Origin of the sequence: Paenarthrobacter sp. TYUT067 (genome assembly GCF_023656375.1) — a bacterium.
Classification (GTDB): Bacteria; Actinomycetota; Actinomycetes; order Actinomycetales; family Micrococcaceae; genus Arthrobacter.
Genome location: NZ_JAMOIT010000003.1, coordinates 1 through 57,116 on the forward strand (window position 1 = coordinate 1; position 57,116 = coordinate 57,116).

Sequence of the window (57,116 nt, forward strand, 5' to 3'; positions counted from 1 at the left end):
CGCTTATGCCGGGCCCCGAGACTACTATGTGCAGGGCCTTGCCGAAGGGCCCGTCGCCATGCGACGGGCCCCTTTCAGGTTCAGTGATCGGCCGGCGTCAGGACCGGTGACTCTGCATCCAAGGCGTTCGTACTTCCTAGTCCTTGGTGCTGAAGGCGGCGTCGAAGCTGGTTTGGGAGGCGGGGAAGTCGAACTTCTTCAGCGCCGCGAGGGCTTCGGGGGCGCCGTGGAGGCGGTCCATGCCGGCGTCTTCCCATTCCACGCTGATGGGTCCGTTGTAACCGATGGCGGTGAGGGCACGGAAGGACGATTCCCAGGGCACGTCGCCTCGTCCGGCGGAGACGAAGTCCCAGCCACGGCGGGGATCTCCCCAGGGCAGGTGCGAGCCCATGACGGTGTTCCGGCCGGTGGGGCGGAGCTTGGTGTCCTTGCAGTCCACGTGGTAAATCCGGTCCTTGAAGTCCCAGATGAAGGACACGGGGTCGATGCCCTGCCACATGAAGTGCGAGGGGTCCCAGTTCAGGCCGAACGCTTCCCGGTGGCCGATCGCTTCGAGGGTCCGGACGGTGGTCCAGTAGTCGTAGGCGATTTCGGACGGGTGGACTTCGTGGGCGAAGCGGACCCCGTTTTCGTCGAAGACGTCCAGGATGGGGTTCCAACGGTCGGCGAAGTCCTGATAGCCGGCGTCGATGACCTTCTCCGGGACGGGAGGGAACATGGCGACGTACTGCCAGATGGAGGAGCCGGTGAACCCGACGACGGTGTCCACACCCAGGGCGCGGGCGAGGCGGGCGGTGTGTTTCATTTCTTCGGCGGCGCGTTGGCGGACGCCTTCGGGTTCCCCGTCGCCCCAGACGCGGGATCCGACGATCGCTTCGTGGCGGAAGTCGATGGGGTCATCGCACACTGCCTGGCCCTTGAGGTGGTTGGAGATGGCCCAGACCTTCAGGTTGTACTTCTCCAGGATGGCGAGTTTGGATTCGACGTAGCCGGGTTCGTCCCAGCGCCAGGCGTCCAGGTGGTCTCCGGAGACGGCGATTTCCAGGCCGTCGTAGCCCCAGCCCGAGGCAAGGCGCGCGACTTCCTCGAAGGGAAGGTCGGCCCACTGGCCGGTGAACAAGGTGAACGGGCGTGACATGTGAATCTCCTTTGGTGCGAAGTCCTGTCGAGTGAACCGGACTGAACGAAGCCATACGCGGCGGCTCTATTGAATTGGCGGGGATGAAAGTCCCGGTTTTTCCGTTTGTGAAAGGGCGGGTTGGATGCGCCTTTGCGGGAACCGGATGAGTAGAACGGCCGTTGCGACTGCAACGCCCAGCGCGGTCTCCACGAAACGGTCCGCGACCAGAACGTTGACAGGGGTAGGGGCGGCAAGGTGACTCAGGATCAGAGCCGAAGGCGTTATACAGACGACCGCGATCCCGTAATTCCGCGCAACGGTCAGTTCAATGATGATCTGCAGCAACGCCACCATCACGACCAGCATCCAGATCTGCGTCAGTAGAGTGATCATCAGCGCGGCTAGACCAATGCCAAGGAGTGTGCCAACAAGCCTCAGTGTCGCACGGCTGAGCTGGGCGGCAAGGGCAGCTCCGGCAAGGGGCACAGTAGCGGACACGGCAGCCCAGTAAGGGTGGCCGAGGCCAAGCGCCGTCGCCGTACCGCCTGCAATAAGCGGACCCAACGTGTACTGCAGCATCTGGGTACGGGCTCCGGGCGCTCGAAAGATCTTTCGCAATGACGTGGACTGTGGCACGGTGACGTTTTTGGGCCGGGACGAAGTAAACAGCCCGCCGGTTTGACCAATGAGGACTCCGAACAGCGAAGAAACAGCGGCGACGGCGAACGCGATGGCGGCGCCACCCCAATCCCGGGGGATGAAAGATGTGGTTCCTGCGGCAAAAACGAGGAACAACGAGGGCACTGGCAACAGTCCAAAGCGCCGTGTCATCAGATAGCCGGCAACAGCTAGGAAACTCATCAGGAGAACTGACCATGCCGAAGCCGGACCTGTCACCCCTACCAATGCCCCCAGAGAGACCGCGATGGTCAGCGCTGCGGCAGCCAGCAATTGGGCGCGCAAACGGTCGCCCGGTGCATGATTCTTACCATAAACCGAGCTCAGGGCACCGAACACGGCATGACTGGTGAGTTCAGGATGACCCAGGGCCAGAAGTAACCCAAGCGGGGCTGAGACCGCCACGCTAACCCGTACTGCGTGTCCCGGCCCGCTGGTGTCCGGAGCGAAGGTCATGATTTCCTGCCACCATGCACGGAGAAGGGCCTGTGGGCCGCTTGAACGCACCGGGGTGACGGAAGGCTGCTCAGTCATGCTGGGATCCATAACGAAGGACACGCATACTGAGCTCCTGATTTTGTTCCACGTATCTCATAATCTACAAAATCGAAACGTTTATCGCAACACTTTTCCGTTGATCGTTCATTTTCTAAATAGTAGGCTAAGGAAATGAGCACACATGAAAGTCTGGTAAGTCCGTCAAAGAAGACCCCCATCTCCAAGACTTCAGGGGTGCGCCGGGGAAATATCCAAAGGGTCCTTGAAGCTTTACGGAAGGCCGGCCCGTCCTCGCAGGCGGCCTTGGCCAGAAGCGTGGAACTGTCCCCGGCCACCGTGAACAACATCATTAAAGTCCTCAAGGAAGACGGCGTCGTCGAACTGCAGCCGCTGAACGGCCGTGAATCTTTGGTCGCGCTGATTCCCAGTCAAGGATCAGTGGTGTCCATACAGGTCAATGTCACCTCTATTCACGGCGCTCTGTTCGACTTTGGCCGGAGCGCGAGATACGACTTGGAAGTGGCCTTTGAAGAGGACACCGAGGGCGAAGGGGGAAGCCCCGAAATTGCGGTCGGCATGATCCGGAAGCTGGCGGCCAAGGCCGGCAGGGATGTCGCTGATCTAGCCGGGGTTTCGGTCGCGATGCAGGCCCCGATTGCGCAGCCCGCGGGCACCATCGCTTCGTGGGCCAGGTTGCAGCTGCCGGCCTGGCAGGACCTCGCTCTCGAAGAAGTGCTGGAAGCGGAGCTGGGGGTCCCTGTGGTCGTTGAGAACGACGCCAACCTCGCTGCGCTGGCAGAGTGGACGTGGGGTGCCGGACGAGGCGTCAACGATTTCCTCTACGTCGCGTGCGGCTCAAGGATCGGCGGGGGACTCGTCATCAACGGAAGCATCTACCGCGGCGGCGACGGCATGGCCGGGGAAATAGGACACATGATGCTTGAACCCAACGGTCCCGTGTGCTTCTGCGGGAGCCGCGGGTGTCTGACCACGGTCGCCTCCGAACGGTCTATCCTCAATGCCCTTGAAGCATCCGGGGGAACGCAGCGGACCCTGACTGAGGTCATTGAAGCCGCCAAGCAGGGCGACCCCGCCTGCCAACGCGTTCTCTATGAGACCGGGAGGCATCTCGGACGAGCCCTCGCCAGCACCGCGAAGGTCATGGCCCCCAGCATGATCGTCATTGGGGGACTGCTTGGCCAGGGCGGCTCGCTGGTCTTTAAGAGCCTCCTGTCCTCTGCAGAAGTTAACAGTCTCAAGGCAGTCTCACCCTCCATCCGGTTCCGGGCTGCAGAGGTAAACGCTGATACCACCCTGCTTGGAGGGGTAACGGCCGTCCTGGAACGGACCGGCCAGGGGGCCAGTGACCTCGCACTGTGGATGAAATCAGCATGATTATTCAAAAAATTAATGGTTCAAAACTTTTCTCTTGACATAAATCACAAAAATTGTACGCTTGGTGCCCAACTGGAACGGGATCATTCAATTGATGAATGATCTTGTAGCCTCAAGCAAAGGATCTCAATGATGAGAAGTCATCCCACGAGCCGCGACGGCTCGGATATGGCAGCCGCTTCGTCCACTCTCCCTGGCGATGCCTCGGTAAACGGCAACAAATCCGTCTTCCCCCGATTGACGGCCATGATGCTGCTGGAATTCGTTGTGTTCGGCTCGTGGTTTGCCACGCTTGGCCTTGTTCTTGCGACCAACGGTCTGCCGGCAATCATCGCCAACGCTTACCTGCTGGCCGCAGTCGCTGCCATTGTTTCCCCCATGTTCCTCGGTGCACTCGGTGACCGGTTCATGTCATCCCAGAAAGTCCTCGGCGTCTCACATTTCGCCGGTGGCGCCCTAATGCTCTTCCTTCCCGGCGCTGTGGCTTCCGGCAATGGAAACCTGGTTCTGGTCCTGGTCTTTGCCTACATGCTGTTCTTCATGCCAACTCTGGGCCTGAGCAACTCCATCGCCTTCCGGCATCTCGGAAGCCGGCAGGACCTGTTCCCCTACATCCGGGTCTTCGGTACCCTCGGATGGGTCGTGGCTGGCCTCGTCGTTGGTGCACTTGGACTTTCCGCCTCCCCGTCGATCTTCTACGTCACCGCCATCGCCAGCTTCGCCTTCGGCCTGTACTCCTTCACCCTCCCGGCCACCCCGCCTCCGGCCAAGGGTGTGAAGTTCTCCATTGGCGACGTCATTGGAGCCAAGGCCTTCCGACTGTTCCGCCACCGGAACTTCGTAGTCTTCATGGTCTGCGCAACGCTTACGTCAATCGGCCTCGCGATCTACAACGCTTTCTCATCCCCCTACCTGGGTGCACTGGGCATCGAAAACGTCGCAGGCGTCCTGGCAATCGGGCAGGCCTCCGAGGTTCTCTTCATCATGACCATCCCGTGGGTACTGAAGAGGATCGGCATGAAGTGGGCACTGCTGGCAGGCATGTTCATGTGGGGAGTCCGTTTCGCCTTGTTCATCGCAGCAGCTGGCGACCAGCAGTGGCTGGCCATCCTCGCGATTGCCCTGCACGGCATCTGCAGTGACTTCTTCCTTGTCGTCGGCGCCATGTTCATCGACCAGGTCTCGCCCGTAGAACTGACCGCCCAGGCCCAAAGCATGCTGATCCTGGTCATTTCAGGAGTTGGAGCCGTCATCGGAACATTCATCTCCGGCCAGATCTTCGGTGCCACTGTGACAGCGAACCCAACCGCCGGACCTGAAGCCTGGACACCGCTGTGGCTCCTTCCCGTCGGAACCGCGATCCTGACTGCAATCATCTGGATCGTTTTCTTCCGCCAGTCCGGCCACAAGCAGCTCGAACGCATCGAGGCTGCCCCGGCAGTCTAGAAAAGGCTTGACGGAGAAACGGACGCCCGCATGGCCACGACCTGCCTGCGTCTGAGCCGACCAGTCGGCGTCCGTTTCTCCTCTGCCAACCGGCGCCCCAAGCTCCATCCTTGTACGGCCGCTGCCAGCCTTCACACCACCCAATGCAATCAGCAAAGGACCAGCCAACATGCGTGACAAGTACGACGTCGTCGTCGTCGGTAGCGGACCCGCCGGCGCCACCTACGCCCGGATCATCAAGGAACTACGGCCCGGTGCCCGGCTCCTGATGGTTGAAGCCGGTCCCGTGGTCTCCAACCCGCCTGGCCGGCATGTGAGGACCATCAAGGACCCTCGGGAACGCATCGCCGCGCAATTCGCCTCCCAAGGTCCCGAGGCGCACCCGGCAGATTACGAGGAGCGAGTGGCGCGGGCGCTTTCTCCGTCGCGTGGGCGTTCCAGCGAACTCCTCGCACGTCCCGGTACTTGGCTTTTGAACCCTCAGGCCCAGAAAGACGACTCGACGGGCTTTCCCGCCGCGGCTTTGTCCAGCAATGTCGGTGGCATGGGAGCCCACTGGTCAGGAGCTTGTCCCTTCCCTGGAGAGGGCGAAATCAGCGAGGACCTTAACCCACCTGCCTTCGCCGACGCCGTCACCGAAGCCATCTGGATCTTGCAAGTCACGCAACGAGCCTTCGACGGGGCACCGCTGGGGGCCGAAGTTCGCAACCTGCTCGGTGCCCACTACGACCACGGACGCCCAGCCGGGCGGGCCGTTCAAGCCATGCCCCTGGCCATGGACGTCCGATCGAATGGTGAACGGTATTGGACCGGGCCAGGAGTAATGCTGGGAGACCTGCTTACAGCCGGCCACGAACACTTCGAACTGCGCGCAAACACAGTCGCCAAACGGATCCTGACCAGCAAAGGCAAGGCCCACGGAGTGCTCTTGCACGACCGCGGTGAAAACCGTGACTACGAAGTGGGCGCCGACTACGTGGTCGTTGCCGCCGATTCGCTGCGTTCACCCCAGCTGCTGAGCGCCTCCGGCATCCGCCCCGCGGCGCTAGGCCACTATTTGAACGAACACACCATGACCACCAGCACGATCCAACTCCATCCCTCACTGCGCGCCGCCACCGAAGGTGCTGGCAAAACCAGCGAAGGAGCTGTGGATCTGCTGGCCGGCGTCAGCTGGGTTCCCTACTACGACAAGACTTTCCCCTTCCACGGCCAGGTCACCCAGTGGGACGCGTCCCCCATCCCCGTTGATGAGAATTTTGAAGTATGGCCCGGATCAGTTGTCGAATGCTCCGTGTTTATGGGCAAGGCCGACGTCCGCTACGAGGACTACCTCGAATTCGACGACAACGAACTCGACTACTTCGGCATGCCATCGATCAAGATCCACTACGGCTTTACCGAGAACGACCACGCCCACCTCGCCCAGGCCGTAGAAGAAGCAAAACGCATGGGCTCGCTTCTGGGGGAACCCATCAACGGCCTGGAACCGGCCGTCATGCCGCATGGAGCGTCCCTGCACTACCAAGGGACAACCCGGATCGGCACCGACGACACCACCAGCGTGCTGGACCCCTCCATGCGGGTCTGGGGCAGTGACAACGTCTATGTCGGAGGCAACGGCACCATTGCCACACCAGCAGCCTGCAACCCCACCCTAACCAACGTCGCCCTCTCCGTCCTCGGTGCCAGGGACCTGGCCGCCCGGCTCTGACCGGCAACAGCAACCCGGCGCCCTACAAAGAACCCACACGATTGGCAGAAACACATGTTTGAAAACTTCCTGATCCGGCCCGACAGCCTGAAGAACGAGGTGAGCGACGGGCAAGTCACCGGGTTCTCGCTCGCCGTCCGCCACGCGAACTACCGCGGCTGCTACATATCACTGCACAACGGCTACTATCTTGAGGTCGACGGGACCGAATACCCCACAGAGGTCCAACGGTTCGAAATCAACGGCAAGGGCCCCCGCACCTTCGACGAACTGCGCGCCCAGGTCCACGAACATTGGGACTACGACGACGAAGCCATCCTGCACGTCATTGCCCCCGGTGGCTTGACCGCTGGAAACCATACAATACGCTTCCAGCAATCCGTGCTCGCCGCCTACGGATACCTCCCAACTGACGAGGAATGGGTGAAGAATCCACCCAAACCAGGAACCGGAGCGGGGTCAGACAAAGCCCCCCAGATCGTCACTTACAAACTGAGCCTCAACGAGCAGGAGGAAAACTGATGTCCATCAAACGCGGCGTCTCCCTGTACAGCTACCAGCAGTCACAGTTCTTCAAGGAACTCGACCTCGAAGCCCAACTGCGCGAAGTCGGACAGAACCTCGGCGCGGACGGCATCGAAATCATCGATGAGATGTCCCTGCGGTACCCGGAACCGGGCGAAGACTTTATCCGCCAGTGGTTCACGTGGATGGAACAGTTCGGCACGAAACCGGTAGCCATGGACGTCGGCATGGATGTGCTGCAGTTCCGCGATCACGTCATGACCCTTGAGGAATGCGCCGACCGGCTCCGCCACGACCTTCGACTGGCCAAAAAATTGGGGTTCAGCAACGTCCGTGTTCTGTCTGTTGTGCCGGTCTCCGTCCTGACTTCCGCCCTGCCCCTTGCGGAAGAACTGGATATCCGGCTCGGCAAGGAAATCCACCAGCCGATGACTCTTGAAGGCCAACAGGTGGGTGAAATCCTCGACGTCATTGACGAGACAGGGACCAAACACCTGGGCATCGTTCCGGACTTGGGGATCTTCCAATTCCGCCCGTCCGAGGTTCAGCTCGCCTCTTTCCAGCGCAAAGGCGCCCAGGAGACGGCCTGCGAAGCATCCGTCGACCTCGCAGTGCGGCTACAGCGCGGCGAAGCGCCCTTTGAGTACGTGGACCTTGCCAACGACACCGCCGGGAACCTGCGTTCCGAATTTAACCGATTCCTCAAAACCGGCAACTGCAAGGGCGCCTTCAGCACCGCGTTCCAAGGTGTCAAGGACTTCACCGACGCAAACGTGGAGAACGCCCAGGAAATGGATTACGTCGTAGTCGCCGAAGCGCTAACCCTCTCCCACACCAAGGCCGATACCATGCGCGATCTTGCCCCACACATCACCCATGTGCACGCCAAGTTCAACAACATGTCCGAGATCCCCGGCTCGCCTGGCCAGTTCCAGGAAATTGCCATCGACTATGACGCCGCCATCACCGCACTGAAAGACGGCGGCTACGACGGATACGTCAACTCCGAGTACGAAGGCCAGCGCTACTTCCAGGACCTCTCGAAGGACGAACTGATGAGCGAAGTCGAGCAGGTCCGCTGGCACCAGGAGATGCTGCAAAGGCTGCTCGCATCATGAGCTCCAAAACCCCACGGCTGTTCGCTTACGTCGGCACCTACACTGGTTCCGCGGACGGAGGCATCCACATCCTCAAGGTCAGCAAAGACGGCCGTGAATTGAGCAGCACAGGCCATGCAAGCCAACCGAAGGAATCAGGCTACCTCGCTTACGCGGCCTCGACCGGAACACTGTATGCCGTGAACGAACGGAAAACGGATGGACGGGGACCGGTAGAGGCCCCCGCGGCCGTACACTCCTTCACCGTGAACCAGCAGGACGGGAGCCTCACCCCGCTGGGCTCCCGCCCGGCACCTGGACCGTTTCCGACGTTCCTTTCGGTGAGCGACGACCAGCGACGCCTCATCAGCGCCAACCACGGCAGCTTCGAACATGTCGAACACGTGGTCAAGGGCCGGGACGGTGAATGGACCGTGGAGTACCTCTACGACGACTCCTCTGTCCTCGTCTACGATCTGGGCACCGACGGAGCCATTGGCAAGCTCACCGACGTCAAGGTCATCGAAGGGCACGGGAAGGATCCCAACTTTTCCCCGCAGGCCGGCGGACATGCCCAGGCCAGCCCCCATGCCCACTGCGCCGTCATCGACCCCTCCGGCCGATACCTGCTGGTGGCAGACAAGGGCACCGACAGGATCTACGTCTACACGCTGGGGGCCACCCTCGAGTTGGCCTTCACTCACCAATGTGCCCCGGAGACGGGACCGCGGCATATCGCTTTCGATCCGGTCTCCGGCAACGCGTACGTGACGCTGGAGTTCGCTTCAAAGCTTGCCGCCTTCGCTTTCGATCCGCGATCGGGGGAGCTGGCGCTCCTTGATGAGGTGACGAGCACCGAATCCGGGCACACTGGCCTGAACGAACCCGCCGAGGTCCGTGTGCACCCGGATGGGGACATTGTGTACGTCAACAACCGTGGTGAGGACTCTCTGGCATGGTTCAGCGTCAGTGAAGCCGGGAAGCTCACCCGGCAAGGGCACACGGATCTGGCCCCATCCCTGCATCCCGGCGTCGCCGCTAGGAACTTCAGCATTGATCCCACAGGGTCGTTCCTGCTCGTGGCCGACAGGCCCGCGGCGTTGGTTCGCTCCTACGCAATTGACAACGAAACGGGCGCCTTGACTCCGCTGACCGAGATCAGTATCCCGGAACCCGCCTTTGTTCAATTCGTCGAATTGACCGGCTGAACGTCCGCGCACCCGCCCGGCCACAGAACACCAGCAACCGAACACCCTTGTAAGACGGAAAGTAGCCCCATGAACCACCAGCACGGACCCCGAGTGGTGATCCTCGGCACCGGCATGATCGGCGCTGTCCACCGCCGCGCAGCTTTGCTCGCGGGCGGACACATCGTAGGCGTCATGTCTTCGACCCTGGAACGCTCCCTGGAAGCAGCAGCCCAATGGGGAACAGACGCACTCGCTAGCCTGGTGGACCTGGAACAGCTCAAGCCCGACGTTGTCCACGTGTGCAGCCCCAACGGTCTGCACGTCGAGCACGTCGAAGCAGCCATCGCCGCCGGCGCGCACGTGATTTGCGAAAAGCCGCTTTCCGTCGACAGCGGCCAGGCTGAGCGTCTTGTCAAACTCGCCGCCGAAGCCGGCCGCACGGCCACGGTCCCCTTCGTGTACCGTTTCCATCCCCTGATCCGGGAGATCCGGGCCAGGGCTTCTCAGGGTGAGTTCGGCCCGTGGCAACTTCTGCATGGAAGCTACCTTCAGGACTGGCTCCTGTCGCCTGCATCCACGAGCTGGCGGGTGGACTCCAAAGCCGGCGGACCGTCGCGGACGTTTGCCGATATCGGTTCCCATTGGTGCGACCTCATGGAATTCGTCACCGGCGAACGCATTGCGTCGGTCTTGGCGGACATGACCACAACCGTTCCTGAGCGACCTGTCCCGGGTCCGGGGGGCGGCACGGCCATGACCAACGTCGACACCGAAGACGCCGCCGCCGTGATCTTTCGGACAGAGTCCGGCGTCCTCGGCACGTTGACGGTCTCCCAAGTGTCTGCCGGCCGGAAGAACCGGCTGTGGTTCGAATTCGACGGCGCATCCAAGTCCGCAGTCTTCGACCAGGAGAACCCCGAAACCGTATGGCTCGGGGCCCAAGGGACCAACGAAATCGTCCCTCGTGACCCCTCGCGAGGCTCATCGGACCAGCGACGACTCTCCAGCCTCCCGGCCGGGCATGCCCAAGGCTACGCCCAATGCTTCGAAAACTTTACTGCTGACACCTATGCTGCAGTGCAGGGAGAAACCCGCGACGGGCTTCCCACCTTCGCCGACGGACTGAGGTCCGCCCTGATTGTCGATGCGGTCGTCAAGTCCGCAAACACCGGGCAGTGGATCCACCTGAACCAGCAGCGGTAAAAGTGCATCGCCATGCCCCGTCACGGAAGCGAGCGAAAGCACCGCCTAGCGGCCGGAGCTGACCTGGCCGGCAGCTGGGAGCTCCTGCAGCTGCTAAGGGACGGCAGAGCACGCACACGCAGCCAGCTCGCCGTCGAACTGGACCTCTCGCGGTCCACCGTCACCTCCCGCATACAGGCCCTCACCATAGCGGGCCTCATCCGCCCGGTCGGGGGCGAGCATTCCAGCGGCGGCAGGCCAGCATCCACTCTTGCCTTCAACACCGCTGCCCTGTTGATCCTTGCCGTGCACATCACGCCGGCTTCAACGCAAGCGGCTCTGATGGATCTGGGCGGAAAGTGCCACGCCCATCACGATGCCCCCAACGACCCCGGCCAGTCTTCCCCGTCCCACACGCTGGCAGCTGTCATCACATGGGCACAGACAACCCTGGTCCGCATCGGCCGGAAACCTGCAGACCTTGGCGGAGTTGGTGTCTCACTGCCCATGGACATCGACCAGGACAGCGGCCGACCGTTGGGCACCGCCGCCATGCCAGGCTGGGCGGGATTCGATGTCAACCGATTCATCGCCAAGTCCCTTACAGTTCCCGTCAAGGTAGAAAACGATATCCACCTTCTCGCCCTGAACGAACGACTGAGCCGATGGGCCGAGCACAGCGACCTGCTGTATGTTCATGCCGCTAAATGCCCCAAAGCAGCCATCATCAGCGGCGGGCAGCTCCAACGCGGGTTCTCCGGGACCGCCGGTACCCTCGGCTGGGCGCAGGACGCCGCCACATCGGGCCCACCCAGCCAAAACCCTCCCGCCAGCTCCGTCGAGCCATCGGCCGGCGACACCGCAGTGGCCAGGGAGGAAGGCCGGCGTTTGGGTGAAGTGCTGGCCATCGCCGTCAATATCCTGAACCCCTCAGCACTCCTCGTCGGGGGAAGAAACGTCCACGATGCGGGTCATTTCATTGCCGGCCTGCGCGAGACTGTCCTCCACCGCTCACCCCCGGCTGCGACCCTGGGGCATCGCTCTCGCGGACGAGAACGACCACGCCGTGCTGGATGGAATCGCCCACGCGCTCACCCCCGAAATCCTCACAGCCGAGACACTGGGGACGATGCTCTGCCAGCCAACGGGCTAAACCGCAGGCACAAAACCTCAGTCCGACGTCCGGGTGTCGGCATCTTCGTCACTGTGCCGTCCCCGCCGCGCGGCTGGGTTGCACAGCGCAGCGGACCCCAGCGGCGACCAAAACGCACGACCCTATAGACGTACGGAAGCGCCATAGCCTGAGTGAAGGTTATGGCGCTTCCGTAGTGATGACGGGCAATCGGCTCTACTTGATGCCGCCGGTGAAGCCGTTGATGAGCTGCTTCTGCGCGAACAGATAAAAGGCCAGAACCGGCACAATACAGATCGCAACGGCGGCGAAAATCAGGTTCCACTGGGAGATGTACTCACCAACGAAGGAGTACACGGCCACCGGCAGGGTCTGCAGTTTGCTTCCCGAAAGGAAGATCAGCTGGACGAAGAAATCATTCCACACCATGACGCCTGTAAGAACGGCGACGGTGGCGGTGATCGGCTTGAGCAGCGGAAAGACGATCTTCCGGAAAGTCTGGAGCCTTGAGGCGCCGTCGACAAAGGCGGCTTCCTCAAAGTCCTTCGGCAGGGTTCGGACGAAACCGGTGTAAAGGAACACCGTCAAGGGCATGAGCAGGCCCGTGTAGAGGAGAATCATGCCGGGGTAGGTGCCTGCCAGGTTCAACTGCCGCAACACGGCATAAGCCGGAACGATACCCAGCTGGAATGGCAGGATAATGCCCACCACGAACAGTCCGTACAGGCCTGCGCCCATCCGGCCGCCACGGCGAGCCACCACGTAGGCACAGATCGATCCGATGGCCACCAAGGCGATCACACTGCCAAGGGTGATGACGACACTGTTGATCAGGGCTTCTCCGAGGCTTACGCCTGCGCTTCCTTTCCAGGCCTGGGGAAAGTTTGCGGTGTCCAACTGCTTGGGCGGGGAGGTCGGGTCCAGCAGCATTTCCCCTGAGGGTTTCAGCGAAATCATTACCAACAGAAAGAAGGGAATGGCCCAGATGGCACCGACGGCCAGAAGTAGCAGTTCGCGGCCGAACGTGCGGCGTGTATAGGGGAACATGATCAAATTCTCTTTTCTTGGGCCCGCAGGACGACCAACTGCATGATCGAGACGAAGGCGACCAGGGCCGTCAGAACCAAGGCAAGAGCCGCGCCGTAACCGAACCGGCCTGCCACGAAAGTCTGGGCGTAGATCTGTGTCGCCAGTGTCTCTGACGCTTGGGCAGGTCCTCCGCCGGTCAGGGCAAGAACCTGATCGAAGACCCGGAGACTGAAGACGGTAGTAATGGTCACACTTGCCGTCACTGCCGGAGCCAGCAAAGGAAGCGTTATGGAACGAAGCCGTCGCCACGTCGAAGCGCCATCGACTGATGCCGCCTCTTCAACCTCAACCGGGATGCTTTGAAGACCGGCAAGGTAGAACGCCATGGCCAGGCCGGAATACTGCCAAACGAGGACCACAAGAATGGTCCATTTCGCCCACACCGGATCAGCCAGCCAGGGACGTGCCCACGATTCGAGGCCTACAGCTTCCAGGAGCTTGTTCAGTGGACCTTGGGCGTCGAAGATGAACTGCCAGATGTAGGAAACAGCCAGAGGGCTGAGAACGACTGGTGCGAAGAAGATGCCACGAAGCCAGTTGCGGGAGCGGATCGTCCGGTGCAGGCCCATGGCCAGGGACAGCCCGATGACGTTCGAGAGCACAACGGCCACAGCCGAAAGCAGGACGGTGTTGATGACAGAGCCCAACGCCTCGGCACTTTGGAAGATCTCCCTGAAATTCTCAAGACCGATCCACATTGGGGCATCGGTGCCGTTCCAATCGGTGAAGGCATATACCGCCCCAGCACCGACTGCAACGAAATGCACGGCGACGGCAATGACTACACCAGGAATTGCCCATAACAGCGGTACCGTCAGCCGGCTGCGCCGGGGCTTTCCGGCCCGAGGCGTTCCGGGCCGTCCCGTGCTGAGGGCCTTGCCCTCAGCACGGGACCCGGAATGCCTCGTGGTTCCGCGGGATACGCGTTCGTCGACATTCATGGCTCTACTTGCCCCAAGCTGCGTCGACGGTCTTCAACGCGTCCGGGATTGATGCCTGTCCGGTCATCGACGCGACAACAGCCGTGCTGAGCGTGTTCAAGGCACCCCCACCTGCCCACGTGTCATGGGACCGGGGGATGGTCTGGTTGTTAGCGATGTACGGTTCGAAGCCCTTCAGGCTTTGGGGCATCTTCGCGTTTTTTGCATCGGCAAGAGTGACCGTACCGCTGAGTTCAGCCCGCGTGCTGGCTCCCTGATCGGCGACGAACTTCAGGAATTCCAGGGTCGCTGCCTTGTTCTTGGTCCCGGCTGCAACCGCCAGCCCATCCTGGTAGCCGATGGGTGCCCGGGTCTGTTCCTTGGTGTCTCCGGGGAATGGCACCATGGCCCAGTCCTGCGGGCTTCCTGCCGCGACGGAGCCAAGAGCTCCGGACGGAACAATTGTCATGAGCGTTTGCCCTGCCGTCATCGGTTGGAACGACTGCGGGGTGCTGGCAGACTCTGCCCCGGGCTGGAAGCACTCGGCATCACGCATCTGCTGGAACCTTTTGAGTGTCTCCTGCCATTCGGGCGTGTCCGCGAAGGTGACCTTGTTGGCGGTCTTCTGGGCGTTCCAGTCCGGAGACTTGCTGTAGACGATGCTGGCGGCCACAATTTCGGCGGCAAAACCGGCGGACTGTCCCGCCAAAGCAATGCCGTACTTGTCTTGGGCGCGGGCAGCGGCACAGATCTTCAGGACGTCCGCGAACGTCTCCGGTGCCTGAAGTCCCAGGGCATTCAACGAAGCCGGCTTGAACAGCACTCCGTGCGGTGCCGCGTCCATCACCAGCCCGTAGGTCTTGCCGTCAACCTGGTACATGTCGGCGGCTTCCTTCGGCATGCCCGAGGCCCACGGCTGGTCGGACAAATCAAGCAACTTGCCGGATTTGGCCAAGGGAATCAGGGACTCGGTAGCACCCGTGCCGCCGTTTCCGTAGAAGACATCCGGGGCGTTGCCGCCCTGGATCTGTGTGATCAACGTTTGACCGTACGTGGGCCCGGCGGGCGAGTACTGAACCTGAACGTCAATGTCAGGGTGCGCTTCCTTAAATGCCTTGATAACCGGATCCATGGATGCCTGCAAGCCAGTGTGGCCGAGGAAACGGATCGTTCCGCCGCCGGACGCGGTGTTGTCACCGCCCGAGGAACAGGCAGCGAGAGCGGGGATCAGGCAGGCCCCAGCGATGACGGCCATCCACCGGTAGCGTTTCTTGATCGACGACATTGTCATTCCTCCTTGGGGCAAAATGCCCTCCTTGATGCGGCGGCCGAGCAGGATGCTCACGAACCGACATGTGCGGCAGACCACATCACGATGTTATTCCTGTCACCTAAAATTGGCAACAATTTAGTTGACATGAAGGTGCGCCTTTATGTCACCATGATTAATCGGCTGTAATCGCTTACACTATTGGCAACATTCAGAGTCGATGAAGACACCCGCCCAAGGAGGCCCCATGCAAGGTGGAGGACAGCAGGTCCGCTCAGGAGCTGCCGCAACGGAGTTGGTTGTCGATGGCGTCCGCCGAGCCATCCTCGACGGTGATATGTCACCCGGACAGCGACTGGTCGAGGCCGAACTCATGGACATGTTTGGCGTGACACGAGGCAGTGTGCGCTCAGCGATCGAGGACCTGACCGCAGATGGCCTGGTGGAAAAAATCCCCAACCGAGGCGCACGTGTCCGCCGCGTCTCGCTCGACGAGGCCGTGGCAATCCTGGAATGCCGCGGTGTTCTCGAAGGTCTGATTGCAGCCCGCGCAGCTGAACGCGTTACCTCGGAGCAGGCTGAACGGCTTGAGCGCATCGGAGAACAGATGCAGGATGCTGTCCGCACGGCCGAGCTTCGCACATACGCCAGACTCAATTCGCAGCTGCACGAGCTGGTAGCCGAGATCGGCGCCCAGCAGATCGCTTCAGGCTTGATTCTGAAGCTCCGCTCCCAGATCGTCCGGCATCAATTCCAGCTGTCCCAACGGCCTGGAAGGCCTCAGGTGTCGCTGGGCCAGCACCTGGCCATCATTGAGGGTGTGAACTCGCGGGACCCGCAAAGGGCAGAGCAGGCTGCCAGACGGCACGTTCAAAGCGTCATCGAAACACTGCTGGAGATCAGAGCCGAACAGCAGGACGCTTCACAAGAAACCCAACGGATTGCCGTCTAGCCTTTACACCTAAAAATCGCCCCGGGACGGTCCACCCGAGGTGGCCGCCTCGGCCCTGTTCCCCCGGCAGCGGCGGTGGCCGCGACGTGGGCGACCCGGCAAGTGGTGAGAGCGCACCCCCGGGCCCGGATGTCGCGGACGCCTGTCCCGTCTTTTCTCTCGGAATTGCGGCGCTGTGCTCTTCTGCCCGCCAAGCGACGTCGTGAAGATACAAGATTTGAACGATTGCCCAACTTTGCCTTGACATACATCACTAAACTTGTACGCTTATTGCCTCCCAGGCGCGTGACTATTCAACTTTTGAATGTTTCTAGCCTCCAACATGGATTTATTAGGCCGGTGATACCCGACGTCGGGAGCCGTGCATCAGGAAACTGATCACGCAATCATCAATGGAAGGACTTCCCATCGTGGATACAAAGCACTATGACGCCGTCGTCGTGGGGTCTGGCCCAGCAGGCAGCACCGCAGTGAAGGAACTGACAGAGCGGGGCTTGGAAGTCCTGCTGCTCGAAGCAGGCCGCGATCTGACCGAGGCGGACTTCGAGCCGCTCCCACCCTCGGAGCCCAAAGAAATGAGCGTCGGTCTTTACGACAGGGTCAAGGCGGGGCTCATGGGGCAGCACGTGCAGGCGCGTCGGGCGATGTTTCAACCACAGAAGAGCAAATTCCTCGTCAATGACATGCGGAACCCCTACACGACCGACGGCGGGGATTTCCTATGGATCCGCGGCCGCCAGCTCGGAGGACGGTTCCATGCTTATGGCAGGGTTCTTTTGCGGTCTTCGGACCACGAATTCAAAGCAGCGTCCCATGACGGCCACGGAGCCGATTGGCCGATTTCCTATAAGGACCTCGCTCCGTACTATGACCACGTCGAAGAGTACATGGGCGTTTACGGCACGACAGAGAACCTGAGTAACCTCCCGGACGGGCGCTACGTTGGACCGTCCCTTTTCACGGAGGCAGAGAAGCACTTCAAAGAGACAGTTGAAGGCAACTGGTCCTCGCGGCACGTAGTTCCCTGGCGCTACCAGGCCCCGAACCTGGCCCGAGTGCCCGTGGGCATCGTGGCGGCCAAGAAGACCGGCCGCCTGACGATCCGCACGGACGCCGTCGTCCATAAGGTAACAATGAACCGGAAGACCGGCCGCGCTGACGGGGTTCTCTTCATCGACCGGCTCAGCAAAAAGCAGCAGCACGTCACGGCAGACGTCGTCGTTCTCTGCGCTTCCACGATTGAGTCCGTTCGCATCATGCTCAACTCGGCCACTGAGGGACACGCCGACGGCCTGGGGAACTCTTCCGGAATGCTCGGCAGCTACTTCATGGATCAAACTCCCAGCCTGCTTTTCGGCACAGACCCGGCACGGCCCGGCTACGAAGTGGTCAACCCGGCACCTGAGGATCCTTACTATCCGGCAGTGGGTGGTGTCTACGTTCCTCGCTTCGACAACCTCACCAGCGTCGGGAAGCAGGAAACCGCATATGCCCGCGGGTGGGCCGTACAAGGGACCATCGGCCGGATTCCCGTCCCGGAAGGTGCTCCCGGAGTCGTTGGGCTCATGGGATTCGGCGAAATGCTGCCCTACCGCAGCAACCGCATCACTATCGACCCGCGCCGCAAAGACGCCTGGGGCATTCCTGCCCCCCGGATCAAGCTCGAAATCACCGAGAATGAGCGCCACCTCATGCGCGCACAGGTGGCCGGCCTGAAGGAAATGGCACTGTCCGCCGGCTACACCATTAACTTCGCAGGCTCCGCTCTAGGCCTCGACTCCAAAAAGATCTGGCCGAACGTCGACCCTGTAAGTCGGGCTATCTTCCGGCTTGGCTTCAAGAAGAGCCTGGCCATGGGTGCGGCCATCCACGAGTGCGGCGGCGCTCGTATGGGCAATGACCCGGCTACGTCAGTGCTCAACGAATTCAACCAATCCTGGGATGTGCCTAACCTCTTCGTCACCGACGCGAGCAGTTATGTTTCGAACGGCGCGGTCGGACCGACGCTGACCATCATGGCCATCACGGCAAGGGCATGCGATTACATCGCCAAGGAGCACGCGGCCGGGACTCTCTGACCAAAGGACCCGTGCGCCCGCGCATCCCCGGCTCTGGGTGGAAGCCTCCCATTGCTTCCACCCAGAGAAGCACTGATCCGCATTGGGTCGTTGCAACCACAGGCAGACCTAACGAAAACAAGACGCGCTGCAGGCGCCATCTCAACGAGGAGACCAAGACCCGTGACGGCAGAAGATATGGACGGCGCAGCAGTCGCCGCGACAATGTTCGAGAACCTAAAGGCCGACGTTGAAGAGTTTGTGCAACGGTTCGGACGCCGACCAGTCTTGGCCACCGTACTGGTTGGCGATGACCCCGCTTCCCACACCTATGTGCGCATGAAAGCCAACCGAAGCCGCAGCGTTGGTATTGATTCCATGCGGATCGAAATACCGGCACAAGCAACCACCGACGAGGTAGTTGCCCGTATCCGAGAGCTCTCAGAGGACCCCAGCGTCGACGGCATCCTCCTTCAGCATCCCGTACCCCCGCATGTGGACGGCCGGGCCGCGTTTGAAGCGATAGATTCTTCCAAGGACGTTGATGGTGTGACCTTCGCGTCATTCGCCAAGATGGGTCTCGGAGCATCAGGTTTTCACGCCGCAACTCCGGGAGGCATCCTGGCGCTTCTGGATGCCTACGACGTCCCGCTAGCCGGGAAGCATGCCGTTGTCGTAGGTCGAAGCCCGATTCTTGGCAAGCCTGTTGGGCTTTTGTTGTTGGAGCGGGACGCTACCGTCACCTACTGCCACTCCAAGACCAGAGATCTGGAATCCATCGTGGCCACAGCGGACATTGTTATTGCCGCCGTTGGCCGGCCGGAGTTGATTCAGGGCGCGTGGATCAAGCCCGGTGCGGTGGTCATCGACGCAGGATACAACCCCGGGAACGTAGGCGACGTGGAGTACACCAAAGCGCGCGAGGTCGCGCGGCTTATCACTCCCGTGCCTGGCGGTGTTGGGCCCATGACCATCGCAACCCTCCTCCGGCAGACCGTCGCAGCTGCCCTCGAGCGCGAGGCGAGCCCGGCATAACGCTCCATGGCCGACGGAACCAGGGATCCGATAGGGCAGGACCGGCTCCCGTGCATGATGGACAGCACATTACCAACTGGCCCAGCCGTCTCCCGTTTAGCCTTCCGGGACACCGGTCGGCCGGTCACACGTGAGCCCCACGCGCCCTTCCATGAGTTTGCACGCAAGCACGGCCTCCGGAGTACATTCCTCGACGTCGACCCCAAATACTGGTAACGGCTCACGGAGGGGAGATCAGCGACTGGAATGACCAGATGACACCCTGGTTCCGCCTCCACCACGACTCGGGCGCCCTAGCCAGGCGGAAATGAACGTCCGCTTCCGCGCCGCTACCACCAGAAAACCATTACTGTTCAGCGGCCGCTGTCGACGTGGGAAAGGATCAAGCCGTCCGCCGGCGCCTCACGAGGGATCCTCGCATCTGATTGTTGGCACCTGAGGGCGGCATTTTTCCAGCTTTATTGGATTATTAACAATTCTGGTGTCAAAACTATTGACATTCTTCGGGATTCGGCATTGTCTTGAAAGGCGCTACCCGTTGCCGGGCAAAGACGCCCAGCAGCCAACCACCATTTCGGAGGACATATGAACTCGCCCTCGAGTCAAGCCGGAACATCTACCCAAACCCAGCCCGCAACCGTATCTGCACGGCACGCCGTCATTGCAGCCTCCGCAGGCAATGTCGTGGAGTTCTACGACAACATTGCTTTCGGTCTGCTTGCCGCGACTCTTGGAAAGGTATTCTTTCCCTCGACCGATCCCGGCGTTTCCCTCCTTGCAGCATTCTCGGCATTTGCCGTGACTTTTCTGGCTCGCCCCTTCGGAGGGCTCGTTTTTGGGTCCCTGGGTGACCGTCTGGGCAGGCAGCGCACTCTGATTTTCGTCATTCTGCTCATGACCGTGGCCACGGTCGGCATTGGTTTGCTACCGGGCTATGACGTCATAGGAATCGCCGCTCCTATCCTCCTGATTCTGCTCCGGATTGTTCAAGGGCTGAGCTTCGGTGGGGAGCTAGGGGGAGTTCTGGCCTTTATTGTCGAGCATGCCAAGAGCAACAACCGCGGCACTCTGGTAGGGCTCGTCATGGCTGCAGCATTCGTTGGAAACCTTCTCGCCCTCGCCGTGATAACCGGCCTGTCCGCATTCCTCAGCAGCGCTGAGATGCTGGCGTGGGGGTGGCGTATTCCATTCCTGCTGGCCGGACCCCTTGGCCTGATCGGACTCTATATCCGCCGCCGCTTGGATGAGACGCCTGCGTTCCGGGCCATCCAAGAGGCCGGTGAAATAGAGCAGTTCCCGCTACGAGCAGTAGTCCGCGGCCACTACAAGGCGCTGCTGAAATGCGCCGGACTCGCAATCGTGGCCCTGCTGCCCATCTATCTTATGGAGGCATACAACACGAATTACCTCCTGGTGACAGTCCGCATCAGCCAGTCCGATGCCCTCACGGCAACTTTGGTTGCCACAGTCGTCGCCATGGCCTTCACCGTCCTGTCCGGCCGGCTTAGCGACCGGTACGGGCGCAAACCGGTGCTTCTGGCAAGCCTCATCGTGGCGATACTTCTGGCCTATCCGGCCTACGTCGTTATGATAGCCGGATCCGCTCTCTCTGCCGTGGCAGGACAAACTCTGATGGGCATCATCCGAGGCGGGGTGACCGGAATAACCGCCGTAGCAATGATCGAACTTTTCCCAACTCGGCTGCGGTACTCCGGCTTCGCACTGGCTTACGGACTGACCGCAGCGATTTTCGGAGGGACTGTACCCCTGGTAGCCACCTACTTGGTAGAGGTCACAGAGAACCCATTCGCACCGGCCTTCTACTTGATGGTCATTGCCGCCATTTCGCTTGCAACTGCCCTTACACTGCGGGAGACGGCGCCGTTCAAGTCCCAAACTACGCGCATCAATACGTAGCGAAGCCATGAGAAGCCCGTACCGGCCGAGCCACTCGACCGGGCGGGCCCCTCATTTCTTGCCTTCACAACCAGCGAATTGGAATCCGGAAACAGTCGCGGCCGTAGTCCTCTCCGTGGCTTTGGCGCCGATAACGGACGTTCTGTCGTCGGCCCGGCGGTGAGGTCTTGTCATGATGCTCGGTGTCGTCTCCGCCATGTAATGGATGAAGGAGGTGCAGATACTGTGTCGAGTTATTCATCGTTCTGGCGGATAGAGTTCCGTCCCGTTTTGTGTTGTTTTACCGACCGGCGGGAGTCATGCCTTGGACGTGAGGCCTCCTCCGACCGAAGACTTTGTACGGACCAAGCGGTACCGTCCAGCAGGAAAACTGTGGAGGCGGCAGCACCGATTTCCTGGCGGCAGACTTTGAGTGCGCGGGGACGCGTCAAGCGCCCTATATCCGTGTTCGTTCGAGCGAAAAAGTAGTGTGGACAATGTCCACACTTTCCGCCCCGGACTTCCCCGTACAGCCACCGGACTGGCCCGGATTCCGCATATTCCCGCCACTTCCCAGTGTTCGCAAGGCTTGGAATCCCGTTCGAGTCCCACCTCGGGCACGGCATACCCCCTCGTCAGAGAGGGTTTTTGCTTTAACGTGTGTACATTCTGGGTGGTCAGGTTCCTCTGACACTGGCCGCGGGGTGTGCCTGGCGCCGCGGGTCGCCTGTTTGGTTGTGGGGGAGCGGGTTTAGGGTCGTGGCTGGTCGGCCCTCCGCTTGCTCTGAACTGGGGTTATGCGGTCCTTCCTTGGTTCGTCGGGTAGGTCGTGGTTGGCCTACACCTCCTTATGGGTAGGGAGAGTGAGTGCGACATGATGCCGAGAAACTGCGTAGATAACGTCTGGCTTCGGCATATTCTTGGCGTGAGAAGACCGGGCTGGCCGATGCTTTGTCAGGCCAAACTAAGTGTGGACGCTGTCCAGACTTAAATCTCCTTTATCAGGGCTGCTTGCATCCATGGGCTTTCTTTCCCTCGGCTTACGTCTGCTCATGCATGTGAGTGGCCCTCGCTACATGACGCGCTGCCTGAACTGCCGTGGCGTCTCACCAACTTCCCTGAGGAACTGCCGGTTGAAGTTGGAAAGGTTGCTGAAGCCCACCTCGTAGCAAATGTCCGAGACCGGTTTCTCGCTGCGTTCCAGCAGGCGCCGTGCGTGAGCCAGTCGCAGTTTCCGAACCAGGTCCGTGAAGTTTTGCCCGGTGGCTCGTTTGAAGTATTTGGAGAATGTGGGCTCGGCCATACCCACCATGGCTGCTGCTTCTGCCATGGCGACGCTGCCGGCATGGTTGGTGAAGACGTACTCGAGAACGATGTCCACGACTGCTTCTGCTTGGCCGTCCAATTGAGGTCGGAACCATTCATCGGCGAGGTATTTACGATCATGCTCCGGCGCCCGGGAAAGCGTGGCAAACAATGCCAGCAGGTGATGCAGACGCTCCAATCCGGTGGAGGTGCCCATGGCTTCTATGGAGTCGGCTGCCACTTGTGCCGTCTGGCCAAAGAATTCGATGCCCCGGGCGGACTGTTCCAACAACGGCCTTACTTCAGCCAGTTCAGGCATGAGAACGGCTGCCTGCTCCACCCACTTCCCGTCGAACTGGATCACGGCATCGCGATTTTGAAGCAGTTCCCCTGGTTCGAGATCGCTGACCCAATCATGGGGGAGCCCGGACCCAATCAGGGAGACGTGCCCGGCTTCGAAGGTGCCGATATGGTCACCGACGATGAATTTTCCCGATCCTTCTCGGATGAGGTGGATTTCGTACTCGGGGTGATAATTCCAGCGAGCTACCGGGCTGGGGTAGTCATGCTGGTGCCAACGGACCGAATGGTTCGGATCTTCGGGGATCACTTCGCGGTTGGCGCGCATCCCAATAAGCCGCTGGGCCAGCCGCGCCGCAGCGCCGTCGCCCGGAGGGGTGGAACTCATGGGGGCCTCCGATGGGAGAGGGAAAATAAGTATCAGTATGCGTCATCAAGGACGCTAGTTGTGCCCCACCCCACACGCCTAATGTTGACGAAGACGGCGAGGCGCCCCGGATTCCCGGACGATTGCCCCGCTCCGGTCTTGTACTTCCACGCAGTAGTAGGAGTGCGGAGACTGCGCACCCCCATGAAGAACGAAGGAGTCCTCAATGCGCCCAAAAACACGTGCGGCAGCCCTTGCAGCCGGCGCCCTGTGCATCGCGCTATCCGCCACGGCCTGTGCCGGAGCGGGCGGAACCGGAGCTGGTGACCAGAACAGCATCAGCGTCCTGATGGTGAACAACCCGCAGATGGAAGACCTGCAGAGGCTCACTGCGGATAATTTCACCAAGGAGACGGGCATCCGCGTGAACTACACGGTGTTGCCGGAGAACGACGTCCGGGCGAAGATCAGCCAGGAGTTCTCCAGCCAGGCAGGCCAGTACGACGTCGCTTCGCTGTCCAACTACGAGATCCCGTTCTACTCGGCCAATGGCTGGTTGGCGCCACTGGACAACGTGGCCAAGGATCCTGAGTTCAAGCAAGACGATATTCTGCCGGCCTACACCGCGTCCCTCACTGGCGCCGACGGCAAGCTCTACGGCGAACCGTTCTATGGTGAATCGTCCTTCCTGATGTACCGCAAGGACGTCTTCGACGCCAATGGCCTGAGCATGCCGGAGAAGCCCACCTGGGCTGAAGTGGCTGAGCTCGCCGCAAGGGTGGACGGGGCGGAACCCGGGATGAAAGGCATCTGCCTTCGGGGCCAGCCGGGCTGGGGGCAGGTCTTCGCGCCGCTGACAACCGTGGTCAACACCTTCGGCGGTACCTGGTTCGATAAGGACTGGAACGCGAAGGTCAATTCGCCCGAGTTCACGGAAGCAACGGAGTTCTACACCAAATTGGTCCGGGAACATGGTCAGGCCGGTGCAGCCCAGGCAGGCTTCACCGAATGCCTGAACAACCTGACGCAAAGCAAAGTGGCCATGTGGTACGACGCCACCTCGGCCGCCGGCGCCTTGGAGGCGGAGGCCTCCCCGGTGAAGGGCAAGATTGGCTATGCGCAGGCTCCGGTGAAGGAAACCTCATCCGCCGGCTGGTTGTGGACGTGGTCATGGGCTTTGCAGGCGGCGTCGAAGAAGACAGATTCGGCGGAAAAGTTCATCGCTTGGGCCAGCTCCAAGGAATACGAAGAACTGGTGGCCTCCAAGCTCGGTTGGGCAAAGGTGCCGTCAGGTAAGCGCATCTCCACGTACGAGAACGCCGAGTTCCAGGACGCTGCCCCGTTCTTTGAAGCCGAACGTTTTGCCATCGAGAATGCAGACCCTAAGAACCCCGGCGTCCAAGAGCGGCCCGCCGTCGGCATCCAGTTTGTCGGCATCCCCGAGTTCGCCGCTCTTGGCACCAACGTCTCCCAGGGCGTCAGCTCTGCCATTGCCGGTCAAGGCAGTGTGGCTGATGCCTTGGCCAAGGGCCAGGAAGCCGCGCAAAAGGTCGGCGACAAGTACAAGAACAAGCAATAACCGAACCGCAGGAGAACATCATGACTACCGCAACGGCGCGCATCTCCCGCCCGGGACATGCCACACCAAAACCTTCACGAAGCAAAGCATCGCGGGAACGCGCCCTGGCCTGGGCCCGGCGTGCGCCGCTGCTTCCAGCCCTGATCTTCCTCATCATCGTCACGCAGCTCCCGTTCGTGGTGACACTGATCATTTCGTTCCTCAACTGGAACAGCCTGAGCCCCGGCACCACGGGTTTCGCCGGCTTCGAGAACTACGTCACGGTCCTCACCGATCCCGACCTCCGCCAAGCCATCTTCACCACCATCCTCCTCACAGTTGCCGTGGTCCTGGCCAGCCTGGTCGTCGGCCTAGGCCTGGCCCTGCTGCTGGACAAGAAATTCATCGGACGCGGATTGGCAAGGACGCTGCTGATTGCCCCGTTCCTTGTGGTGCCCGTGGCCGCAGCCCTGATCTGGAAGCACGCACTGCTCAACCCCACCTACGGATTGATCAACGGTGTCCTGACGTGGATCTGGTCCCTGTTCGGCAGCGACACTCCTCCGCAGTTGGACCTGCTGTCCCAAGCGCCGCTGATGGCGGTCATCATCTCGCTGGTGTGGCAGTGGACTCCGTTCATGATGCTCATCCTGCTGGCCGGGCTGCAGTCCCGGCCCATGGATACCGTGGAGGCAGCCCAGATGGACGGAGCTACACCGTGGGCCATCTTCCGGCACCTTACACTCCCGCACCTTCGCCAGTACCTGGAACTCGGAGGCCTGTTGGGTGCGATCTACATTGTGCAGAATTTCGACGCCGTATTCACCCTTACGTCCGGAGGCTTGGGCACCGCAAATCTTCCGTACGCGATCTACCAGACCTTCTACTACGCCAATGAATACGGGCTGGCCTCCGCGGCCGGCGTCGTGGTGGTCATCGGCACCATCCTCGTGGCGACCTTCGCCCTCCGCACCGTTTCCTCGCTCTTCAAGAAGGAGGCAACACGATGAGCACACTCAGTCACACCGCAGCCCGCATCACGCCTGAAAAATCCAGCACGCCTACCGGCGTCCGTCGTCGCGGCAAGTCGCGGATGGACCCCACCCGCAACAACACAGCTGCCGGCATCGCAGCCTGGCTGCTGGCCCTGCTTTTCGCTACGCCCGTCTTGTGGATGATCCTGACCTCGTTCCACTCCGAGTCGGACGCCGCCACCAACCCTCCGTCCTTGGCTGCGAATCTCACCCTGGATGCCTACAAAGAGTTCTTCGGTGAGACGTCCGGCGTTAGCCCTTGGCCTTCGCTGATCAACTCCGCCACGGCCTCCATCCTGTCCACCGTCCTGGTGCTTGTCCTGGCCATCCCAGCCGCGTATGCCCTGTCCATCCGGCCGGTGAAGAAGTGGACGGACGTCATGTTCTTCTTCCTCTCCACCAAGATGATGCCGGTGGTCGCAGCGATCCTTCCGCTGTACCTCTTCGCCAAGACCGTAGGCGCGCTGGACAACATATGGTTCTTGATCCTCATGTACACGTCCATGAACCTGCCTATCGCGGTGTGGATGATGCGGTCCTTCCTCGCCGAAGTCCCAGTCGAAATGCTGGAAGCTGCACAGATCGATGGCGCCAACCTGATCCTCACGCTTCGCAAGGTCATAGCACCCGTGGCGATGCCGGGCATCGCGGCCACGGCCGTGATCTGCTTCATCTTCAGCTGGAACGAGCTCTTGCTGGCCCGAGTGCTCACCGGCGTTGTGGCCGGCACGGCTCCCGTGTTCCTGACCGGATTTGTCTCCAGCCAGGGCCTCTTCCTCGCGAAGGTCTGCGCGGCCGCCGTCGTCATTTCGCTCCCTGTGCTGTTCGCCGGATTCGCAGCACAGGACAAGCTCGTCCAAGGCCTCTCGCTCGGCGCCGTCAAGTAATTCGACGCGGCTAAGTAACCAACTCCAAAGGACCCCCATCATGACAACCTCAACCACTCAGACCCCGCTGCTCGACCAGCCTGAACTGCCGGCCACCATGCGCGCCGCCGTCCTGCAGCGCCAAGGCCAGATGACCATGGAGACGCTGCCCGTCCCGCACCTCGACGCCGACCAAGTGCTGGTGCAGGTTTCCGCGGTCGGAGTGTGTGGAAGCGACGTCCACTACTACGAGCACGGCCGGATCGGTGATTATGTGGTGGACCACCCCTTGATCCTCGGCCACGAACTCGCAGGGCGGATTGCCGCCGTCGGAAGCTCCGTGGACCCCGCTCGCATCGGTGCGAGGGTCGCCGTCGAGCCCCAAGGCCCTTGCCGGACCTGCAAGCAGTGCAAGGCCGGACGCTACAACCTCTGCCCGAAGATGGAGTTCTATGCCACCCCGCCGGTGGACGGCGCGTTCGCCGAGTACGTCACCATTCAAAGCGACTTCGCGTACGACATCCCGGATGATGTCAGCGACGAAGCCGCTGCACTGATTGAGCCGCTCTCGGTAGGGCTCTGGGCCTGCGAACGCGCAGAAATCAAACCCGGCAGCCGGGTCCTGATCGCCGGCGCCGGTCCTATCGGCATCATCGCTGCGCAGGCCGCGCGGGCCTTCGGCGCAAGCGAAATTTACGTCACGGACATCGCCGAAGACCGCCTTAACTTCGCCCTGAAGCACGGTGCGACGCACGCGCTGAACGCCCTGACGGATAAGGTGGAAGGGCTCGACGTCGATGCGTTTATTGACGCTTCCGGAGCACCTCAGGCGGTCCGTTCCGGGATTAAAGCCGTGGGTCCTGCGGGCCGCGTAATCCTGGTGGGACTCGGCGCAGACGACGTCGAACTGCCTGTCTCTTACATCCAGAACCGCGAGATCTGGCTCTCCGGCGTCTTCCGCTACACCAACACCTGGCCGCTGGCCATCCAACTCCTCGCGGACGGCAAAGTAGACCTCGACATCCTAGTCACGGGCAAGTTCGGGCTCGCTGATTCCGAGGCGGCGCTGACCGCCGGCAAGCAGCCGGGGCAGCTCAAAGCCGTGGTGTACCCGGGCCGATGAATCACACGGATCTTTTAGTCACGGTGGTTGGGGAATCGCTGGTGGACGTGATCAGAGATCCCCACGCGGCTACGTCCCAGGCTTATCCCGGCGGGAGCCCGCTGAACGTCGCTGTTGGTGTTTCACGGCTCGGCATGCGGACCAGTCTTGTGACGCACTACGCCGATGATACCCACGGCGCATCGCTGGAGAAGCACCTCAGCAGCAATGGCGTCGGAGTCATCAAAGGCGGCTCCGCACCGACGTCGACGGCGACTGCCACCCTGGGTGCCGACGGTGCCGCGACGTATGTCTTCGATGTCAGCTGGGACCTAGACGATGCTTGGACTTCGGCGGCGGAAGCCGTGCGGTCCGCCGGTCACGTTCATACGGGGTCGATCGCCTCCGTCCTCGCGCCGGGGGACGAGTCCACGTTGTCGCTTGTGCGGGCAGCCCGGGAGTCCGCAACCGTCAGTTTCGATCCAAATTGCAGGCCCGCCATCAGTCCGGATGTGGCTCGGGCCCGGGCGCGGGTTGAACAGTTCGTTGCCGCCAGCGACGTCGTGAAGGCCAGCGACGAGGACCTCCTTTGGCTCTACCCGGACAGGACACCAACGGAATCACTGGAGGCATGGCTGGAGCTCGGTCCTTCATTGCTTGCGTTGACGAGGGGTGCGGCCGGTCCTGTGATCCTCACGCGTCGGGGTCGGGTGCAGATGCCTGCCGAGAGGATCGTCGTGGCGGATACCGTGGGGGCCGGGGACTCGTTCATGGCGGGGCTCATCTCGGGTCTGGCCCAAGTGTGTGCCCTCGGTGCGGCAGGCAGGAAGAAGCTGAACGCGTTATCCGAGGACGAGCTGTTGCTTGTGGCCGCGTATGCCACCAGGGCCGCTGCAATTACCTGTTCCAGGGCAGGGGCAAACCCGCCAACCGCGATCGAACTTGGGCCGCTGTCTACTTTGGGTCGGGCCCCTCGATAATGCCCAGCTACTCAAGTCCTTGGAAGCGACGCTCCAGCAGCCCCCGTGTCCTGCGAAACGTGGCCCGCGAACGCTATCCGACGTTAACGATGACGACGTTAACGAGGACGACGGCGGGAGTTATGCTCCCGCCGTCGTGCGCCGTTCGGTTTGCTGCCTCGCATTGTTGGGGCGGCGCTCAGCCCTCATACTTGGAATGCTCGCCCAGACGGTGCCATGAGCGGTTGTGGTAGACCAGAGCGTCGCCGGGTTCGCCCGCCTGGACGTCACGCATCACGCGGGACTCCAGGGCGTGAACGGCGATGATTGTGGAGGTTCCCACCTCCATGCGATTGATGACGGCGCAGCGCACCCAGGCGCGGACATCGTCATACACCGCCTCGCCGGTTGCAAGGGTCGACCAGCGGTGCGTCTGGTCAAAACGGTCGACGCCAGGGGTCGCTCCGAACTTGGCCAAGTGGACGTCGTGCGCGTCCAGCAGGTGCACGACGACGGTTTCGGCGCGTGAAAGCACCTCGGATGCAGAGGACAGTGCCGAGACCGAGAAGATCAGCAACGGAGGTTCCGCGCTGACTGAAACCACCGACGATACTGTCAGTGCCACGGGTCCTTCGCCGGCATCCGCCGTGATGACGGCGACACCTCCCGGGTGGCCACGGAACAGTGCTTTGAAGTCGTCGGCCGAGAGGGAGGACGGGAAGCTTTGCGCCGGAGCCTGGACCCAAGTGTCTGGGGGGTAGGCGTGAAACATGGTTATGACACCTGGGGGGCGGAGCGTGTGAGCTCCTCGCGAACGATGTTCGTTCCTGCGCTGAGAGCACTCAGTTTGGCCAGTGAGACGTCGCGGGGGAACGGTGCCATGCCGCAGTTGGAGCTGGGGATGAGCTTGTCCGCATCGACGAACTGCAGGGCCTTGCGGAGGGTGTCGGCCACCTCCTCCGGCGTTTCAATGGTCTCGCTCGCGACGTCGATTGCCCCGAGCATGACTTTCTTGCCGCGGAGGAGCTCGATGAGGTCCATGGGCACGTGGGAGTTCTGGGATTCCAGCGAGATGATGTCGATGCTTGAGCTCTGAAGCAGCGGGAATGTTTCCTCGTACTGCCGCCACTGTGAGCCGAGCGTCGCCTTCCAGTCAGTGTTCGCCTTGATCCCGTAGCCGTAGCAGATATGCACGGCGGTCTCCGCGCGCAGTCCTTCTGCCGCTCTCTCGAGCGCAGCCACGCCCCAGTCTTTGACCTCGTCAAGGAAGACGTTGAACGCGGGTTCGTCGAACTGGATGATGTCCACCCCGGCCGCCTCCAGTTCTTTCGCCTCCTGGTTCAGGATCGTGGCGAACTCCCAGGCCAGCTTCTCGCGGCTCTTGTAGTGGTCATCGAAAAGAGTGTCCACCATGGTCATTGGACCGGGGAGGGTCCACTTGATCGGCTTGTCGGTGGTTGCGCGGAGGAACTTCGCGTCGTCGACGAATACCGGCCGCTCGCGGCGCACGGGTCCGACGACGGTCGGCACACTCGCGTCGTAGCGGTCACGGATGCGCACGGTCTTGCGCTGTTCAAAGTCGACCCCGCTGAGGTGTTCGATGAAGGTGGTGACGAAGTGCTGGCGGGTTTGCTCGCCGTCGCTGACGATGTCGATGCCGCGTCGGGTCTGTTCGTGGATGGCAATGCGCAGCGCATCCTGCTTGCCCTCGAGCAGCGTATCTCCGTCCAGCTTCCACGGAGACCACAGGGTCTCCGGCTGTGCGAGCCATGATGGTTTCGGCAGGCTTCCCACAAGGGTGGTGGGCAAAAGTGTGTTCATGATTGGCGATTCTCCGTGGGTCAGTTGACGAGGGCGGGGTATTTGGCGGTCCACTGGTCCAATAGATCCTTGTGGGGCGTGATGAAGTGTTCCTCCGTGTACTTCGCCTGGGTGATCGCGAGCTGACTGCGCTCGACGCGGTCGTAAGCGATCTGGGTCCGCGAGTAATCCTGCTCGCCCAGGCTGGGCTGATATACGACGGCGGCGGCGGAGTTCGCGTTGTAAATCTCCGGGCGGTAGATCTTCTGGAACGTCTCCATGGTGCTGATGGTGCCGATCAGCTGCAGGTTGGAGTAGTCGTTGAGCAGGTCGCCGCGGAAATAGAAGGCGAGCGGCGCAACGCTGCCGCGTGGCATGAAGTAGCGAACCTGCAGTCCCATCTTCGCGAAGTACGCGTCCGTCAGCGAGAACTCGTCCTGCTGGTACTCAACGCCCAGGACGGGGTGACGGTTCTCGGTTCGCCGGTACGTCTTGCTGGTGGAGACGCTGATGCACACCACTGGCGGTTGCGGGAAGCGCTCCTGGCATGCCGGGGAATCGAGGAACTGCTGGAAGAGTTTGCCGTGAAGATCGCCGAAGTCCCCGGGGACGGTGGGCTTGCCTGCCTCGGCTGCTGCCGCTGGCAGTACAACGCTGAAGTCGAAGTCACGGACGTAGGAGGAGAAGTTGTTCCCGACGATCCCTTGGTGGCGGACCCCGTTCAGTTGGTCGACGATCTGGATGTTGAGAACCTCGAACAGCGGGAACTGCTGATCCGTACCTTCTGCCGTGAATTCTATCTGCACGGAAACGATCTGAAGCTCCAGCGTGTAACGGTCCCGGTCCGGGTTGTCCCAGCTAGCGAGGTCGTTGAAGCGGCGCCGAATCATGGTCAAGGCGTTGCGGAGGTTCTCCTGGCGGTGCTCGCCCCGTGCCAGGTTGGCGAAATTTGTTGTAATACGCGAGCCTTCGGACGGTGAGTAGTCCTCGTCGAAGGGAGTCGTGGTGATGCTGAAGGTGAAGTCGTCTGCCATGTGCTGCCAATCCGTTGATGGCCGGAGACGGCCTTTCAGAAGGTGATGTATCCATGGTGCAATCATCCCGAGGGTATCGGGTAACTAGGCGTTACTATGCGTTCATATAGACTTTTCCTATGCCCCAACTTTCGAGCGGACTGACCCTGCAGCAACTCCGCTATTTCATTGAAGTTGCAGCTGAGGGTTCGATCTCCGCGGCTGCAGATCTTCTTTATGTAGCGCAGCCGACCATGTCAGCAGCGATGAAGGACCTTGAGGCCCGGGTGGGCCGTGAGCTCCTGGTCCGCTCCGCCCGCGGAGTCACGCTCACCGCCGACGGGGTGGAGTTCCTGGGCTACGCGAGGCAGGTGGTGGAGCAGTTCGCTCTCCTCGAGCAGCGCTACCTTGGTAGGCCACCGCGGCGACGTCTGCTCGGGGTGTCGACGCAGCACTACTCGTTCGCGGTGGACGCCTTCGTCCGGATGGTCAAGGCCTCCGATGTGGCTGAATACGAGTTTTCCCTGCGTGAGTCCCGTACCTGGGACATTATTGAGGATGTCCGGACGCTCCGCAGCGAGATAGGCATCCTTTACCGGAACGATTTCAACCGGAAGGTCATCGACAAGCTGCTCCGGGAATCCGGGCTCGCGTTCACACCGCTCTTCCTTGCCGATCCGCACATCTTCATTTCACGTAAAAACCCGCTCGCCTCAAAGAAGCGTGCGACTCTGGATGATCTCGCCGGCTTGCCGCGGCTGACCTTCGACCAAGGTGCGAACAACTCCTTCTATTTCGCCGAGGAGATTCTCTCGACCTTGTCCAGCAAGCAGGAGATCCGGGTCTCTGACCGTGCCACGATCTTCAACCTCATGATCGGGCTCCACGGCTACACGATCTCGACCGGGATCATCAGCGGGCAACTCGACCCGGAGATCGTCGCCATCCCGCTGGATGTTGAAGAACGCATCGAGATCGGCTGGATCGGCCACGCTGCGATTCCTCTCACCGACCAAGCGCAGCATTACCTCAGGGAGTTGCGGGCCGTCGTCGCTGAGTTTGGCGTCGCGCTGATCGACTGACCGCTGTTGAGCGGGTGAGTCTTTGCCACTCAGCTCTTTGCCACTCAGTGACTGGACGTAGTTGTGGGAACCGGGGGTGCTGGTTTTGGCGTAGGGCGCGTTCAATGACCTTTCATTACATGCATTCTGTGTTGTCCATGTCACATCCATTTGCAGGGTCGGTCATAAAGCAGCGAGCCTTTCCATATCGACATTCACGCAACGACGCGTGTGTCAACTAAGGAGCACGACCTATGACTGATGTTCTCTGGTTTTCTGAGCTTGGCCTGTCCGACCTCGACCAAGTCGGAGGCAAGAACGCATCCCTTGGCGAGATGGTACGCAACCTCGCTTCCGCCGGCGTCAAGGTTCCGGACGGTTTCGCTACGACGGCCGATGCGTATCGCCGGTTTCTGAGCGAATCAGGCCTGGATGCCCGCATCGAAAGCATCCTGGAGGGTCTTGACAGCGACGACGTCGTCGCGTTGGGGCGGGTAGGGCAGAAGATCCGCGACCTGATCCGGCAGACGCCTTTCCCTTCCGCTTTCGAGACGGGCATCCGCACCGCGTTTGATCGCTTGACCGCGGAGCACGGTGGGGATGTTTCGTGGGCGGTGCGCTCAAGTGCCACAGCCGAGGACTTGCCGGATGCATCGTTTGCCGGCCAGCAGGAGACCTTCCTCAATATCCGTGGCGTGGAGAATATCCTGGTCGCCATTAAGGACGTTTTCGCGTCGCTGTACAACGACCGGGCCATTGCCTACCGCGTCCACCACGGGTTCACCCACTCGGAGGTGGCACTCTCGGCCGGAATCCAGCGCATGGTCCGCTCCGACATTGGCGCCTCGGGGGTGATGTTCACGATGGATACTGAGACAGGGTTCAACGACGCCGTCTTCATCACTTCCTCGTACGGACTTGGCGAAGCGGTTGTCCAGGGCGCGGTGAACCCTGATGAGTTCTATGTGTACAAGCCGGCCCTTGCGGCGGGTCGACCGGCTGTGCTGAAGCGGGGCCTGGGGGAGAAGGCTGTGCAGATGGTCTACACCGACTCGGGGGAGGTCGGAAAGACTGTGGACTTTGTACCTGTGCCGCGGGATCTGCGGAGCCGCTTCAGCCTGACGGATGCCGAGGTGGAACTCTTGGCCCGCCACGCACTTGCCATCGAAGCGCATTACGGGCGGCCCATGGACATCGAGTGGGGCAAGGACGGAGCCGACGGGGAACTGTACATCCTTCAGGCCCGCCCGGAAACGGTGGAGTCCCGCAAGGCTGCCGGGACGACGTCCCAGTACACCCTCACCGAACGTTCAACGGTGTTGGTGGAGGGCCGGGCCATTGGTCAGCGGATTGGTGCCGGCCAGGTCCGGGTACTGAGCTCGATTGATCAGATGGCGTCTTTCCAGGAGGGCGACGTCCTGGTGGCGAACATGACTGACCCTGATTGGGAACCAATCATGAAGAAGGCTGCCGCGATTGTCACGGATCGTGGCGGACGAACCTGCCATGCTGCCATCATCGCCCGTGAACTTGGCATCCCCGCCGTCGTCGGGACCGGTTACGCATCCCAGATCCTGAAGGACGGAACCCCAGTGACGGTATCCTGCGCCGAAGGCGAAGCAGGCTTGGTGTACGAAGGCCTGCTGGACTACACCCTGCATGAAACCAGCCTGGACACCATGCCCGAAGCGCCGGTGAAGATCATGATGAACGTCGGCACACCGGAGCAGGCCTTCAGCTTCGCCCGCCTCCCACACCACGGGGTTGGCTTGGCCCGGCTCGAATTCATCATCAACCGCCAGATCGGGATCCACCCGAACGCGCTATTGGCTGTTGCCGGCGAAATCGAGCGCCCGGCAACACTCGATGACTTCACGGTGCGCCAGATCCAGGAAAAGACGGTCGCATATGCCGGGCCCCGAGACTACTATGTGCAGCGCCTTGCCGAAGGCATCTCCACCATCGCGGCTGCCTTTGCTCCGGAACCGGTCATCATCCGGCTTTCCGACTTCAAGTCCAACGAGTACGCCAACCTCTTGGGCGGGCCGGCGTTCGAACCCGAAGAGGAAAATCCGATGATCGGGTACCGGGGCGCATCCCGGTACCTGTCCGAGTCCTTCCGGCAGGCCTTCGAACTCGAGTGCGAAGCCCTGAAATACGTCCGCAACGACATGGACCTGACCAACATCAAGCTCATGGTCCCGTTTGTGCGTACTTTGGACGAAGCCCGAGGTGTGACTGAGCTCCTCGCTGCCAACGGGCTCAGCCGGGGCGAGAACGGGCTGGAGATCGTGATGATGTGCGAACTTCCAGCCAATGCCCTTCTGGCCGATGAATTCCTGGAGTACTTCGACGGTTTCTCGATCGGCTCCAACGACCTGACCCAGCTCACACTCGGGCTGGACCGGGACTCCGCGCTGGTCGCTGAAGGCTTTGATGAGCGCAACCCCGCAGTCACCAAGCTTCTGGAAATGGCCATCACTGCCTGCCGCGCCCGGGGCAAATACGTTGGCATCTGCGGGCAGGGCCCCAGCGACCACCCGGACTTCGCCGAGTGGCTGCTGGATCAGGGTATTAGCTCCATTTCGCTGAACCCCGACGCCGTCACCGAAACCTGGCTTCGCCTGGCACGAACCAGCAGCGAGACCACCGTCTAAATGGAGGATCTGCAAAGAAACACCGTGGGGGAGGACCACGCGTCCAACCCCACGGTGTTCTTCCTCTCGGACAGCACCGGCATCACCGCCGAAACACTGGGAAACACGCTATTGAGCCAGTTCCCGGGCCAGCGGCTGGAGCGAAAAACCATCCCGTTCATCACCACCGTCGAGCAGGCGCGCGAGGTAGTGGCAACGATCGACAGGATCGCAGGCTCGGGGCCTCGGCCTATCATCTTTTCAACGGCGGTTGGCCATGACATCCGTGCCGTGCTGGCCCAAAGCCGGGGCCTCTTCTTCGATCTGTTCGGCACACACATCGGCCAACTCGAGACAGCACTGGGCGCGTCCGCGAGCGGACAGCCCGGACAGGCCCACGGGCTCGGTGACGCGGTGCGGTACCAGTCCCGCATGGCAGCTGTTGAGTACGCAATAGAGCACGACGACGGTCAGTCGCTCCGGGCGCTGGAACGCGCCGAACTAATACTCATTGCCCCTTCACGCTGCGGTAAAACTCCCACCACCATGTACCTTGCGCTGCAGCATGGAATTCTCGCTGCCAACTTCCCCCTCGTCGAGGAAGACTTCGACACCATGGCCCTGCCTAAACCCCTTTTGCCGTTCGCACGCAAGTGCTTCGGCCTCATCTCCCAGCCCGTCAGGCTCAGCCAGATCCGACAAGAACGACGACCCAACAGCAACTATGCGTCCTTGACCCAGTGCACCTACGAGCTTCGCAACGCGGAAGAGATGTACCGGGCCAACAACGTTCCGTACGTAAACTCGGCCTCCATGTCCGTGGAAGAGATATCAGCCACCGTCCTTCAGCGCATGCAGTTGCATCACTGAGTGGCGTTACTGCGCTATGCCGCCTCAAAGGCCTCCCTGATCCACTGCCTCACCTCGGCATCAACCATGCTTGGATCGTGGAGTTCCAAGTGATGCATACACACGGAAGGAGCGGGATGAACGATTTCTTTGAACCGTGGGGAGCCGAGCTCGTAGGGCAAAGCCAACGACAACACCGCCGGTACCCTCGAATGGACGTACTTGTCAGGCCGCCACAAGTAGGCGAATCCACGATGCCGCCGAAGGGCGATCTGGCTCTTGGATACGTTGACCCGAAAATCACCGAGTCCACCCACAACGGCAAGGACGGCCCGGCAGATGGCGAGGCCTTGAGGAGATCCATCAAAAAACGACTCTGCGTCCGTGGGCAAAACTGGTCTCATAGCGCCCTTTGGAGGCTGCGTCGTAGGAGCCACGCGCCACACATAAGGAGAATAGCGGCCATCGCTGCCAGGACGCCGAGAGCGGGAAGTATGTCCGTGAAGGAAGCGTCCTGCCGTTGGATGGCGGCCAAGGCGTCGTAGGCCCACCGATGTGGAGTCAGCCGCGAGATGCTCTGAAGGGGTTCGGCGAAGAACTCGGGTGGCACCATGCAGCCTCCCAGGCCAGCCAGCACGAGACCTGCGCCTATTCCGATACCTGTTGCGGCGCCGTCGTGATCCAACAGTGAGCCGATGATCATGGCGGCTGCTGCGGCGACGGCGCTGAAGGCTATCAAGACCATTGCCGTGAGCCAGAGGTTGCCCCAATCAACGCCGAAGAGCAGGGCCGTACCTACCAGGATGTACGCACCTTGGACTGATGCAATCCCGAATCTTCCCACTGCCTGCCCGGCAATCGTTTGGCCGCTGGATACGGGTGCTGACATGGTACGCGGGATGACGCCGTAACGGCGGGCCTGGATCAGCGTGGCGGCACCGGTCAGGGAACTGAGGAAGATGAACAGCAGCAGCTGCTGCACCGCTCCGAGTTCGAAAACCCCAAGTCCACGGAACTCCTGCGCGGTGTTGTCGGTGTCGAGGATCTCTACGCGGGGTGGCTGGAAAGCTTCCTGCGCCTGCGCCACGGCAGCCTCCGCTGCCTCGGCCGGCAGGCCGGCCTGCTCCAAAGCTGCGAGCTGGCTGTGCCGCATGCTGATGGCGCCCAGGGAACCCCTGACTTCCTGTAGTGCTGCTTGGGCTGATGCTTGCGACGCAGTGAGAATCTGCAGCTCCGCACGGCGTCCGTCGTCGAACGCGGCGGCGGCTTCGTCGCGGATGACGAGCCCGACGTCGGCCCTTCCGCGCGCCAGCTGTTCGTGCATCACTTGGGCGGTGACAGATTCCACCTGCAGGCCGTCGGCTTCCAATTGTTCCGTCACAACGGACTCAAGCGCCGTCCCGGATCCACCAGTGAGGCTAACCCGGGTTTCCGCGCGGCTCGAACCGAACTGGGTGCCCAATAACAGAATCAGCAGGAGCGGGAAGGTAAAGACGAAAAAGATGTTGGAGCGGTCCCGCAGGAAGCGCCGCACCTCCACGCCGGCGATGGCCAGGATCGCTTTCATGCCTTGGCTCCGCGGTCCGGCAGGAAGAGGGAGACCATGACGCAAATAACCGCGAATCCCCACATCGTCACCAAAGGCACGGCGATTTCTGCGACGCCGCCGCCACCGGCAGAGATTCCGAGGCCCCGGATGAATGCACCCACCGGGTTCAAATCCATCAGGACCGCCATGAAACCTGACGCTTGGATGGGGAAGAAGGCGCCTCCCGCGATACCCAGCACCATGGCAACAATGGATTGCGCCACATTGGCCTGTTCTGCTGTCCGAACCATTTTGGCCACGACAAAGGTTAGGCTGGTGGCCGCCGCCGCTGCCCCGAGGACTAACAAGCCCACAACGGCCGGGGAGCCGAAGTTAACGCCGAAGAGGAGCGTGCCGCTGGCAAGCAGCACGCCACTTGCGACGACTCCCAACGAGAAACCGACAAGAGCTTTGGCGGCGACGACGGTCCACTGCGGTGCGGCGGTGGATCTGATCCTGGCGAGTGTTCCCTGTTCCTTTTCCGCCAGTAGTCCTAGGACCCCGAACCCCACCGTGAACAATAGAAATAAGCCCGTTTGACCGGCCACCAAGCCGGCCCGAAGCGACAACTGCCCGGCTGGCGCGATTCCTTCCGTGACATGGAGGATCGGGTCGCCGGTCACCGCGATTCGTCCAATGCCTGCCGCAGCATCAGGGGGGACTCCACCCAGTCTCGCCGCTGCCTCCGTTACCGACGCAGCGGTGAACTGGTCCACGATTCCGGTCACGATAGAGATCAAGACACTTGTCTCGAGGACGGACCCGCTGCCTTCGATAAGTTGCAGGGCGGACGGTTGCCCGGTAGCCAAGGCGGAACTGAAGCCGGCCGGGATGACGATGCCCAAGGCGGCACCGGTAGTGCGGGTTTCCGGGCGCACGGCCTCCGATGACACCTGACGTACGGTGACCTTCATGGATTCGACTGAACCCAGTGATTCGAGCAACGCAGCACCGAGTGGGCCGGAGTCTTCGACGCTTGCTATGACAGTGGCTGGTTGCAGGTCGACGCTGCCGGTACCCAGTCGACCGAAAGCCAAGCTCAGCACGCCCATCAATGCCAAGGGGACGATCAGCGAAAAGATGAGCACCGACTTGTCCCTCAGCCGTTGACGTAGATCATTGCCGACCATGGTCCATAGTGCTCGCACGGTCAGTCCCTGAGCGCTTTGCCGGTCAAATGCAGGAAAACCGATTCGAGGTCCGGACGTGTCACGGATACCGATGCCAGGGTCATTCCTGATCGGGCTGCGGTAGTTACTATGCCTGCGAGGAGAGCTGCACCGTCCGTGACGGTGAGTATCAGTTCGGTTCCTCCGGAATCAGTGACGCGGTGAACACCGTCGAGCGACGTCAGTGCTTGAGCTGCTGCCGTGGTCCGGCCGGTCCCCACGAGGCTGATACGGTCCACTCCGCCGGTGAGCGTAATGAGCTCGTCCCTGGTTCCTTCAGCCTGGACCTGGCCTTGGTCCAAGATGGCAATCCTGTCACATAGGCGCTCTGCTTCTTCCATGTAATGGGTGGTGTAGAGGACCGCGGTGCCCTCCGTTGAGAGGTTTCCCACCGCTTCAAGAATTGAGTTGCGTGACTGTGGGTCAACTCCCACCGTCGGTTCGTCAAGGATCAGCAGACCGGGGCGGTGGAGCAAACCGATACCAATATTCAGACGACGCTTCATGCCACCGGAGTACTTTTTGGTTTGTTCGCCGGCACGCTCAGTCAGGCCAAGGAGATCCAAAACCGTGTCCACTCTGGAGGACAACTCCTTACGGCCAAGACCCTGGAGCCGGCCGAAGAAATTCAGGTTCTCGCGTGCCGTCAGATCCGGATAGATAGCGAGCTCTTGGGGGACCAGCCCCAGGTTGCGTTTCGCGGCGACACTCCCTGGGTCCATCCTGATACCGGCCACATCAACTGATCCGGAATCGGCAGGGATCAGACCGGCAACCATGTTGATGATGGTGGTCTTCCCGGCACCGTTCGGGCCAAGGAGGCCGTAAGTCTCACCGGGGCCGATGGCGAAGGAGACGTCGTCGACGGCGGTCAGGTCACCGAATTTCTTGACGAGCCGGTCTGCTGACAAGACTGTTCCGGTGCGAGGCGGTGCCACCTGATTCTTCAAGGGCGCACCGCGCTATTCCAAGCCGGTCCGTGGTGCGTCGTTGAGTGGAGTTTGAAGCGACATCGGCGCTGAAAGGTCGAATCGTCTCCCGGTTACCGAGGCCGGAACAATTCTGAAGACTTGGTCCTGTCCCACTCCCTGCCATGGGAAAAGGGCCCGCCTGGTCTCATCAAGTCGAGGACCATCGGCCCCTGCATCCTCAGCTGTGCCTTTCACCACCACACTCCACGCAATTCCGAATTCGGCACTGACGGAGTCTGCCTCCATGGCTACCACGGCGTCATCCTCCATGGCCCACTGCTTGGTTCCCGGTCCGGTCCTGAAAACCACCGTGTTGTTGTCTACGGCGAAGTTCACGGGAAAGATATCCGGGTGGCCGTCGACGATCACAGAAAGCCGCCCGACGTTGGCCTCACTTAGGAGTCTCCAACAATCGTCCCATTCAAGTACTTCTGCCTCAGGCACTAGGTTTTTGTCCGTCATGGGGAGATCCTAGGCCCGGCGCCAGGCCCCCAACAGGGCACAAAGGCCCGAGTGATCCCGGAACGTCTGCGGCCGTCCTCGCGGCGGTTATTAGCGAAAGCCGCACAGCGAACACCGCCTTGGCTGCAAAACCGCGACGGCGACCACTCGCCGTCGTGCGTTTCCTCGCGACGCCGGTGCTACCGCGGCGATGCGGCCGCCAATCACGGCAGGTCGGCCCTTCCGTCAGCATTCGTGGGCTGCATTGGCTCCGGATCGTAGGCACCTTGGTCCAGGCGGAAGGGCGGATACTCGTCGCGCAGGAGGGCTCCGTAGATGAGCACACGGTAGACCCAGCGGTTGATGCCCATGGTAAGGCCGAACAGGGGGCGCGGATAGCTGCCGGTGAACAGCAGGATTACCAAGGCGATGAGCACCAGCAGACTCAGCAAGGACAGTCCTCCGCCGCGATCATTGATCACGCCGGCGGGGCCGTCCTCGGTCCTCCAAGCCCACGTCCCCGTTCCCGTGAACGCCCCCACGATCAGTAGGTGCGGTATGAGCAGCAACCAGGACTTGACAAGTACCAGGCCCCGGGAGAGGCGCGCCGGATAATCCACCTCCAAATTCGCCGGGTAGTTCGTCCTGGAGAGGCTGAACGGGGGATAGCGATCGATTCCACCTACGCCGTAGGCATAGAAGGCCACACGCCAGTTCCATCGGAGGACGCCGACGTTGAAGCGAAAGAGGGATAGCGGGTAGCGGCCCGTGAAGAGGATGGCGAACCAGGCAATGATGCTGGTGACAGCGAACGCGAACCAAAGGAAAAACAGCACAAAGAAATGGGGGATGGCGAGGAACCATTTCACCAGCCACATCCATGGAGACAGGGCGGAGTCCAACTGTCCGGTGAAATGAAGCGGTGAGTTCATGGCGCTCGCCGGTGCAGAGTCTGGTGCTGCCGCAGATGTCGACGGGGGCTTCCCCGGCAAGCCTCCGCTACGGCCCAGACCTACGGCGCCCAACACCAACAGCGGCACGCCGGTCAGGATGGCCAGGACTCCGGCGATCAGCAAGCCCAGTGCTGCGGGTTTGATGAGGTCGGAGCGGAAGCCGGCTTGCAGGTCCGCGGCGACCCCGGCGCTGGCGTCAGCGTTCATCACCACCACCGTCCAATTTCCGGGGGCTATATTCCACGTGAGCTCTTGCTCACCCGGGCCGGAAGCTGATGCTGCCCAGAACTGCTGGGCGCCGGGCGCTGCGGGAGCGGATGATCCTGGGACATCCCTGTAAACAGGCCGGAAGGGCTGGAATTTCACGTCACGCAATTCGGTGTGGTGTACCTCTGCAAGGTACGCGTCCACCTCGGTTTGGGGTGCAATGCCGATGAACACTTGGCGGCCGGGGTCGGTCGCGGTGGCCCGGAGCCTGAGCGTTCCGACGTCAAAGGGAAGCCTTTGGGGCGTACCCTCGCCCACGGCATCGAGTTGGGGGGAGACCAATGCTCGGGACGAAACCGTGTACCGCTCTGTTGGGGAGGTGAAGAAGGCTCCGTCGTCTTGGGAAGTAGCGAGCCATGCCGCCGGTCGCCTGGAGCTGCCGGGATGGACATCTGCCCAATAGTCACTCAAGAGCCCTTTTCGGGGGAGTGAACCACCAAAACAGGGCAGTGCGCGTGCGCAACGCAAGCCGAACTGACCGAGCCCAGCAGAAGTCCCCCAAAACCACCGTGACCGCGCCTGCCTACTACAAGAAGCGACGCATGCTTGCTGCCTTCAACCAGCCCGGCACGGGGTGAACTTTGAACAAGTCGGGAACTGACGTTCCGGGGCTTTTCAGCACCAAACGCCTCCAACACTGCCTTGTTGAGTCGATCCTCCGCATCATGGGCGAATCCATCAATTCCCAGCGCAAGATATCCTTCGTATCCCAGCGGCATCTCCCAGCAACCCCACGCTTCAAGCGGTGCGTCAAGAGCCAGGGCAATGCGCTGTCCTTGGCGTAGCGCTTCCACCGAGGCTTGGGATCCGTCGACGCCTACAATGATCTTGCTCGGGTCAAGCCAGCTTGCCATCACGCGCTCCTCTGGCTTCCATGGGCTTTGGCAACTGCCAGGAGTTCTTTACCCCACGCCCTTGCCCGGGACGTCTCTCCATCAAGCAGGGGCCCTTCGGTTCCCTTGACGTAGAAGGCCATTGGTTTGGCAATAATGCTGGCTCCGGCGTCATGCAGGGTTTTGGTGATCTTCTTGGCCGCATCCCCATGGATGAACAACTTGACCCTCGTATCAAAGCCGACAGCAACCACTCCTGAGAGTCCATGTTTACCAAGACGGGATAGAGCCTCGGTGGTCTTCTGGGTTGGGCGCCACCCGTTGATGGGGCTTCCCACCACCAAAAGGTCCTCTGATGAGATATCTTCGGGTCGAAGCTGTCCGACGGGCAACACTTTCGCGTTGAGTGAGCTGAGGCCTGCTGCAATGGCCTCAGCAATCGCCTTGGTGTTGCCAAAGCCGGAATCGTAAACGACCAGTGCTTTCATGACTGTTCCTTGTTCTTCTCGTGGGTGTGTGTTCGGGGGCGGGGCTTCCCGTGAAGAGGGCGGTCACCTATGAAAACGGTCGCCCAGTACGTTCCTGCACCCATGACAAGGAAGCCCAGCACTCCCAGTGCCAGACTGCCCACTGGGTAACTCACCAGCAGCAGTCCGAGCCCGGCAAGCGCAGCGAGGAAGCCTCGCTTTATGCCCTTCCATCGGCGTCGGTTCAGATCATCCACGCTCATCAGTGCTGCCAGCCTGGGGTCCTCCTCCTGAAGGGCCTGCGATATTTTCTGTAGTTCGAGCCGCTCGAACTCCGAAAGTGCCATGGTGTGCCTCCTGCTTTCCCTCCCAGCATGTGTGGTGCCGGAATCAGGAAACAGGGCCGAAAGTCACTCCGGATTTCGGGACCTAAGACTTTGCCCGGGAGTATCGGTCCGAATTATCGGCGACTGGGCGAGACCATTGTTCAGGGCACCACCAGCCCGGACAAATACCGAGTGTTTAAACCTTTACTGGAGTCCGGCAGGGAGATGTTCTTGTATCCACAGGAGTCCCTTAGACTCGGCAAAGAAGTACTCTCGCTTGGCACAAGGGAGGCATGACCTGTGGGCGCAGACCAACCGTGGAGGTCCCCACTGAAGGGGCGTGTAAATACGCTCCTTAGCGAATTCGTGGAGCGGGCCGACGAATTGCTTCATGCCCAGGAGCAAATGAACACTTTGCTTGATGCGGTCATGTCCATGGCGGACAAACTGAGCTTGGAAGCCGTTTTGGACCGGGTGGTCACGTCAGCCTGCACCCTGGTGGATGCGAGATATGGTGCCTTGGGTGTCATCGGTGAGGATCAGCAACTTAGTCACTTCGTCACTGTGGGGATTGACGACGAAGGCATCAGGTCAATTGGTGATCTGCCAACTGGTCACGGCGTGTTGGGCCACTTGATCCGGGAACCGCTGCCCTTACGGCTCCACGACCTTGGCCAGCATCCGATGGCGAGTGGATTCCCCAGGAACCATCCCCCCATGAAAAGTTTCCTCGGCGTACCCATCCGGGTCCGCGACGTCGTCTTTGGCAACCTGTATTTGACGGAAAAGAAGGACGGGCTGGATTTCACCGCTGCCGATGAAGAGTTGGCTGTAGCCTTGGCGGCGGCCGCCGGGGTTGCCATCCAGAACGCCCGGCTGTTCGACGAGAGCCACCGCAGGCAACGGTGGCTCGAGGCCGGTGTGGAGTTAGGTAGCCTGCTGATCACAAACGAGTTCGACGACGGCGCCAGTCACCTTGATCTCGTGGCCGAAGCGGCCCTTCGGGCGTCGGAATCCATTCTTGCTGTCGTTGCGGTCCCAGCGTCAGACGGAAGAGTGCTGTGCCGGTCGGCGATCGGGGTACAGGGCCTCTACGCCGGGCAGGAGCTCACCGGTTCGCAGATCGTGTTATCCGTTATCGAAACCGGCGAATCCCTTGTGGTGAAGGACCCTCATCACGTTCTGGGCGTTGACTTGACGGAGAAGCTGGGCCCTGTGCTTGTGTCGGCTTTGGGTCATCGTGGAACGGACAATGGAGCCCTCCTGTTGGCCCGCGGTACCGGGGCTCCCGCATACACCCGTTCGGATGTTGATTCCAGCGCGCTTTTCGGCAGCAGAATAGGGTTGGCCTTGGATCTTGTCCGTGCGAGCGCCCTTCGGCAACAAAGCGTGGTGCTCTCGGACCGGGAACGCATTGCGCGCGATTTGCACGACTTGGTGATTCAACGCTTGTTTGCTGCGGGTTTGGGCATTCAGAACCTCAGGCGATTCATGGATGATCCGGCGGCGTTGGAGCGGATGGCGGCCCTGACCGAAGAACTGGACGAGACGATCCGCACGCTGAGGTCGACCATCGAACAACTCCGATCCGCAGATAAGGCTGGCTGAGGTCCGCGCCACTGTGACCTTCGGCCCTGTTCCCCGGTAGCCGTTCACGCCATTCTGGCAAGACTGCACGTCATAAGTTCAGGAACGCCAGAGCGCGGTAACACCAGAGAGTGCCGGAGGACATCATGGTAGGGAACACATCGCCAGGCAGGGTAGTTGTAGGTGTGGATGGATCGGAGGCATCCATTGAGGCGCTCCGCGAGGCTCAGCGCCTTGCCGTCCCGCTGGGGGCGACCGTTGAGGCCGTTGCGTATTGGGATTTCCCGCCGGTTTTCGAAGGCTACGTTGCCATGGGGATCACCGGTTTTGAGGAAGCGGCCGGACAAGTCCTGAACGAGTCAGTCGAAAAGGCATTCGGCATTGACGTGCCTGACAACGTCATTTCGCATCTGGAACAGGGCCATCCACGGCAAGGACTGATCAAAGCAAGCCGCGGAGCAGAGTTGGTAGTCGTCGGCAGGCGCGGCCATGGCGGCTTCGGCGGTCTACTGATGGGATCGGTCAGTTCGGCCTGCGTCGCACACGCACAATGCCCGGTTCTTGTGGTGCACACCCCCGAAAAGGAATGATGAATGAGTGCTTAACACGAAAGTGCGGGCTTGCCCGAGGGCTGGCAAGTCCGCACTTTCAGTGCCCCGGGTTCGGGGTGTGATGGTTCTTTCAGTCGGAGTGCTTGACGGGGCTGATGCGCGCGATAATCGTGGGACACGGCAATTTGGTGAGAACCGCATGCGCCGTCGAACCCAACAAGAGGCGTTTGAAGGCGCCCCGTCCGCGGCTGCCAACCACCAGCAATTGTGCAGTGGCCCCGGCCGCGAGCAGTGCTTCCGCGGGCCGTGTGTGGGTGTCGAGGACCTGGTGCACCACCAAATCCGGGTACTTGTCTGCCAATCCGGCGACGGTTTCGGCCAGTACAACGCGCTCCTCTTCCGTGATGACCTCAAAGTAGTTGGTGCGGGGTACACCGCGGGTAACCCACGGTTCCGGCGTGAGGAAGGCATGGAGAACAGTCAGCTCCTGGCCCTGACGGTCGGCCTCCGCCGCAGCGAACGCGACGGCCTGGGTGGACTCTTCAGAACCGTCCACTCCGACCACAATTCCTTTGCGGTTTGTCATGTCGTGCTCACCGATGACTGCAACGGGACAACGCGCCACGGCAGCAACCTGCAAGGCGCGATCGGTCAGGGAACCGCCAGCCCAGCCATGGCCTGAACCAATGACCACCATGGCGGCCTTTTTGGACCTCTTGCCCAAAGCGTAACCGGCACCACCTGAGACGAGGTCGGTGGTGACCTTGACGGTGGGTTCCATCTTGGCGGCCCGGTCCTTGGCGGCTGCAAGAAAGTTGATGCCGGATTCCCGGATCCATTCGTTGTACCCCACAGAATCGTACGCCCAGCGGTCATCCACGGCGTGGACAAGCTGAACCGGCAGCTTCAAGGTGGCTGCTCGATGCATGGCCCATCCCATGGCAGCCTCGCTGCTGGGTGAATCGTTGACACCTACGACAATTGCTTCATTCATGGCTGGGCCCGTTCTTCGTTGACGAGTTCCCCGGACCTTTGCCGGGGCCTTGTTGCCAGTTTGTACCGGGTTCATAGGACCGGTTAGGGCCGGAAGTCCTTATTCCGGTGTGGCGATGGAGACGGTCTCTTGATATTCCGGGACACGGGCCTTCCACCCCAATTCATATTTGATGCGGAGGCGAAGGGCTTCAGATGCATCCGGCTCTCCATGGGTGATGTACGTCATTCGTGGGGCTTGCGCGGCTGAATGCATCCATCGGAGGATGGCATCGGAATCGGCGTGTGCGCTGAAACCTTCCAATTGGACCACCTCGGCCCTGATCTTGACGTCCTGCCCATAGACCCTCAGTTCACGCGAACCTGCCGCCAGCGCTGCACCCCTGGTGCCGGCGGCCTGGTAACCGCTCAGGACAATCGCATTGTTGGGGTCATTGCCGTACGCCTCGATGTGATGCAGAATCCGTCCACCCGTCAACATCCCGCTTGCGGAGATGATGATCATGGGGCCACCCCTGAGGTTCAGGAGCTTGGAATCGTCCGCCGTCCGGGTCATGACGGCCACCCCGTACATATCCTTGAATTCATCAGGGCGCAGGCGGTGTTCGTCCGGATGCTTCTGGTACATATAGGAAGCGTCTATGGCCATGGGACTGTTCAGATAGACGGGAATGTCCGGTATGGCACCTTTTCTGCGAAGCCTTGCCAACTGAAGCATGAGTGTTTCGGCCCGGCCAACGGCGAATGCCGCTACCAGAATCACTCCTCCCCGCTTGGCCACCCGGGAAACCACCTCGCCGAGTTCAGCTTCCGGGCTGCTGGCTGGATGCGTCCTGTTGCCGTACGTGGACTCCGTCACCAACACGTCGGCTGCCTCCAGCTGCCGGGGAGGATACATGAGGGGGTCATCGTCGCGGCCCAGATCGCCGGTGAAATGAAGGGAGTTGCCGCCCACCCGGATCTGAAGCTGGGCTGCTCCCAAAATGTGGCCGGCGGGTACGAACGTGGCCTCGACGCCGCCGCCGAGGTCGAGGGGCTCATCGAACGCAACGGGGTGGAAGCTGTTGAGCGACTTCACGGCATCGGCCGCTGTATAGAGGGGCAAAGCAGGGGTGTGGATAGAGGACCCACGGTGATCGGCGTACCTGGACTCTTCTTCCTGCAGGTGTCCGCTGTCGGGCAACAGGAGTTTGCACAGTTCATTCGTCCCGTGAGTGGCGTAGACAGGACCTCTGAAACCATCCTTCACCAGCTTGGGAACATAGCCCGTATGGTCCAGATGGGCGTGCGTCAGCAGGACGGCATCAATGGAGGCAGGGGATACTGGGAAGGGCTGCCGGTTCCGCAGGCGCAGCCGTTTGTAGCCCTGGAAGAGCCCGCAGTCCACAAGGATTCGAGTTCCGTGGATGTCCACAAGGTAGCGCGAGCCGGTAACGGTGTCCGTTGCGCCAAGAAAGCGGAGCGTAGAGGGGTTTTTGGTGCTCATGACGATGCTTCATCCTTAAGGCAGGGCACGGCTGGCTCCTTCTTGATGTCCGACGTTGCACTTTTAGCCGAGTGCTTCTGCGGGCTTGTTCTTCCAGCGTCGGCACATTGGACCGTTCTGGACAGGGCCAAAAGTCACGTGCTGATGAAGGGTCCTTGGACCCTTGTGGCCAAGGCGCCCGTCAGCAAGAATTTGGCAGAGCCGCCCGCACAGGCCCGGAGTATGCGGTCACCGACCGTCGGACAGGAGAGTCATGGATCGCCGAGAAACATCCGGCCACAGGACCGATTCCCCAGGAGAACCAATCCGCGTGTTCATACTCGACGACCACGAATTGGTTCGTCGGGGGCTCCAAGAACTCTTGGAAGGTGAAGGCTTCGTGGTGGTCGGCATGTCCGGGTCCGCCGAGGAAGCGACGCGCCGGATTCCTGCGTTGCACCCGGACGTCGCTGTGCTGGACGCACGGTTGCCCGACGGGACGGGAATTGAGGTATGCCGTGACGTGCGTTCAGTTGACCCTTCGCTGAACTGTCTCATACTCACCAGCTACGACGACGAACAAGCCCTCCGCGGCGCCGTCCTTGCCGGTGCCGCCGGGTACGTCCTGAAAGAAATCGGCGGAATGGATTTGCTTGGCGCCCTGCGCAAGGCTGCCAGGGGCGAGTCGCTGTTCGATGAGGCCGTCAAGACGAGGATCATTCAGGGCCTCACGGAGCCGAAGAAACAGGATCCCCGAGTCTCGTCCCTCACACCACAGGAGCGCCGGGTCCTCGAGTTCGTTGGGCAAGGTATGACCAACCGCCAGATCGGAGAGGAAATGCTCCTGGCAGAGAAGACGGTCAAGAACTACGTCTCATCCCTCTTGGCCAAACTCGGGTTCGAACGCCGAACCCAGGCGGCGGTTTTCATGGCTCATTCTTCCGAAGAGGATGCCGGGAACCGGCACTGAGGATCAGGACAGCGGGACCGACCATGTTAGCGACGTCCCCTTGCCTGGTGCGCTGGTGACGCTATAAGTGCCATTCATTTCCGCCGCCCTGCGCGCCTGGTTCGTTAGGCCGTTCCCCGGCGCCGGATCCTTAAAACCGCATCCATCGTCCGCCACTTCAAGTGTCAGCCGGCCTTCGTGGACCGCCACGGAAATATTGACGGACGTGGCTCCTGAATGACGCGCCGCATTGCTGAGGCTCTCTGTGAGAACGGCCAGCAGGTGTTTTATGGTGGTTTCGTCGGTGAGGGAGTCAACGGGGCCGGCCAAGGTCAGATGCGGCGCGTAGGGCAAGGATTTGGCGCCGGCTTGAATCGACTGAAGGATGCGGCCGCTCAACGGCTCGCGCTCGTGGGTACTGGCCTGAAGCGAATAAATGGTGTTGCGGAGATCGCGGATGCTGGTGTCCAGCTCTTCGGTGACGGAGTCGATCCTGTTCAGAGCAGACTCGCCAGTGGTAAAACGCCGAAGGCTCTGAATACTCAACCCCGCGGCGAAAAGCCTTTGGATCACCAAGTCATGGAGGTCCCGGGCGATCCTGTCGCGGTCCGAGAACACCACTACTTGTTCCCGGAGCCTGTGAATCCGTTCGAGTGCCAGCGCGAGTGCCACATGCGAACCGAAGACCGCACCCATCTCCACATCCGTCTTGGAAAAATTTCCTGTACCAGGATCACGTGCCAGGATCAAAAGCCCATGATGGGCTCCTTGGGCGGTGAGGTCGATGATGAGGAGCTTGGCTGGCCCTGCATGCCCGGCAATACCAAGGAGTTCCGTGGAGTCATCGAGGCAGAGCGGCTTCCCTTCTCGTCCCACTTCATGGACTCCGGCGGCATTCATTGGCAGTGATTTGCCAGCGAAATCATCTCCGCGTTCCCCTGCCGTGCCCGCGACTTCATACGCGCCTCCCGGAGAGGACGGGACCAGTATCAAGGCCAGATGGGATGCCGATTCCCGCAAAGCCCTGGCAGCGATCAAGTTCAGCGCTGAATTCTCGGCCCGGTCCACCTGGTCACCACCGAGCATTCTCCCTGTGACGTCCATGCATGCTTCGAGCCAGGACGTCCGCCGTCGGGCGTCTTCATACAGCCGGGCGTTCTCGATTGCCACACCGGCCGCCGCTGCCAACGCCACGGCAAGGTCCTCGTCCTCCGGCGTGAAGTCCCCGCCACCGTCCTTCTCCGTCAGATAGAGGTTGCCGAACACCACGTCTCTCACCCGTACAGGAACTCCGAGGAATGACTTCATGGGCGGGTGGTGTTGGGGAAATCCGTAGGCCTTCGGGTGTTGGCACAGATCGTGGAGGCGAAGCGGCACAGGCTCGGTGATGAGTAGGCCGAGCACACCGTGTCCGGTGGGGAGGGGGCCGATCCGGGTGGCCTGCTCGCTGTCTATCCCGACGGTGATGAAATGGCTGAGCGCGTTGTCCTCACCAATGACGCCCAAGGCCCCATAGCGGGCGTGAAGCAAGTGGCAGGCGGAGGTCACCACACGGTCGAGCACGGCCTCGAGGCTTAAGTCCTCCGCGACGGCCACAACTGCTTCGAGCAGACCCCGCGTTCTTTCCTGTGCCTGTAGAAGCTCCCCGGCGCGCCCAACGAAGTCCTTCAAAAGGTCTTCAATCGGAATCCGCGATTCAAGCTTCGGCTTGCGGGGCTCAGGAGTTTCGGATGGGTTCACCAGTACCTTTCGACGAACGTACGAGATCCTGCCTCGGGGCCGCAGGGCTCCTTTGATGCCAGACTACTCTGGCGCCTCTGAAGCGGCTACGGCGCATGTGGGCCTTTGTGCCCTGTTGTCCCGGCGTCACCAGACCTACGGTCTAACCATGACGAACAAACCCACGGTTCCGGAAGCTGAGATCCTGGACAACAGGCAGTGTTGGGAGCTGCTGCGCAGCGTCTCAGTGGGCCGCCTCGCAGTTTGGGCGCACGACCACCCCGACATCTTTCCCATCAACTACAAAGCAGACCACGGCACGCTGGTCTTCCGCACTGGCGAGGGGAGTAAGCTCCACGCCGCCCTCAGCGCCACGCCTGTAGCACTGGAAGCGGACGGAGTCGACCCGAACACGGGCGTCGCCTGGAGCGTCGTGGTCAAGGGAAAAGCAGAGAGCATCAAGCTGACCCAGGAAGTGCTGGACACTGTCGGTCTGTTGCTTTTCCCATGGCAGGCCGGGCGAAAAGACCATTTTGTCCGAATCGTTCCCACCTCGTTGACCGGACGCCGCTTCAAGGTGACCCCGCCGCTGACGTGGTGGAGTCCGCTCGACGACGCCACCAGGGCGGGTTTGGAATGAAAACCGGGTTTGGACTGAAAACACAGCCAAGCGCCGCCGCCGCACGTCACGCCCCGGACGAATGCCGGAACGTGCTGGAGCAGAGCAACTGTGCCCGTCCGGCCATCCTGGTGGACGGACATCACAAGGACGGAACAACACCATGAAGGCACTCGTTTACGGTGGCCCCGGAGAAAAGTCCTGGGCGGACGTGCCGGATCCTGTCATCCTGCATCCCACAGACGCAATCGTGCGTATAGACACCACTACCATTTGCGGTACCGATCTGCACATCCTCAAAGGGGACGTCCCTGCGGTCCAGCCGGGACGCATCCTGGGGCACGAAGGGGTGGGGACTGTCACCGATGTGGGGAGTTCAATCAGTGCGCTCCGCCCAGGAGACAGGGTGATCATCTCCTGCATCAAGTCCTGCGGACACTGCGGAAATTGCAGGAAGGGCCTGTTCTCCCACTGCCTCGGGGACGAAGGACAAGCCGGAACCGGCTGGATCTTCGGCCACCTCATCGACGGGACGCAGGCCGAGTTCGTCCGTGTTCCCTATGCAGAAAATTCCCTGCACAAACTGCCCCACGGCGTCACCGACGACGAAGCCGTGATGCTTTCCGACATACTTCCCACGGCCTTCGAAATCGGAGTCCAAGCCGGACACGTGGCCCCGGGAGACGTCGTGGCCATTGTAGGGGCTGGACCCATCGGCCTTGCGGCCATGGCCACGGCCGGGCTCCACGGTGCAGCCACGGTAGTGGCCATAGATCCCGACGAGAGCCGGCTGGCCAAGTCCCGTGACTTCGGAGCCACGCACACGGTCAACCCCACCAAGCCCGAGTGGATTGCGGACGTTCTCGCCCTCACCGACGGGGCTGGTGTGGACGTGTCCATGGAAGCCGTGGGAATACCGGAGACCTTCGACATGGCCTTGCGCCTGGTCCGCCCCGGCGGGCACGTGGCCAACATTGGGGTCCACGGAAAACCCGTCCAACTTCCGCTCCAGGACCTGTGGATCCAAAACATCAACATCAGCATGGGATTGGTCAACACCAACACCACCCCGATGCTGCTTCGCCTGGTGGCCCAGCATAAGCTCCCCGCTGATAGGTTTGCCACCCACCACTTCGGCCTGGAACAGATCATGGATGCCTATGACACGTTCTCGCGTGCCGCGGAAACAGGGGCCCTGAAAGTGGTTCTGAGCCGAAAACCTCATGACTGATCCGCGAACATGAGACAGCGGCTGCTGAACTCGGCCCTGCGCTTTCCGTTAGTGACAGGAACCTTGGTGGTGCTCGTCGCCGTCCTGATCCTCGCCGTCAGCGGACAAGTACCTGCGGCCCAGGGGCTCGCAAGCATCTTTGCCCTCAGCGTTGCCCTCTACCGGGCCGGCACCATGATCAAAGGGCTCCTGCGCGGACGCTGGGGCATAGACCTCCTGGCCGTGATGGCCATTTGCTCAACAGTTGCGGTGGGCGAATACCTGGCATCCCTGATCGTGGTTCTGATGCTGACAGGCGGCGAAGCGCTGGAACAATTTGCCCAAGGCCGCGCCACCAGAGAGCTCCGTGCGCTCCTGGACCGGTCCCCGCGGAACGCGCACCGCGAACGTCCCGGAATGCCCGTGGAGGAAATCTTGGTGGATGCCGTGGTCCCCGGAGACGTACTGCTGGTCAGGCCCGCAGAGTTGGTTCCGGTGGACGGTACCTTGCTCTCCGACGTCGGAATATTTGATGAGTCAGCGCTGACAGGCGAAAGCCTACCTGCTGAGCGAACCAGGGGCGACCTGCTGCTCAGCGGCACTGTCAACGGGGCCGATGCCGTGCGTATGGAGGCCACAGCCACCGCAGCGGATTCGCAGTACAGCCAAATAGTTGCCTTGGTTCAGGAAGCCGCGGCAAGCCGCGCTCCGACGGTACGGCTTGCCGACAAATATGCGGTGCCGTTCACGCTGGTCGCCTTGGTGCTGGCCGGCGCTGCGTGGTTCTTCAGCCAGGACCCGGGTCGGTTCGCTGAGGTGCTGGTGGTAGCCACCCCGTGCCCTTTGCTGATAGCTGCACCTGTCGCGTTCCTCGCGGGGACCAGCAGGGCCGCACATGCCGGCATCATCATCAAAAACGCCGGCACGCTCGAGCAACTCAGTAGAGTCAAGACCGCCGTCTTCGACAAGACGGGGACCCTCACTCAAGGCAACCCTTCTTTGGCTGAAATCCGGGTGGCCCCCGCCTCAGATCTGTCCGAAGACGCCCTCCTGCAATTGGCCGCCTCCGCCGAGCAGTATTCCACCCACGTCCTGGCGGCGTCAGTCATGGCAGAAGCCCGAGCGCGCGGCCTGGCGCTGGTACCGGCAACGGGCGCGAGCGAACAGGCAACCAACGGTGTCACGGCCGACTGCGGAAGCCACCACGTCGTGGTAGGTAAACCCGCTTACGTCGGTTCCTTGGTGAGCGGCTTCGATATGACCACACTGCCCGCAGGCCATCTGGGGATTTACGTCGGCGTGGATGGTCGGTTTGCCGGCACTCTGATCATGAGCGATCCATTGCGCCCAAACGCAAAGGACACCCTGACGGAACTTCGGAGTCTCGGGGTCGGGGAAACGATGCTCCTCACCGGAGACGCTGCAACCACAGCCGAACACATCGCCAGGGATGCGGGCATCAGCAACGTCCTGGCCGAATGCCTGCCTGCTGACAAAGTTGCCGCCGTAGCCGCGCTTCCGCACAGGCCCGTGATGATGGTGGGCGACGGCGTCAACGACGCTCCGGTACTGGCAGCGGCCGACGTCGGCATCGCCATGGGTGCCAAAGGCGCCACTGCGGCCAGCGAGTCGGCGGACGTGGTGATTATGGTCGATGACCTGTCCAAGGCCGCGCTGGCGGTTGGCATCGGGCAGCGTACCCTTCGAATCGCCCGGACCAGCATTTGGACCGGGATACTGCTGAGCCTCGGCCTGATGGTGATGGCCTCGCTGGGCATGATTCCAGCCGTCGCCGGGGCGCTGCTGCAGGAGCTGGTGGATCTTGCCACCATTCTCAATGCCCTCAGGGCCCTGGGCCCTGGACGGTCTGTTGCGTCGGTGCCGTCAGCGGATGCCCGTGGGGTCAATACCGCTCCGGCTCATCACCGAGTTCAAAGTGGCGGCCATGGACCCGGGTGGGAGTGATCTCCACGTAGGTGTATTTACGCGTCGGAATCCACGGCTTCAGGGGCAGCTTGTCCGCTTCGTCGATCTCCGACTGCGACTCGATCACCCTGGCAGTGCCCTTAAGGACAACACTCCATGCTTCGGCGTCGGCGATCTCCTCCACTTCGAAGGCGACCTTCTCATTCACTGTCAGCTCGGCGAGCTTAGTTCCGGGGTTTGTCCGCAGCAGCAGCCGCTGGTTGTGGGCGATGAAGTTCAGTGGGTAGATGTCCGGTTCACCCAGGACGCTGACAGCCAAGCGACCATGCTGGTTACGTTCCAGGACCTTCCATGAGTCGGCTTCGGATAGGACCGTTCCGGGGCGTTCATCGGTTTCCATGATCTCGGTCTCCTGGGTGGGTGATGGCTGCTGGCGGATCGCCACGTCGCCGGTGATTCGATGCTCCCGAGCCTATGGCTGGCTTCCCGTCCCCAGTAGAGTCCAAGGTCCCGGGGGCGGGAGCAGCCATCATGACCTTCGACTCTGGCGGTGAGGCCCTGCGGGGTGCAACTGTGAAGCATCGGATGATCGGCCCGGAGGGAAACACCATGGTCCACGGCGTATATGTTGTGTCCGGCGCACCCGAAGCCGGGAAGTCACTGGTGGTCTTGGGGCTGGCTGACGCGCTGCACCCGAACGGGCCGAATGGGAATCTACCGGCCAATTGTGAACGGAACAGATCCGGCCGACGACCCACTGCTTCGGATGCTTCGCAGGCGATACAAGGTGGAGTCAGTCCGCTGCAGGGCAGGAATGACGTTGGCTGATGCCCGGGCAGCGCTGGCGGCAGGCCGCGAGGACGAGGTTTCTTCCCAGGCACTGGAGGAGTACGGACGCATCGCCGAAGAATGTGACGTTGTTGTTGTGGACGGTTCGGACCTCTCAGGCCCGGACGCCGGGAGGGAGTTCGACCTGAACGCCCAACTGGCCAACAATCTGGGACTGCCGGTCCTTGCGGTCATCGGGGCCCAGGGATTGGGCCCGGAGGAGACCACCCAGGCGGTGGCCGACGCGTCACAGCAGCTGGAGGCAGCCAGATGCCCGGTGTTATCCGTTGTGGTCAACCGCGTCCGGCCAGCAGACATCGACACAGTTCGGGGAGCTGTTAGGGCGGCCACGGGAGGCCTTCCAAGCTACGTGATTCCCGAGGTTCCTGAGATATCGGCGCCCACCGTGGCCGATGTGGCGATGACATTGTCTCTTGAATGGTTCTCGGGCAGATCAGAGCTGGACCGGGACGTGGGCGGCGTGCAAGTGGCCGCTATGAACGCGGAGAACTTCCTGCGGATACTTGAGCCCGGGAACCTGGTGATTGTTCCCGGGGATCGCACTGACATCGTCATGGCTTGCATGGCCTCGGCGTTGTCACCGGAGCTGCCCACGCCGTCCGGAGTCATCCTGACTGATGGCCTGGTCCCTGCCAGCTACGTGCTGCCATTGATGGCACATGCGCCATTTCCTGTATTCGCAGAATCCGCGGATGCCTCCACTACGGCTCAACGTGTTTCGCACGTCCGCAGCGAGATCCACACCGGAGAAAGCCGCAGGGTGGCAGCAGCATTGGGCATCTGGGCTCGCTCCATCGACGAAAAGGAGTTGCTGGAACGTCTGGCGCTGCCGCGTCCGGCGACCATGACGCCGTTGCGATTCCTCAATGACCTCATAGAACGCGCCCGCCAGCAGAAGAAACGCATCGTTCTGGCTGAGGGCAAAGATAGCCGGGTCTTGCGTGCGGCGGAGATTCTGCGTCGCCGGGATGTGTGCCACGTGACGCTTCTAGGGAATCCGTCTGCGGTCCGCGAGCTTGCCGAAGCCGAGGGCATCGAGTTGGGTGGCATCACCATCGTGGACCCCGCCCATTCGCCATTACGAGAGCGATTCGCCCTGGAATATCAGCGCTTGCGCGCCCACAAAGGCGTGATCCTGGAACGTGCCAGGGAAGTCATGCTCGATGGCGCCTACTTTGGCACCATGATGGTCCACCTGGGGGAGGCCGACGGGATGGTCTCCGGAGCGGCGCACACCACGGCCAACACGATTCGCCCGGCGCTGGAGTTCATGAAAAGCCAGCATGGCAACGGACTGGTGTCCTCGGTGTTCTTCATGCTGTTTCCGGACCGCGTACTCGTGTACGGAGATTGCGCCGTAGTGCCGGATCCAACGGACCGGCAACTGGCGGACATCGCGCTCGCATCGGCTACGACGGCGGCGCAGTTCGGCGTTGAACCGAGGGTTGCAATGTTGTCATACTCCACAGGCGTATCCGGCGGCGGAACGGCCGTGGACAAGGTCAAGCGAGCTACGGATATGGTCGCCGCTGCCCGGCCGGACCTCGCGGTGGACGGCCCCATACAGTACGACGCCGCGGTGGATGCAGCTATCGCGAGTTCAAAGTTGCCGTCATCTGCTGTGGCGGGCAGGGCCACAGTCTTCGTCTTCCCTGACCTGAACACAGGCAACAACACCTATAAGGCCGTGGAGCAGTCTTCCGGTGCTGTCGCCGTCGGGCCCATCCTTCAGGGGCTCCGCAAACCCATCAATGACCTGTCCAGGGGATCGACGATCGAGGACATCATCAACACTGTCGCCATTACCGCTGTCCAGGCGCAGTCGCCCAGCTAGCCCTTTTTATCCTGAGTGACCACCAGGACGGGGCACTGCGCATGGGCCGAGCAAGCCCTGCTGACGGATCCCATTGGCTGATTGAAGAAGCCACCGGAGCCCCGCCTCCCCACCACGAGCAGTTGTGCCCCATGGCTTTCTTCGACAAGGACTTTGGCTGGTTCACCGAATTTGACCGTCACCGTTAGATCCTTGGGGCGGTCTGCGCCGAAGGCTCGCTCCAAGGCCTCCTCGACCAGCCGCTCGGCGGTGTCTTCCAATTCCGTGGTGAAGCGTGTCAACTCGGGCTCAAAACGCGAGGCTAAGTAGTAGTCGGACATACCAATACAGGTGGTTACCTCCAAGGGGCCTCC

The 57,116-nt window shown here is 61.4% G+C and carries 50 protein-coding genes (1 of these 50 running past the window's edge); 27 read left to right on the forward strand and 23 right to left on the reverse strand.

Annotated features, from left to right (window positions below; genetic code table 11):
- Positions 1 to 136: 136 nt before the first annotated feature.
- Together MOD31_RS03005 and MOD31_RS03010 are read right to left on the reverse strand one after the other, a co-directional pair.
- On the reverse strand, positions 137 to 1,138 hold the full coding sequence (locus tag MOD31_RS03005; RefSeq protein WP_250819801.1) for a sugar phosphate isomerase/epimerase: 1,002 nt from the start codon (positions 1,136 to 1,138) through the stop codon (positions 137 to 139).
- Between the two features lie 66 nt (positions 1,139 to 1,204).
- On the reverse strand, positions 1,205 to 2,332 hold the full coding sequence (locus MOD31_RS03010) for an FUSC family protein (protein WP_250819802.1): 1,128 nt from the start codon (positions 2,330 to 2,332) through the stop codon (positions 1,205 to 1,207).
- A gap of 135 nt (positions 2,333 to 2,467) precedes the next feature.
- Here MOD31_RS03010 and MOD31_RS03015 point away from each other — a divergent pair, with 135 nt between their 5' ends.
- The 8 genes from MOD31_RS03015 (at position 2,468) to MOD31_RS03050 (ending at position 12,126) form a co-directional block, all read left to right on the forward strand.
- Positions 2,468 to 3,691 (forward strand): ROK family transcriptional regulator, encoded by a 1,224-nt coding sequence (locus tag MOD31_RS03015; protein ID WP_250819803.1) that lies wholly within the window; start codon positions 2,468 to 2,470, stop codon positions 3,689 to 3,691.
- Between the two features lie 129 nt (positions 3,692 to 3,820).
- A complete protein-coding gene (locus MOD31_RS03020; RefSeq protein ID WP_250819804.1) occupies positions 3,821 to 5,137 on the forward strand; it encodes an MFS transporter in 1,317 nt (438 codons plus the stop codon).
- Positions 5,138 to 5,306: 169 nt separating this feature from the next.
- Positions 5,307 to 6,851: a GMC oxidoreductase gene (locus tag MOD31_RS03025; RefSeq protein WP_250819805.1), complete on the forward strand. Its 1,545-nt coding sequence runs from the start codon at positions 5,307 to 5,309 to the stop codon at positions 6,849 to 6,851.
- Between the two features lie 54 nt (positions 6,852 to 6,905).
- A complete protein-coding gene (locus MOD31_RS03030; protein ID WP_250819806.1) occupies positions 6,906 to 7,373 on the forward strand; it encodes a DUF6379 domain-containing protein in 468 nt (155 codons plus the stop codon).
- The gene (locus MOD31_RS03035; RefSeq protein ID WP_250819807.1) at positions 7,373 to 8,494 is read left to right on the forward strand and encodes a sugar phosphate isomerase/epimerase; all 1,122 of its coding nucleotides are present in this window, start codon (positions 7,373 to 7,375) and stop codon (positions 8,492 to 8,494) included. Before MOD31_RS03030 ends, MOD31_RS03035 begins: the two co-directional genes overlap by 1 nt.
- Positions 8,491 to 9,681 carry a lactonase family protein gene (locus MOD31_RS03040; protein ID WP_250819808.1) on the forward strand — a complete coding sequence of 397 codons (1,191 nt, stop codon included), beginning with the start codon at positions 8,491 to 8,493 and terminating at the stop codon, positions 9,679 to 9,681. The genes MOD31_RS03035 and MOD31_RS03040 overlap by 4 nt, the downstream gene beginning before the upstream one ends.
- A 69-nt stretch (positions 9,682 to 9,750) precedes the next feature.
- Complete coding sequence (locus tag MOD31_RS03045) at positions 9,751 to 10,866, forward strand: Gfo/Idh/MocA family protein (RefSeq protein WP_250819809.1); 1,116 nt, start codon at positions 9,751 to 9,753, stop codon at positions 10,864 to 10,866.
- 12 nt (positions 10,867 to 10,878) lie between these two features.
- Positions 10,879 to 12,126, forward strand: a complete 1,248-nt coding sequence (locus MOD31_RS03050; protein ID WP_250819810.1) for an ROK family transcriptional regulator — start codon at positions 10,879 to 10,881, stop codon at positions 12,124 to 12,126.
- Positions 12,127 to 12,193: 67 nt separating this feature from the next.
- Here the strand turns inward: MOD31_RS03050 and MOD31_RS03055 are convergent, their stop codons facing one another.
- The 3 genes from MOD31_RS03055 to MOD31_RS03065 are packed head-to-tail and all read right to left on the reverse strand — an operon-like array spanning position 12,194 to position 15,271.
- Positions 12,194 to 13,024, reverse strand: a complete 831-nt coding sequence (locus MOD31_RS03055) for a carbohydrate ABC transporter permease (protein ID WP_250819811.1) — start codon at positions 13,022 to 13,024, stop codon at positions 12,194 to 12,196.
- A 2-nt stretch (positions 13,025 to 13,026) separates the two neighbouring features.
- A complete protein-coding gene (locus tag MOD31_RS03060; RefSeq protein ID WP_250819812.1) occupies positions 13,027 to 14,007 on the reverse strand; it encodes a carbohydrate ABC transporter permease in 981 nt (326 codons plus the stop codon).
- A 4-nt stretch (positions 14,008 to 14,011) separates the two neighbouring features.
- A complete protein-coding gene (locus MOD31_RS03065; RefSeq protein ID WP_250819813.1) occupies positions 14,012 to 15,271 on the reverse strand; it encodes an ABC transporter substrate-binding protein in 1,260 nt (419 codons plus the stop codon).
- Between the two features lie 232 nt (positions 15,272 to 15,503).
- Here MOD31_RS03065 and MOD31_RS03070 point away from each other — a divergent pair, with 232 nt between their 5' ends.
- The 4 genes from MOD31_RS03070 (at position 15,504) to MOD31_RS03090 (ending at position 21,217) form a co-directional block, all read left to right on the forward strand.
- Positions 15,504 to 16,208, forward strand: coding sequence for a GntR family transcriptional regulator (locus MOD31_RS03070; RefSeq protein ID WP_250819814.1), 705 nt, complete (start codon positions 15,504 to 15,506; stop codon positions 16,206 to 16,208).
- 410 nt (positions 16,209 to 16,618) lie between these two features.
- Complete coding sequence (locus MOD31_RS21880; protein ID WP_308196344.1) at positions 16,619 to 18,286, forward strand: GMC family oxidoreductase; 1,668 nt, start codon at positions 16,619 to 16,621, stop codon at positions 18,284 to 18,286.
- Positions 18,287 to 18,448: 162 nt separating this feature from the next.
- Positions 18,449 to 19,300: a tetrahydrofolate dehydrogenase/cyclohydrolase catalytic domain-containing protein gene (locus MOD31_RS03085; RefSeq protein WP_308196345.1), complete on the forward strand. Its 852-nt coding sequence runs from the start codon at positions 18,449 to 18,451 to the stop codon at positions 19,298 to 19,300.
- Positions 19,301 to 19,885: 585 nt separating this feature from the next.
- On the forward strand, positions 19,886 to 21,217 hold the full coding sequence (locus tag MOD31_RS03090; RefSeq protein WP_250819815.1) for an MFS transporter: 1,332 nt from the start codon (positions 19,886 to 19,888) through the stop codon (positions 21,215 to 21,217).
- Positions 21,218 to 22,268: 1,051 nt separating this feature from the next.
- On the opposite strand, the gene MOD31_RS03095 is transcribed toward MOD31_RS03090, so the two are convergent.
- Positions 22,269 to 23,189: a helix-turn-helix domain-containing protein gene (locus MOD31_RS03095; RefSeq protein ID WP_142939413.1), complete on the reverse strand. Its 921-nt coding sequence runs from the start codon at positions 23,187 to 23,189 to the stop codon at positions 22,269 to 22,271.
- Positions 23,190 to 23,394: 205 nt separating this feature from the next.
- Between MOD31_RS03095 and MOD31_RS03100 the strand changes: the two genes are divergently transcribed.
- The 5 genes from MOD31_RS03100 to MOD31_RS03120 are packed head-to-tail and all read left to right on the forward strand — an operon-like array spanning position 23,395 to position 28,708.
- A complete protein-coding gene (locus tag MOD31_RS03100) occupies positions 23,395 to 24,747 on the forward strand; it encodes a sugar ABC transporter substrate-binding protein (protein WP_250819816.1) in 1,353 nt (450 codons plus the stop codon).
- Between the two features lie 20 nt (positions 24,748 to 24,767).
- A complete protein-coding gene (locus MOD31_RS03105; RefSeq protein ID WP_250819817.1) occupies positions 24,768 to 25,736 on the forward strand; it encodes a carbohydrate ABC transporter permease in 969 nt (322 codons plus the stop codon).
- On the forward strand, positions 25,733 to 26,647 hold the full coding sequence (locus MOD31_RS03110; protein WP_250819818.1) for a carbohydrate ABC transporter permease: 915 nt from the start codon (positions 25,733 to 25,735) through the stop codon (positions 26,645 to 26,647). Before MOD31_RS03105 ends, MOD31_RS03110 begins: the two co-directional genes overlap by 4 nt.
- Before the next feature lie 40 nt (positions 26,648 to 26,687).
- A complete protein-coding gene (locus tag MOD31_RS03115; RefSeq protein ID WP_250819819.1) occupies positions 26,688 to 27,749 on the forward strand; it encodes an NAD(P)-dependent alcohol dehydrogenase in 1,062 nt (353 codons plus the stop codon).
- Positions 27,746 to 28,708, forward strand: a complete 963-nt coding sequence (locus MOD31_RS03120; RefSeq protein WP_142939408.1) for a carbohydrate kinase — start codon at positions 27,746 to 27,748, stop codon at positions 28,706 to 28,708. The genes MOD31_RS03115 and MOD31_RS03120 overlap by 4 nt, the downstream gene beginning before the upstream one ends.
- Before the next feature lie 178 nt (positions 28,709 to 28,886).
- Here the strand turns inward: MOD31_RS03120 and MOD31_RS03125 are convergent, their stop codons facing one another.
- Genes MOD31_RS03125 through MOD31_RS03135 form a run of 3 tightly spaced genes read right to left on the reverse strand, consistent with a single transcriptional unit; the run spans position 28,887 to position 31,521 of the window.
- Positions 28,887 to 29,459: a flavin reductase family protein gene (locus MOD31_RS03125; protein WP_250819820.1), complete on the reverse strand. Its 573-nt coding sequence runs from the start codon at positions 29,457 to 29,459 to the stop codon at positions 28,887 to 28,889.
- 2 nt (positions 29,460 to 29,461) lie between these two features.
- The gene (locus tag MOD31_RS03130) at positions 29,462 to 30,508 is read right to left on the reverse strand and encodes a methionine synthase (RefSeq protein WP_142939406.1); all 1,047 of its coding nucleotides are present in this window, start codon (positions 30,506 to 30,508) and stop codon (positions 29,462 to 29,464) included.
- Between the two features lie 20 nt (positions 30,509 to 30,528).
- Positions 30,529 to 31,521 (reverse strand): DUF1852 domain-containing protein, encoded by a 993-nt coding sequence (locus MOD31_RS03135; RefSeq protein WP_250819821.1) that lies wholly within the window; start codon positions 31,519 to 31,521, stop codon positions 30,529 to 30,531.
- Positions 31,522 to 31,640: 119 nt separating this feature from the next.
- Between MOD31_RS03135 and MOD31_RS03140 the strand changes: the two genes are divergently transcribed.
- From MOD31_RS03140 to MOD31_RS03150, 3 genes are all read left to right on the forward strand, one after another.
- Positions 31,641 to 32,582 (forward strand): LysR family transcriptional regulator, encoded by a 942-nt coding sequence (locus MOD31_RS03140; protein WP_142939404.1) that lies wholly within the window; start codon positions 31,641 to 31,643, stop codon positions 32,580 to 32,582.
- 233 nt (positions 32,583 to 32,815) lie between these two features.
- The gene (ppsA, locus tag MOD31_RS03145) at positions 32,816 to 35,218 is read left to right on the forward strand and encodes a phosphoenolpyruvate synthase (protein WP_250819822.1); all 2,403 of its coding nucleotides are present in this window, start codon (positions 32,816 to 32,818) and stop codon (positions 35,216 to 35,218) included.
- Positions 35,219 to 36,067, forward strand: a complete 849-nt coding sequence (locus MOD31_RS03150; RefSeq protein ID WP_250819823.1) for a pyruvate, water dikinase regulatory protein — start codon at positions 35,219 to 35,221, stop codon at positions 36,065 to 36,067. It begins immediately after the preceding gene.
- Between the two features lie 14 nt (positions 36,068 to 36,081).
- Here MOD31_RS03150 and MOD31_RS03155 read toward each other — a convergent pair whose 3' ends face one another.
- From MOD31_RS03155 to MOD31_RS03195, 9 genes are all read right to left on the reverse strand, one after another.
- Positions 36,082 to 36,450, reverse strand: a complete 369-nt coding sequence (locus MOD31_RS03155) for a DUF5655 domain-containing protein (protein WP_250819824.1) — start codon at positions 36,448 to 36,450, stop codon at positions 36,082 to 36,084.
- Complete coding sequence (locus tag MOD31_RS03160; RefSeq protein WP_250819825.1) at positions 36,447 to 37,613, reverse strand: ABC transporter permease; 1,167 nt, start codon at positions 37,611 to 37,613, stop codon at positions 36,447 to 36,449. The genes MOD31_RS03155 and MOD31_RS03160 overlap by 4 nt, the downstream gene beginning before the upstream one ends.
- Positions 37,610 to 38,764, reverse strand: a complete 1,155-nt coding sequence (locus MOD31_RS03165; protein ID WP_250819826.1) for an ABC transporter permease — start codon at positions 38,762 to 38,764, stop codon at positions 37,610 to 37,612. Before MOD31_RS03165 ends, MOD31_RS03160 begins: the two co-directional genes overlap by 4 nt.
- A 20-nt stretch (positions 38,765 to 38,784) precedes the next feature.
- Positions 38,785 to 39,741 (reverse strand): ABC transporter ATP-binding protein, encoded by a 957-nt coding sequence (locus MOD31_RS03170; protein WP_142939398.1) that lies wholly within the window; start codon positions 39,739 to 39,741, stop codon positions 38,785 to 38,787.
- A gap of 24 nt (positions 39,742 to 39,765) precedes the next feature.
- Positions 39,766 to 40,236 carry a pyridoxamine 5'-phosphate oxidase family protein gene (locus tag MOD31_RS03175; protein WP_250819827.1) on the reverse strand — a complete coding sequence of 157 codons (471 nt, stop codon included), beginning with the start codon at positions 40,234 to 40,236 and terminating at the stop codon, positions 39,766 to 39,768.
- Positions 40,237 to 40,439: 203 nt separating this feature from the next.
- A complete protein-coding gene (locus MOD31_RS03180) occupies positions 40,440 to 41,846 on the reverse strand; it encodes a DUF4389 domain-containing protein (protein ID WP_250819828.1) in 1,407 nt (468 codons plus the stop codon).
- Positions 41,843 to 42,289: a universal stress protein gene (locus tag MOD31_RS03185; protein WP_142939395.1), complete on the reverse strand. Its 447-nt coding sequence runs from the start codon at positions 42,287 to 42,289 to the stop codon at positions 41,843 to 41,845. Before MOD31_RS03185 ends, MOD31_RS03180 begins: the two co-directional genes overlap by 4 nt.
- Positions 42,289 to 42,756, reverse strand: coding sequence for a flavodoxin domain-containing protein (locus tag MOD31_RS03190; protein WP_250819829.1), 468 nt, complete (start codon positions 42,754 to 42,756; stop codon positions 42,289 to 42,291). Before MOD31_RS03190 ends, MOD31_RS03185 begins: the two co-directional genes overlap by 1 nt.
- Entirely contained in the window at positions 42,753 to 43,082 is a 330-nt protein-coding gene (locus MOD31_RS03195; protein WP_250819830.1) for a DUF3040 domain-containing protein, read from the reverse strand. The genes MOD31_RS03190 and MOD31_RS03195 overlap by 4 nt, the downstream gene beginning before the upstream one ends.
- A 384-nt stretch (positions 43,083 to 43,466) precedes the next feature.
- Between MOD31_RS03195 and MOD31_RS03200 the strand changes: the two genes are divergently transcribed.
- Together MOD31_RS03200 and MOD31_RS03205 are read left to right on the forward strand one after the other, a co-directional pair.
- A complete protein-coding gene (locus MOD31_RS03200) occupies positions 43,467 to 44,669 on the forward strand; it encodes a GAF domain-containing protein (protein ID WP_308196346.1) in 1,203 nt (400 codons plus the stop codon).
- Between the two features lie 125 nt (positions 44,670 to 44,794).
- On the forward strand, positions 44,795 to 45,238 hold the full coding sequence (locus tag MOD31_RS03205; RefSeq protein ID WP_166842063.1) for a universal stress protein: 444 nt from the start codon (positions 44,795 to 44,797) through the stop codon (positions 45,236 to 45,238).
- Between the two features lie 91 nt (positions 45,239 to 45,329).
- Here the strand turns inward: MOD31_RS03205 and MOD31_RS03210 are convergent, their stop codons facing one another.
- Together MOD31_RS03210 and MOD31_RS03215 are read right to left on the reverse strand one after the other, a co-directional pair.
- Positions 45,330 to 46,193 (reverse strand): universal stress protein, encoded by an 864-nt coding sequence (locus MOD31_RS03210; protein ID WP_166842064.1) that lies wholly within the window; start codon positions 46,191 to 46,193, stop codon positions 45,330 to 45,332.
- Positions 46,194 to 46,292: 99 nt separating this feature from the next.
- The gene (locus tag MOD31_RS03215; protein WP_250819831.1) at positions 46,293 to 47,678 is read right to left on the reverse strand and encodes an MBL fold metallo-hydrolase RNA specificity domain-containing protein; all 1,386 of its coding nucleotides are present in this window, start codon (positions 47,676 to 47,678) and stop codon (positions 46,293 to 46,295) included.
- A gap of 253 nt (positions 47,679 to 47,931) precedes the next feature.
- Here MOD31_RS03215 and MOD31_RS03220 point away from each other — a divergent pair, with 253 nt between their 5' ends.
- Positions 47,932 to 48,627 (forward strand): response regulator transcription factor, encoded by a 696-nt coding sequence (locus tag MOD31_RS03220; RefSeq protein WP_142939388.1) that lies wholly within the window; start codon positions 47,932 to 47,934, stop codon positions 48,625 to 48,627.
- A 3-nt stretch (positions 48,628 to 48,630) separates the two neighbouring features.
- Here the strand turns inward: MOD31_RS03220 and MOD31_RS03225 are convergent, their stop codons facing one another.
- A complete protein-coding gene (locus tag MOD31_RS03225) occupies positions 48,631 to 50,346 on the reverse strand; it encodes a GAF domain-containing sensor histidine kinase (protein ID WP_250819832.1) in 1,716 nt (571 codons plus the stop codon).
- 148 nt (positions 50,347 to 50,494) lie between these two features.
- On the opposite strand from MOD31_RS03225, the gene MOD31_RS03230 reads away from it, so the two are divergent.
- The 3 genes from MOD31_RS03230 to MOD31_RS03240 all read left to right on the forward strand — a co-directional run bounded on the left by MOD31_RS03230 (position 50,495) and on the right by MOD31_RS03240 (position 54,119).
- Positions 50,495 to 50,965 carry a pyridoxamine 5'-phosphate oxidase family protein gene (locus MOD31_RS03230; protein WP_250819833.1) on the forward strand — a complete coding sequence of 157 codons (471 nt, stop codon included), beginning with the start codon at positions 50,495 to 50,497 and terminating at the stop codon, positions 50,963 to 50,965.
- A 142-nt stretch (positions 50,966 to 51,107) separates the two neighbouring features.
- On the forward strand, positions 51,108 to 52,175 hold the full coding sequence (locus MOD31_RS03235; protein ID WP_223942492.1) for a zinc-dependent alcohol dehydrogenase family protein: 1,068 nt from the start codon (positions 51,108 to 51,110) through the stop codon (positions 52,173 to 52,175).
- A gap of 9 nt (positions 52,176 to 52,184) precedes the next feature.
- Positions 52,185 to 54,119 carry a heavy metal translocating P-type ATPase gene (locus tag MOD31_RS03240; protein ID WP_223942493.1) on the forward strand — a complete coding sequence of 645 codons (1,935 nt, stop codon included), beginning with the start codon at positions 52,185 to 52,187 and terminating at the stop codon, positions 54,117 to 54,119.
- On the opposite strand, the gene MOD31_RS03245 is transcribed toward MOD31_RS03240, so the two are convergent.
- A complete protein-coding gene (locus tag MOD31_RS03245; RefSeq protein WP_142939383.1) occupies positions 54,058 to 54,480 on the reverse strand; it encodes a pyridoxamine 5'-phosphate oxidase family protein in 423 nt (140 codons plus the stop codon). The two genes, MOD31_RS03240 and MOD31_RS03245, sit on opposite strands and share 62 nt — an antisense overlap.
- Positions 54,481 to 54,705: 225 nt before the next feature.
- On the opposite strand from MOD31_RS03245, the gene pta reads away from it, so the two are divergent.
- Positions 54,706 to 56,763, forward strand: coding sequence for a phosphate acetyltransferase (gene pta / locus MOD31_RS03250; RefSeq protein ID WP_250819834.1), 2,058 nt, complete (start codon positions 54,706 to 54,708; stop codon positions 56,761 to 56,763).
- Here the strand turns inward: pta and MOD31_RS03255 are convergent.
- A protein-coding gene (locus MOD31_RS03255; protein WP_250819835.1) for a universal stress protein crosses the window boundary here: on the reverse strand, positions 56,760 to 57,116 show its 3' portion. It continues 102 nt past the right edge of the window; the window shows 357 of its 459 coding nt (coding positions 103–459); its start codon lies beyond the right edge, outside the window; the stop codon is at positions 56,760 to 56,762. The two genes, pta and MOD31_RS03255, sit on opposite strands and share 4 nt — an antisense overlap.

Bases quoted from the DNA above. Each gene is read 5' to 3' on its own strand.
- MOD31_RS03005 (WP_250819801.1), bottom strand. From the start codon at position 1,138: ATGTCACGCCCGTTCACCTTGTTCACCGGCCAGTGGGCCGACCTTCCC.
- MOD31_RS03010 (WP_250819802.1), bottom strand. From the start codon at position 2,332: ATGACTGAGCAGCCTTCCGTCACCCCGGTGCGTTCAAGCGGCCCACAG.
- MOD31_RS03015 (WP_250819803.1), top strand. From the start codon at position 2,468: ATGAGCACACATGAAAGTCTGGTAAGTCCGTCAAAGAAGACCCCCATC.
- MOD31_RS03020 (WP_250819804.1), top strand. From the start codon at position 3,821: ATGATGAGAAGTCATCCCACGAGCCGCGACGGCTCGGATATGGCAGCC.
- MOD31_RS03025 (WP_250819805.1), top strand. From the start codon at position 5,307: ATGCGTGACAAGTACGACGTCGTCGTCGTCGGTAGCGGACCCGCCGGC.
- MOD31_RS03030 (WP_250819806.1), top strand. From the start codon at position 6,906: ATGTTTGAAAACTTCCTGATCCGGCCCGACAGCCTGAAGAACGAGGTG.
- MOD31_RS03035 (WP_250819807.1), top strand. From the start codon at position 7,373: ATGTCCATCAAACGCGGCGTCTCCCTGTACAGCTACCAGCAGTCACAG.
- MOD31_RS03040 (WP_250819808.1), top strand. From the start codon at position 8,491: ATGAGCTCCAAAACCCCACGGCTGTTCGCTTACGTCGGCACCTACACT.
- MOD31_RS03045 (WP_250819809.1), top strand. From the start codon at position 9,751: ATGAACCACCAGCACGGACCCCGAGTGGTGATCCTCGGCACCGGCATG.
- MOD31_RS03050 (WP_250819810.1), top strand. From the start codon at position 10,879: ATGCCCCGTCACGGAAGCGAGCGAAAGCACCGCCTAGCGGCCGGAGCT.
- MOD31_RS03055 (WP_250819811.1), bottom strand. From the start codon at position 13,024: ATGTTCCCCTATACACGCCGCACGTTCGGCCGCGAACTGCTACTTCTG.
- MOD31_RS03060 (WP_250819812.1), bottom strand. From the start codon at position 14,007: ATGAATGTCGACGAACGCGTATCCCGCGGAACCACGAGGCATTCCGGG.
- MOD31_RS03065 (WP_250819813.1), bottom strand. From the start codon at position 15,271: ATGTCGTCGATCAAGAAACGCTACCGGTGGATGGCCGTCATCGCTGGG.
- MOD31_RS03070 (WP_250819814.1), top strand. From the start codon at position 15,504: ATGCAAGGTGGAGGACAGCAGGTCCGCTCAGGAGCTGCCGCAACGGAG.
- MOD31_RS03090 (WP_250819815.1), top strand. From the start codon at position 19,886: ATGAACTCGCCCTCGAGTCAAGCCGGAACATCTACCCAAACCCAGCCC.
- MOD31_RS03095 (WP_142939413.1), bottom strand. From the start codon at position 23,189: ATGAGTTCCACCCCTCCGGGCGACGGCGCTGCGGCGCGGCTGGCCCAG.
- MOD31_RS03100 (WP_250819816.1), top strand. From the start codon at position 23,395: ATGCGCCCAAAAACACGTGCGGCAGCCCTTGCAGCCGGCGCCCTGTGC.
- MOD31_RS03105 (WP_250819817.1), top strand. From the start codon at position 24,768: ATGACTACCGCAACGGCGCGCATCTCCCGCCCGGGACATGCCACACCA.
- MOD31_RS03110 (WP_250819818.1), top strand. From the start codon at position 25,733: ATGAGCACACTCAGTCACACCGCAGCCCGCATCACGCCTGAAAAATCC.
- MOD31_RS03115 (WP_250819819.1), top strand. From the start codon at position 26,688: ATGACAACCTCAACCACTCAGACCCCGCTGCTCGACCAGCCTGAACTG.
- MOD31_RS03120 (WP_142939408.1), top strand. From the start codon at position 27,746: ATGAATCACACGGATCTTTTAGTCACGGTGGTTGGGGAATCGCTGGTG.
- MOD31_RS03125 (WP_250819820.1), bottom strand. From the start codon at position 29,459: ATGTTTCACGCCTACCCCCCAGACACTTGGGTCCAGGCTCCGGCGCAA.
- MOD31_RS03130 (WP_142939406.1), bottom strand. From the start codon at position 30,508: ATGAACACACTTTTGCCCACCACCCTTGTGGGAAGCCTGCCGAAACCA.
- MOD31_RS03135 (WP_250819821.1), bottom strand. From the start codon at position 31,521: ATGGCAGACGACTTCACCTTCAGCATCACCACGACTCCCTTCGACGAG.
- MOD31_RS03140 (WP_142939404.1), top strand. From the start codon at position 31,641: ATGCCCCAACTTTCGAGCGGACTGACCCTGCAGCAACTCCGCTATTTC.
- ppsA (WP_250819822.1), top strand. From the start codon at position 32,816: ATGACTGATGTTCTCTGGTTTTCTGAGCTTGGCCTGTCCGACCTCGAC.
- MOD31_RS03150 (WP_250819823.1), top strand. From the start codon at position 35,219: ATGGAGGATCTGCAAAGAAACACCGTGGGGGAGGACCACGCGTCCAAC.
- MOD31_RS03155 (WP_250819824.1), bottom strand. From the start codon at position 36,450: ATGAGACCAGTTTTGCCCACGGACGCAGAGTCGTTTTTTGATGGATCT.
- MOD31_RS03160 (WP_250819825.1), bottom strand. From the start codon at position 37,613: ATGAAAGCGATCCTGGCCATCGCCGGCGTGGAGGTGCGGCGCTTCCTG.
- MOD31_RS03165 (WP_250819826.1), bottom strand. From the start codon at position 38,764: ATGGTCGGCAATGATCTACGTCAACGGCTGAGGGACAAGTCGGTGCTC.
- MOD31_RS03175 (WP_250819827.1), bottom strand. From the start codon at position 40,236: ATGACGGACAAAAACCTAGTGCCTGAGGCAGAAGTACTTGAATGGGAC.
- MOD31_RS03185 (WP_142939395.1), bottom strand. From the start codon at position 42,289: ATGGCAAGCTGGCTTGACCCGAGCAAGATCATTGTAGGCGTCGACGGA.
- MOD31_RS03190 (WP_250819829.1), bottom strand. From the start codon at position 42,756: ATGAAAGCACTGGTCGTTTACGATTCCGGCTTTGGCAACACCAAGGCG.
- MOD31_RS03195 (WP_250819830.1), bottom strand. From the start codon at position 43,082: ATGGCACTTTCGGAGTTCGAGCGGCTCGAACTACAGAAAATATCGCAG.
- MOD31_RS03200 (WP_308196346.1), top strand. From the start codon at position 43,467: ATGAACACTTTGCTTGATGCGGTCATGTCCATGGCGGACAAACTGAGC.
- MOD31_RS03205 (WP_166842063.1), top strand. From the start codon at position 44,795: ATGGTAGGGAACACATCGCCAGGCAGGGTAGTTGTAGGTGTGGATGGA.
- MOD31_RS03210 (WP_166842064.1), bottom strand. From the start codon at position 46,193: ATGAATGAAGCAATTGTCGTAGGTGTCAACGATTCACCCAGCAGCGAG.
- MOD31_RS03215 (WP_250819831.1), bottom strand. From the start codon at position 47,678: ATGAGCACCAAAAACCCCTCTACGCTCCGCTTTCTTGGCGCAACGGAC.
- MOD31_RS03220 (WP_142939388.1), top strand. From the start codon at position 47,932: ATGGATCGCCGAGAAACATCCGGCCACAGGACCGATTCCCCAGGAGAA.
- MOD31_RS03230 (WP_250819833.1), top strand. From the start codon at position 50,495: ATGACGAACAAACCCACGGTTCCGGAAGCTGAGATCCTGGACAACAGG.
- MOD31_RS03235 (WP_223942492.1), top strand. From the start codon at position 51,108: ATGAAGGCACTCGTTTACGGTGGCCCCGGAGAAAAGTCCTGGGCGGAC.
- MOD31_RS03240 (WP_223942493.1), top strand. From the start codon at position 52,185: ATGAGACAGCGGCTGCTGAACTCGGCCCTGCGCTTTCCGTTAGTGACA.
- MOD31_RS03245 (WP_142939383.1), bottom strand. From the start codon at position 54,480: ATGGAAACCGATGAACGCCCCGGAACGGTCCTATCCGAAGCCGACTCA.
- pta (WP_250819834.1), top strand. From the start codon at position 54,706: ATGTTGTGTCCGGCGCACCCGAAGCCGGGAAGTCACTGGTGGTCTTGG.